Annotated in this window: 53 protein-coding genes and 3 tRNA genes (2 of these 56 cut by a window edge); 30 read left to right on the top strand and 26 right to left on the bottom strand. The window is 70.8% G+C overall.

Annotated features, from left to right (window positions below; genetic code table 11):
• Together ACIBEI_RS25690 and ACIBEI_RS25695 are read left to right on the top strand one after the other, a co-directional pair.
• Positions 1-126, top strand: the end of a protein-coding gene (locus ACIBEI_RS25690; protein ID WP_398892599.1) for a disulfide bond formation protein DsbA. Its footprint begins 495 nt before the window's first position; only the last 126 of its 621 coding nucleotides appear in the window; its start codon lies off the left edge, out of view; the stop codon is at positions 124-126.
• Between the two features lie 229 nt (positions 127-355).
• A complete protein-coding gene (locus tag ACIBEI_RS25695; RefSeq protein ID WP_398892600.1) occupies positions 356-1,282 on the top strand; it encodes an alpha/beta fold hydrolase in 927 nt (308 codons plus the stop codon).
• Positions 1,283-1,410: 128 nt separating this feature from the next.
• On the opposite strand, the gene ACIBEI_RS25700 is transcribed toward ACIBEI_RS25695, so the two are convergent.
• The 4 genes from ACIBEI_RS25700 to ACIBEI_RS25715 form a co-directional block, all read right to left on the bottom strand.
• Positions 1,411-2,202, bottom strand: coding sequence for an ABC transporter permease (locus ACIBEI_RS25700; RefSeq protein ID WP_398892601.1), 792 nt, complete (start codon positions 2,200-2,202; stop codon positions 1,411-1,413).
• The gene (locus ACIBEI_RS25705; RefSeq protein WP_398892602.1) at positions 2,199-3,209 is read right to left on the bottom strand and encodes an ATP-binding cassette domain-containing protein; all 1,011 of its coding nucleotides are present in this window, start codon (positions 3,207-3,209) and stop codon (positions 2,199-2,201) included. Before ACIBEI_RS25705 ends, ACIBEI_RS25700 begins: the two co-directional genes overlap by 4 nt.
• Before the next feature lie 104 nt (positions 3,210-3,313).
• Positions 3,314-4,156, bottom strand: coding sequence for a DUF4097 family beta strand repeat-containing protein (locus ACIBEI_RS25710; protein ID WP_398892603.1), 843 nt, complete (start codon positions 4,154-4,156; stop codon positions 3,314-3,316).
• A 124-nt stretch (positions 4,157-4,280) separates the two neighbouring features.
• Complete coding sequence (locus ACIBEI_RS25715; RefSeq protein WP_398892604.1) at positions 4,281-4,799, bottom strand: toxin-antitoxin system HicB family antitoxin; 519 nt, start codon at positions 4,797-4,799, stop codon at positions 4,281-4,283.
• An 811-nt stretch (positions 4,800-5,610) separates the two neighbouring features.
• On the opposite strand from ACIBEI_RS25715, the gene ACIBEI_RS25720 reads away from it, so the two are divergent.
• Positions 5,611-7,062 carry a DUF2079 domain-containing protein gene (locus ACIBEI_RS25720; RefSeq protein WP_398892605.1) on the top strand — a complete coding sequence of 484 codons (1,452 nt, stop codon included), beginning with the start codon at positions 5,611-5,613 and terminating at the stop codon, positions 7,060-7,062.
• 213 nt (positions 7,063-7,275) lie between these two features.
• Here ACIBEI_RS25720 and ACIBEI_RS25725 read toward each other — a convergent pair whose 3' ends face one another.
• The 4 genes from ACIBEI_RS25725 to ACIBEI_RS25740 all read right to left on the bottom strand — a co-directional run bounded on the left by ACIBEI_RS25725 (position 7,276) and on the right by ACIBEI_RS25740 (position 13,738).
• Positions 7,276-9,189: a copper resistance CopC/CopD family protein gene (locus ACIBEI_RS25725; protein ID WP_398892606.1), complete on the bottom strand. Its 1,914-nt coding sequence runs from the start codon at positions 9,187-9,189 to the stop codon at positions 7,276-7,278.
• A 238-nt stretch (positions 9,190-9,427) separates the two neighbouring features.
• Positions 9,428-10,351 carry an SDR family NAD(P)-dependent oxidoreductase gene (locus ACIBEI_RS25730; RefSeq protein WP_398892607.1) on the bottom strand — a complete coding sequence of 308 codons (924 nt, stop codon included), beginning with the start codon at positions 10,349-10,351 and terminating at the stop codon, positions 9,428-9,430.
• The gene (locus tag ACIBEI_RS25735; RefSeq protein ID WP_362071908.1) at positions 10,348-10,827 is read right to left on the bottom strand and encodes a cupin domain-containing protein; all 480 of its coding nucleotides are present in this window, start codon (positions 10,825-10,827) and stop codon (positions 10,348-10,350) included. The genes ACIBEI_RS25730 and ACIBEI_RS25735 overlap by 4 nt, the downstream gene beginning before the upstream one ends.
• Before the next feature lie 112 nt (positions 10,828-10,939).
• Positions 10,940-13,738: a GNAT family N-acetyltransferase gene (locus ACIBEI_RS25740; RefSeq protein WP_398892608.1), complete on the bottom strand. Its 2,799-nt coding sequence runs from the start codon at positions 13,736-13,738 to the stop codon at positions 10,940-10,942.
• Positions 13,739-13,816: 78 nt separating this feature from the next.
• Between ACIBEI_RS25740 and ACIBEI_RS25745 the strand changes: the two genes are divergently transcribed.
• From ACIBEI_RS25745 to ACIBEI_RS25765, 5 genes are all read left to right on the top strand, one after another.
• A complete protein-coding gene (locus ACIBEI_RS25745) occupies positions 13,817-14,545 on the top strand; it encodes a siderophore-interacting protein (RefSeq protein WP_398892609.1) in 729 nt (242 codons plus the stop codon).
• A gap of 75 nt (positions 14,546-14,620) precedes the next feature.
• Positions 14,621-15,214: an HhH-GPD-type base excision DNA repair protein gene (locus ACIBEI_RS25750; protein WP_398892610.1), complete on the top strand. Its 594-nt coding sequence runs from the start codon at positions 14,621-14,623 to the stop codon at positions 15,212-15,214.
• Positions 15,215-15,338: 124 nt separating this feature from the next.
• Positions 15,339-16,043 carry an HdeD family acid-resistance protein gene (locus ACIBEI_RS25755; protein ID WP_398892611.1) on the top strand — a complete coding sequence of 235 codons (705 nt, stop codon included), beginning with the start codon at positions 15,339-15,341 and terminating at the stop codon, positions 16,041-16,043.
• 271 nt (positions 16,044-16,314) lie between these two features.
• The gene (locus ACIBEI_RS25760; protein ID WP_398892612.1) at positions 16,315-16,680 is read left to right on the top strand and encodes a hypothetical protein; all 366 of its coding nucleotides are present in this window, start codon (positions 16,315-16,317) and stop codon (positions 16,678-16,680) included.
• A gap of 52 nt (positions 16,681-16,732) precedes the next feature.
• Positions 16,733-16,894: a hypothetical protein gene (locus tag ACIBEI_RS25765; RefSeq protein ID WP_398892613.1), complete on the top strand. Its 162-nt coding sequence runs from the start codon at positions 16,733-16,735 to the stop codon at positions 16,892-16,894.
• A 59-nt stretch (positions 16,895-16,953) separates the two neighbouring features.
• Here the strand turns inward: ACIBEI_RS25765 and ACIBEI_RS25770 are convergent, their stop codons facing one another.
• Positions 16,954-18,570, bottom strand: coding sequence for a helicase HerA-like domain-containing protein (locus ACIBEI_RS25770; protein WP_398892614.1), 1,617 nt, complete (start codon positions 18,568-18,570; stop codon positions 16,954-16,956).
• A gap of 173 nt (positions 18,571-18,743) precedes the next feature.
• Here ACIBEI_RS25770 and ACIBEI_RS25775 point away from each other — a divergent pair, with 173 nt between their 5' ends.
• Complete coding sequence (locus ACIBEI_RS25775; protein WP_003999914.1) at positions 18,744-19,040, top strand: type II toxin-antitoxin system VapB family antitoxin; 297 nt, start codon at positions 18,744-18,746, stop codon at positions 19,038-19,040.
• A 287-nt stretch (positions 19,041-19,327) separates the two neighbouring features.
• A complete protein-coding gene (locus ACIBEI_RS25780; RefSeq protein WP_055618268.1) occupies positions 19,328-19,945 on the top strand; it encodes a LytR C-terminal domain-containing protein in 618 nt (205 codons plus the stop codon).
• 59 nt (positions 19,946-20,004) lie between these two features.
• Here the strand turns inward: ACIBEI_RS25780 and upp are convergent, their stop codons facing one another.
• Complete coding sequence (gene upp, locus ACIBEI_RS25785) at positions 20,005-20,640, bottom strand: uracil phosphoribosyltransferase (protein ID WP_143643421.1); 636 nt, start codon at positions 20,638-20,640, stop codon at positions 20,005-20,007.
• A 153-nt stretch (positions 20,641-20,793) separates the two neighbouring features.
• Between upp and ACIBEI_RS25790 the strand changes: the two genes are divergently transcribed.
• The 9 genes from ACIBEI_RS25790 to ACIBEI_RS25830 all read left to right on the top strand — a co-directional run bounded on the left by ACIBEI_RS25790 (position 20,794) and on the right by ACIBEI_RS25830 (position 26,337).
• Complete coding sequence (locus tag ACIBEI_RS25790; protein ID WP_055618270.1) at positions 20,794-20,985, top strand: hypothetical protein; 192 nt, start codon at positions 20,794-20,796, stop codon at positions 20,983-20,985.
• 358 nt (positions 20,986-21,343) lie between these two features.
• Positions 21,344-21,898 carry a hypothetical protein gene (locus ACIBEI_RS25795; RefSeq protein WP_398892700.1) on the top strand — a complete coding sequence of 185 codons (555 nt, stop codon included), beginning with the start codon at positions 21,344-21,346 and terminating at the stop codon, positions 21,896-21,898.
• Positions 21,899-21,954: 56 nt separating this feature from the next.
• Positions 21,955-22,386, top strand: coding sequence for a tRNA adenosine(34) deaminase TadA (tadA, locus tag ACIBEI_RS25800; protein WP_269650279.1), 432 nt, complete (start codon positions 21,955-21,957; stop codon positions 22,384-22,386).
• Positions 22,387-22,467: 81 nt separating this feature from the next.
• A tRNA-Ser gene (locus tag ACIBEI_RS25805) sits at positions 22,468-22,552 on the top strand.
• A 212-nt stretch (positions 22,553-22,764) separates the two neighbouring features.
• Positions 22,765-22,944: a hypothetical protein gene (locus ACIBEI_RS25810; protein ID WP_055618264.1), complete on the top strand. Its 180-nt coding sequence runs from the start codon at positions 22,765-22,767 to the stop codon at positions 22,942-22,944.
• An 8-nt stretch (positions 22,945-22,952) separates the two neighbouring features.
• On the top strand, positions 22,953-23,246 hold the full coding sequence (locus ACIBEI_RS25815) for a Dabb family protein (protein ID WP_398892615.1): 294 nt from the start codon (positions 22,953-22,955) through the stop codon (positions 23,244-23,246).
• A gap of 193 nt (positions 23,247-23,439) precedes the next feature.
• Positions 23,440-24,342 (top strand): RNA polymerase sigma factor SigF, encoded by a 903-nt coding sequence (locus ACIBEI_RS25820; protein WP_359841800.1) that lies wholly within the window; start codon positions 23,440-23,442, stop codon positions 24,340-24,342.
• A 244-nt stretch (positions 24,343-24,586) separates the two neighbouring features.
• The gene (locus ACIBEI_RS25825) at positions 24,587-25,486 is read left to right on the top strand and encodes an RNA polymerase sigma factor SigF (protein ID WP_055618261.1); all 900 of its coding nucleotides are present in this window, start codon (positions 24,587-24,589) and stop codon (positions 25,484-25,486) included.
• Positions 25,487-25,536: 50 nt separating this feature from the next.
• Positions 25,537-26,337 carry a hypothetical protein gene (locus ACIBEI_RS25830; RefSeq protein WP_398892616.1) on the top strand — a complete coding sequence of 267 codons (801 nt, stop codon included), beginning with the start codon at positions 25,537-25,539 and terminating at the stop codon, positions 26,335-26,337.
• Between the two features lie 55 nt (positions 26,338-26,392).
• On the opposite strand, the gene ACIBEI_RS25835 is transcribed toward ACIBEI_RS25830, so the two are convergent.
• Entirely contained in the window at positions 26,393-26,584 is a 192-nt protein-coding gene (locus ACIBEI_RS25835) for a hypothetical protein (protein ID WP_398892617.1), read from the bottom strand.
• A gap of 833 nt (positions 26,585-27,417) precedes the next feature.
• On the opposite strand from ACIBEI_RS25835, the gene ACIBEI_RS25840 reads away from it, so the two are divergent.
• The 3 genes from ACIBEI_RS25840 (at position 27,418) to ACIBEI_RS25850 (ending at position 31,541) form a co-directional block, all read left to right on the top strand.
• Positions 27,418-27,960, top strand: a complete 543-nt coding sequence (locus ACIBEI_RS25840) for a MarR family winged helix-turn-helix transcriptional regulator (protein WP_398892618.1) — start codon at positions 27,418-27,420, stop codon at positions 27,958-27,960.
• Between the two features lie 23 nt (positions 27,961-27,983).
• Complete coding sequence (locus tag ACIBEI_RS25845) at positions 27,984-30,608, top strand: MFS transporter (protein WP_398892619.1); 2,625 nt, start codon at positions 27,984-27,986, stop codon at positions 30,606-30,608.
• Between the two features lie 102 nt (positions 30,609-30,710).
• Positions 30,711-31,541, top strand: a complete 831-nt coding sequence (locus ACIBEI_RS25850; RefSeq protein ID WP_398892620.1) for a YceI family protein — start codon at positions 30,711-30,713, stop codon at positions 31,539-31,541.
• Here ACIBEI_RS25850 and ACIBEI_RS25855 read toward each other — a convergent pair.
• Both ACIBEI_RS25855 and ACIBEI_RS25860 read right to left on the bottom strand, forming a co-directional pair.
• Entirely contained in the window at positions 31,527-32,393 is an 867-nt protein-coding gene (locus ACIBEI_RS25855) for a GAF and ANTAR domain-containing protein (protein WP_398892621.1), read from the bottom strand. The genes ACIBEI_RS25850 and ACIBEI_RS25855 overlap by 15 nt on opposite strands.
• Before the next feature lie 28 nt (positions 32,394-32,421).
• Positions 32,422-33,147, bottom strand: coding sequence for a GAF and ANTAR domain-containing protein (locus ACIBEI_RS25860; protein WP_398892622.1), 726 nt, complete (start codon positions 33,145-33,147; stop codon positions 32,422-32,424).
• A gap of 241 nt (positions 33,148-33,388) precedes the next feature.
• Here ACIBEI_RS25860 and ACIBEI_RS25865 point away from each other — a divergent pair, with 241 nt between their 5' ends.
• Positions 33,389-33,733 carry an STAS domain-containing protein gene (locus tag ACIBEI_RS25865; RefSeq protein ID WP_398892623.1) on the top strand — a complete coding sequence of 115 codons (345 nt, stop codon included), beginning with the start codon at positions 33,389-33,391 and terminating at the stop codon, positions 33,731-33,733.
• 9 nt (positions 33,734-33,742) lie between these two features.
• Positions 33,743-34,213, top strand: a complete 471-nt coding sequence (locus ACIBEI_RS25870; protein WP_398892624.1) for a PPOX class F420-dependent oxidoreductase — start codon at positions 33,743-33,745, stop codon at positions 34,211-34,213.
• A gap of 112 nt (positions 34,214-34,325) precedes the next feature.
• Here ACIBEI_RS25870 and ACIBEI_RS25875 read toward each other — a convergent pair whose 3' ends face one another.
• From ACIBEI_RS25875 to ACIBEI_RS25900, 6 genes are all read right to left on the bottom strand, one after another.
• Positions 34,326-35,117 carry a TetR/AcrR family transcriptional regulator gene (locus ACIBEI_RS25875; RefSeq protein ID WP_398892625.1) on the bottom strand — a complete coding sequence of 264 codons (792 nt, stop codon included), beginning with the start codon at positions 35,115-35,117 and terminating at the stop codon, positions 34,326-34,328.
• An 80-nt stretch (positions 35,118-35,197) separates the two neighbouring features.
• Entirely contained in the window at positions 35,198-36,691 is a 1,494-nt protein-coding gene (locus ACIBEI_RS25880) for an MFS transporter (RefSeq protein ID WP_398892626.1), read from the bottom strand.
• A gap of 110 nt (positions 36,692-36,801) precedes the next feature.
• Positions 36,802-39,051 (bottom strand): ArnT family glycosyltransferase, encoded by a 2,250-nt coding sequence (locus tag ACIBEI_RS25885; RefSeq protein WP_398892627.1) that lies wholly within the window; start codon positions 39,049-39,051, stop codon positions 36,802-36,804.
• A complete protein-coding gene (locus tag ACIBEI_RS25890) occupies positions 39,048-40,526 on the bottom strand; it encodes a glycosyltransferase (protein WP_398892628.1) in 1,479 nt (492 codons plus the stop codon). Before ACIBEI_RS25890 ends, ACIBEI_RS25885 begins: the two co-directional genes overlap by 4 nt.
• A 14-nt stretch (positions 40,527-40,540) precedes the next feature.
• Positions 40,541-42,154: a sensor histidine kinase gene (locus ACIBEI_RS25895; protein ID WP_398892629.1), complete on the bottom strand. Its 1,614-nt coding sequence runs from the start codon at positions 42,152-42,154 to the stop codon at positions 40,541-40,543.
• Positions 42,151-42,891, bottom strand: a complete 741-nt coding sequence (locus ACIBEI_RS25900) for a response regulator transcription factor (protein ID WP_055616400.1) — start codon at positions 42,889-42,891, stop codon at positions 42,151-42,153. Before ACIBEI_RS25900 ends, ACIBEI_RS25895 begins: the two co-directional genes overlap by 4 nt.
• A gap of 268 nt (positions 42,892-43,159) precedes the next feature.
• On the opposite strand from ACIBEI_RS25900, the gene ACIBEI_RS25905 reads away from it, so the two are divergent.
• Complete coding sequence (locus ACIBEI_RS25905; RefSeq protein WP_398892630.1) at positions 43,160-44,401, top strand: PQQ-binding-like beta-propeller repeat protein; 1,242 nt, start codon at positions 43,160-43,162, stop codon at positions 44,399-44,401.
• 89 nt (positions 44,402-44,490) lie between these two features.
• Here ACIBEI_RS25905 and ACIBEI_RS25910 read toward each other — a convergent pair whose 3' ends face one another.
• The 4 genes from ACIBEI_RS25910 to ACIBEI_RS25925 all read right to left on the bottom strand — a co-directional run bounded on the left by ACIBEI_RS25910 (position 44,491) and on the right by ACIBEI_RS25925 (position 47,532).
• Positions 44,491-45,402, bottom strand: coding sequence for an amidohydrolase family protein (locus tag ACIBEI_RS25910; RefSeq protein ID WP_398892701.1), 912 nt, complete (start codon positions 45,400-45,402; stop codon positions 44,491-44,493).
• Between the two features lie 193 nt (positions 45,403-45,595).
• The gene (locus ACIBEI_RS25915; RefSeq protein ID WP_398892631.1) at positions 45,596-46,045 is read right to left on the bottom strand and encodes an antibiotic biosynthesis monooxygenase family protein; all 450 of its coding nucleotides are present in this window, start codon (positions 46,043-46,045) and stop codon (positions 45,596-45,598) included.
• 106 nt (positions 46,046-46,151) lie between these two features.
• On the bottom strand, positions 46,152-47,030 hold the full coding sequence (locus ACIBEI_RS25920) for a DUF2797 domain-containing protein (RefSeq protein WP_398892632.1): 879 nt from the start codon (positions 47,028-47,030) through the stop codon (positions 46,152-46,154).
• 79 nt (positions 47,031-47,109) lie between these two features.
• Positions 47,110-47,532 carry an HGxxPAAW family protein gene (locus tag ACIBEI_RS25925; protein ID WP_398892633.1) on the bottom strand — a complete coding sequence of 141 codons (423 nt, stop codon included), beginning with the start codon at positions 47,530-47,532 and terminating at the stop codon, positions 47,110-47,112.
• 221 nt (positions 47,533-47,753) lie between these two features.
• Between ACIBEI_RS25925 and ACIBEI_RS25930 the strand changes: the two genes are divergently transcribed.
• The 3 genes from ACIBEI_RS25930 (at position 47,754) to ACIBEI_RS25940 (ending at position 49,591) form a co-directional block, all read left to right on the top strand.
• Entirely contained in the window at positions 47,754-48,176 is a 423-nt protein-coding gene (locus ACIBEI_RS25930) for a MarR family winged helix-turn-helix transcriptional regulator (RefSeq protein WP_398892702.1), read from the top strand.
• Between the two features lie 314 nt (positions 48,177-48,490).
• Complete coding sequence (locus ACIBEI_RS25935) at positions 48,491-48,946, top strand: hypothetical protein (protein ID WP_398892634.1); 456 nt, start codon at positions 48,491-48,493, stop codon at positions 48,944-48,946.
• Positions 48,947-49,285: 339 nt separating this feature from the next.
• A complete protein-coding gene (locus tag ACIBEI_RS25940; protein WP_398892635.1) occupies positions 49,286-49,591 on the top strand; it encodes a hypothetical protein in 306 nt (101 codons plus the stop codon).
• A 359-nt stretch (positions 49,592-49,950) separates the two neighbouring features.
• Here ACIBEI_RS25940 and ACIBEI_RS25945 read toward each other — a convergent pair whose 3' ends face one another.
• The 3 genes from ACIBEI_RS25945 to ACIBEI_RS25955 form a co-directional block, all read right to left on the bottom strand.
• The gene (locus ACIBEI_RS25945) at positions 49,951-50,589 is read right to left on the bottom strand and encodes a signal protein (RefSeq protein WP_398892636.1); all 639 of its coding nucleotides are present in this window, start codon (positions 50,587-50,589) and stop codon (positions 49,951-49,953) included.
• 161 nt (positions 50,590-50,750) lie between these two features.
• A tRNA-Arg gene (locus ACIBEI_RS25950) sits at positions 50,751-50,823 on the bottom strand.
• A gap of 231 nt (positions 50,824-51,054) precedes the next feature.
• Positions 51,055-51,145 (bottom strand) — tRNA-Ser (locus ACIBEI_RS25955).
• 306 nt (positions 51,146-51,451) lie between these two features.
• On the opposite strand from ACIBEI_RS25955, the gene ACIBEI_RS25960 reads away from it, so the two are divergent.
• Positions 51,452-51,910 carry an SSI family serine proteinase inhibitor gene (locus tag ACIBEI_RS25960; RefSeq protein ID WP_398892637.1) on the top strand — a complete coding sequence of 153 codons (459 nt, stop codon included), beginning with the start codon at positions 51,452-51,454 and terminating at the stop codon, positions 51,908-51,910.
• A 346-nt stretch (positions 51,911-52,256) separates the two neighbouring features.
• A protein-coding gene (locus tag ACIBEI_RS25965) for a PAS domain-containing protein (protein ID WP_398892638.1) crosses the window boundary here: on the top strand, positions 52,257-55,788 show its 5' portion. It continues 1,157 nt past the right edge of the window; only the first 3,532 of its 4,689 coding nucleotides appear in the window; its start codon is at positions 52,257-52,259; its stop codon lies beyond the right edge, outside the window.

Raw genomic sequence — 55,788 nt, forward strand, 5'->3', positions numbered from 1 at the left:
CCCGCACCCACCGGGGAAACGGCCGGGCGGTTGTGGGACGGCTTTCTGCTGCTGGCCGCTGTTCCGGGCTTCTACGAGGTCAAGCGGACCCGTACCGAAGAGCCTCGGTACGACATGGGCGACTGACATGGGCGACTGATACGGCACATCCGGATGACCGGGGCGTAACCGTTGTCCCCCTGGAGAGCTACGCGTGAATGACCCCTGCGGGGTGACGATCCTGGGCCGCCTGATCCGTAGCGTCTGAGTTGTCGCCGACGGACTCCGGCCGACCGGCCCGTTCCCAGCCCGTTGTCTTCTCCTTGCCTTCCCCTTGTCTTCCCCTTTGTCTTCTTGGAGGTCCTCCGTGAACCGCATGCTCAAGACAACCGCCATGGCCGCGACGTTCTGTGCCGTGGCCGGTGCGGGCATCGTCGGTTTCGGGGAGGCCACTGCCCAGGCGGCCCAGGCACAGGCACAGTCGGCGGCCACCACGACCGCGCGGCACGGGCACGGGGACGGGGACGGGCACGGGGACTCGTTCTCGGGGACGAAGAAGATCCGTGTCGGCGGTTACTCGGTCAACGTCTCGTGCTCCGGCCGCTCGGTGGACCGTAAGCCGGTGGTCGTCCTGATGGCCGGAGGGGGCGACGGGCTGGACACGATGGCCGGCCTGCAGAAGACCTTGAGCAAGAAGGCCCGGGTCTGCTCCTACGACCGGCTCGGCGAGGGCGAGAGCGACCAGCCGAACGGCATCCAGACCATCAACGACAGCTCCAGGATCCTTACGGGCGTTCTCGACCGGATCGCCGGTGACCGTCAGGTCGTGCTGGCCGGCCACTCGCTGGGTGGACTGATCGCCGCCCGGTACGCCCCCGACCACCGGGACAGGGTCAAGGGCCTGGTCCTGATGGATGCCACGATCCCGGCCCTGACGGCGGGCATCTCGAAGGCGATCCCCGAGTCGGCCACCGGCATGGCGGCCGAACTGCGTGACCAGACCATCGCGGTGAACGAAGGCCAGAACCCGGAGAAGTTCGTCATCGCCGACGAGAAGGTCCGCTCCGCGGGGAACATCCCGGTGCAGATCATCAGGCACGAGTCCCAGTACGCCGACGTCCCCGACTACGGGCCCGCCCTGGAAGCGATGTGGGCCGAGGGACAGGAGCAGTGGCGTGCGCTCTCCGGGCGCAGCAGGATCGGCGTCGCCGCCGGAAGCGGGCACTACATACACGTCGACCGCCCCGACATCGCCGTCAAGGCCATCCAGCGAGTCACCACGCAGGCCGCGGCCCACTCGTAGTCACCGAGGAACTCCGGCCCGGACACTGCCAGTTCCCCCTTTCTCCCGAGCTCGTGTCCTCCGCCTGTGCCTCGCCGGACACCATGTCGAAAGGCCCCACCATTTGCGGTGGGGCCCTTCGGCGGCGGTTACTTCGGGTCGCGGTTGAACGACGCCTTCGACCAGAAGTAGCCCAGTGCGGTCAGCGCCAGGGACCAGGCGAGGGCGAGCCATCCGTTGTGGCCGATCTCGGTGCCGAGCAGCAGCCCGCGCAGGGTCTCGATGGCCGGCGTGAACGGCTGGTACTCGGCGACCGGCTGGAACCAGCCCGGCATCGCGTCGACCGGGACGAAGGCGCTGGAGATGAAGGGCAGGAAGATCAGCGGCATCGCGTTGTTGCTGGCCGCCTCGGGGTTCGGGCTGACCAGGCCCATGCCGACCGCGATCCAGGTGAGCGCCAGGGCAAAGAGCACGAGCAGCCCGAACGCCGCCAGCCACTCCAGGACTGTCGCGTCCGTGGACCGGAAGCCGATGGCCACGGCGACGGCCCCGACGAGGACCACGCTCATCACGCACTGCAGGACGCTGCCGACGACGTGTCCGATGAGCACCGAAGGGCGGTGGATCGCCATCGTGCGGAAGCGGGCGATGATGCCCTCGGTCATATCCATGGAGACGGACACCGCGGTGCCGATCGTGGTTCCGCCGATGGTCATCAGCAGCAGGCCCGGCACGAGATACGCGATGTAGTCGGAGCGGTCCGCGCCGCCGCCACCGATGCCCGCGCTCATCACGTCGCCGAAGATGTAGACGAAGAGCAGGAGCAGTACGACCGGCGTGAGCAGCAGGTTCAGGGTGAGGGACGGGTAGCGCCGCACGTGCAGGAGGTTGCGACGCAGCATCGTGGACGAGTCGCGCACGGCGAGGGCGAGGGTACTCATCGGGCGGTCTCCTTGGGCTGGTTGGGCTGGGGGGGCACTTTGGTGCTGTCGGTGAGGGCGAAGAAGACGTCGTCGAGGTCGGGGGTGTGGACGGTGAGTTCGTCGGCGTCGATGCCGGCCGCGTCCAGCCAGTCGAGGATGGAGCGCAGTTCGCGCTGGCTTCCGTCGCTGGGGATCTGGAGGGAGAGTGCCTCGTCGTCCCGGGTGGCCTCGCGCAGGGCGAGGGCGGCCGTCTCGTACGCGGCCGGGTCGTCGAAGCGCAGTCGTACGTGTCCGCCGGGGATCAGGCGCTTGAGCTCCTCGGCGGTGCCCTCGGCAGCGATCCTGCCGTCGTTCAGGACCGCGATGCGGTCGGCGAGTTCGTCGGCCTCTTCGAGGTACTGGGTGGTGAGGAAGACGGTGACGCCGCCGGTGACGAGTTCGCGGATGATCTGCCACATGTTGTGGCGGGAGCGGGGGTCGAGGCCGGTGGTGGGTTCGTCGAGGAAGATGATGCGGGGGTTGCCGACCAGGGTCATGGCGATGTCCAGGCGGCGTTTCATGCCGCCGGAGTAGGTGGAGGCGGGCTTCTTCGCCGCTTCCACGAGGTCGAAGCGTTCCAGGAGTTCGGCAGTCACCCGCCTCCCCTCGCCGCGCGAGAGATGGTGCAGGTCCGCCATGAGGAGCATGTTCTCCTCGCCGGTGATCAGGCCGTCCACGGCGGAGAACTGACCCGTGACACCGATCGCGGCCCGCACCCCGTCCGGTGACGTGGTGACGTCGTGGCCCGCGACCTGAGCCTGTCCGCCGTCGGCGGAGATGAGGGTGGAGAGGATCTTCACGGCGGTGGTCTTGCCGGCGCCGTTCGGGCCGAGCAGGGCGAACACGGACCCGGCCGGGATGCGCAGATCGATCCCGTCGAGGACGGTCTTGTCGCCGAACGACTTGCGCAGACCGACGGTGGAGACGGCAGCAGGCGACAGGTGACCGTCACTTTGATTGGACGTGGGCATGACAGACGAAGGCATGGAGCCCTCCCGTTAGAAGGCTGAAGGGGGTGGGGGATCGGAAGAGGTGGGATGAGGTGCGGTGAGGGCTGGTGCGGGGCGGGCTCCGTACGAGGCGAGGGCGCTCAGGCCTTGGCGCGGAGGACGTCGATGTTTCCCCAGTTGGACCGTGCGCGGACCTTGACGGTCTCCTCGGTCTGCTCCGGGGCCTCGGACGCGGCGAGCGTGTTGCGCACGTGCCCGCGGTTGGAGCTGACGTCGAGCCAGGCGGCTGTGCCCTCGCGGATACCGACCTCGATGGCGCCGTTGGAGGTCTCCAACTGGACGTTTCCGCGGGCGACTTCGGCGACGCGAAGGGAGCCGTTGGTCGTGGTGCCGACGACCGACGCCTCGGCGCGCGCGATGTCGATGGCGCCGTTGGCACCGCTCATCCGCAGCTCACCGGTCACGGCGCCGACGGTCGTGCTGCCGTGCGAGTTCTTCAGGACGGCGGGGCCGTCGACGACGCCGACGCGCACGTTGCCGGTGCTCGTGGTGATCTCGGCCATGCCTTCGACCCGGTCGACGGTGCTGGAGCCGTGCGAGACCTTCAGCTGCAGCGGTCCCGTGGTGTCGAGGCGGACGTCACCCGCCGAGATCTTCACCCGGACCTCGCCGAGCCGGCCCTCGCCGATCATCTGGGTCCCGGCGCCGGTCATGTCGACGTTCGAGCCCGTGGGCAGTTCCACGGACACGTCGACGGTGCCGCCGCGCCCGAGCAGGTTGGCCTTGGGCGTGGTGACGGTCAGGGTGCCGCTGGCGTAGGAGACCTCGGTCTGGTCGGCCGTCCGTACGTCCAGGTCCTTCTTCGGGTCGCGGGGCCGAACGTCGACGACGGTTTCGTGGCGGTCGCCCGTGGTGAACCGGATGGAACCGGCGTAGACGTAGGCGGTGGCCGAGATCGGTTCGGGCGTTTCGAAAGAAGGCATGGCTGTCCCGTCCTCTTGAGTCCTTGGGCCGTCCCCGCTGGTGGGACGTGGTGTGGATGAAGTGACGTGCGTGAAGTGATGTGGGTGAAGTGATGTGGGTGAAGGGGCAGGGGCGCAGGCGCGTTCAGCGCACCCAGCCCGTGATGCTCTGGCCGATCGTCTGGGTCCTCTCCGTCGTCCGCGGCCGGGTGCCGCCGTCGACCGCGGCCGACACCGCACGCACCAGCCACGCGTTGACCGACAGGCCCTCGCGGGTCGCGGCCTCCTCGGCGCGGGCCTTGAGGTGGGCCGGCATACGGAGGTTGACGCGGGCGGTGCCGCTCTCGTCGCCGTCGGCCGGGGCCGGGGCCCTGAGCGGTTCGACGGGCTCGACCGGCTCCGCCGGGGCACCACCGTCGGTGGGCGGCGGTGTCACGACGAAGTCGGGGTCGAGCCCGCGCAGCCGTACGTCGACCGAGCCAGGGGCGAGTTCACGGGTGATCTCGTCCGTCGCGGCGGAGAGCACGTTGAGCATGATCAGCCGGGTCGCCGACTCCAGGGGAGCCGTCAACCTCTCCGCCAGCTCGCGTGCTTCGTCGCCGCCGGCTTCGGCGGCCACCGCGAGTTCGCGGCGGAGGCTGTCGACATACGGGGTGAGGTCCATGACGCCACGATGGCACCACAATGGCGCCACACGCAAGCCACGAGGTGGCATTTCACGACCCTCAGTCGAAGAGAACGCTCTGACCTGCAGAAACATGCTGGCACCCGACTGAACAGTTGTGGCACCAGGTGCGCCCACGAGCCCTGAGGGACGGAGAATGGCGCCGCGCGGCACCAGATGGCACCACCCGGTGCCGTGCGGTGCCGCCCGGTGCCGCCCCGCCCCGTGCCCCCCTAGGTGCCATGCGAGATCGCAGGGGGGGCGGCCCAGCCCACCGGCGTGCGCCGCACCACCTTGCCCCGCCCGTCCGCCTCCGGTGAGGCCGTGCCTTGATCGTCATGGCAGCGATTGCGCCGGGCCTGGGTGACGGCCGGTAGGGCCTCCGAGTGACCTTCCGCGGGCCCGCGTGCGCGCTGCCCACAGGGCGGTCGGCCTTGCCTGGAAGGAGTTCGGATGCCGTCACCTCCACAGCCCTGAGCTGCGGAAACACGGGCCGCCATCGCGTGGGGATCGGGGTCCGTGTCATGCTCTGGTCTCCGTTCCCGTCCCTCGGAAGCTCCCGTCCCCCGGAAGCTCCTGTCCCTCGGAAGCGCGGCGCCGACATCGACACCCGACCGATGACCTCCCGGTTGCCCGGTGCGCCGACGGCTCGTAAGGACCGCTCGTGACCAAGGCTCTTCCCGGCCCGCCGCAGGACGCCAGGGCCGCGCAGACGTCACCGACATCCGCACCGGAACCGGCACCCACACCCACACCCACACCCACACCCACACGAATACCGGTACAGATACCGGCACGCACACCGGTACAAGTGCCGGAACCGATACAAGCCTCACCCGGGTCCGCGATACCCGGGCCGGTCGCGCTCCCCCCGCGCAACCGGCGCCCCCGCCGAACCGGCCCACCCGGCCGGCTCGACCCGTACCTCCTCTCCCTCGCCCTCTTCGCCGCCTACGCGGCTCTCTCCCTCGCCCGCTACCGGCATCTGGCCACCCGTTCCTGGGACCTCGGCATCTTCGAGCAGGCCGTCCGCGCGTACGCGCACCTCCAGGCGCCCGTCGTCGATCTGAAGGGGCCCGGGGCCAATGTCCTGGGCGACCACTTCAGCCCGGTCACCGCTCTCCTCGCCCCCGTCTACCGGGTCTTCCCCTCCCCCGTCACCCTGCTCGTCGCGCAGGCCGCGCTGTTCGCGCTGTCCGCCGTACCGGTGACCCGTGCGGCCGCCCGGCTGCTGGGGCGTGCACGCGGGCTCGCGCTCGGCATCGCGTACGGCCTGTCCTGGGGCATCCAGCGTGCCGTCGACTTCGACTTCCACGAGATCTGCTTCGCCGTGCCCCTGATCGCGTTCAGCCTGGAGGCGATCCTGGCCCGGCGGTGGCGCGCGGCGTTGCTGTGGGCGCTGCCGCTCGTGCTGGTCAAGGAGGACCTCGGGGTGACGGTGGCGGCCATCGCCCTCGTCGTCGCCCTGCGATGCCGACGCGACTCCCGGCGCGACTCCCGGCGCACGATCCTGTACGCCCTCGCCGTGGCCGCCCTGGGCATCGCCGCCACCCTGGTCGTACTCGTCGTCGTCATCCCGGCCTTCAACACGACCGGCGGCTACGACTACTGGACCAAGGTCGACGGCGGCTCGACCCTCCTCGACGGTACGGGTGACAAACTCCGCACCCTCGCCTGGCTGTTGGTGCCGACCACCGGGCTGCTGGCACTGCGCTCCACGCTGTCCGTCGTCGCGCTGCCCACGCTCGGGTGGCGGTTCCTCTCCTCCGACGACCACTACTGGGGCACCGACTGGCACTACAGCGCCGTCCTGATGCCCGTCGTCGCGCTCGCCCTTGTCGACGCGCTCGCCGGTGCCCGGTACAGCCCGTGTCCCTGGCTGCGTACGTACGCGCAGCATCTGCCGACGGCCGTCGCCGCGGCCGCGCTGTCGCTCACGACCACGCTCCCGATGGCCGTGCTGACCGAGCCCGCCGCCTACCGCAAGCCCGCGCGCGTCATCGCGGTCGAGCGCCTCCTGGACCGGATCCCGGACGGCGCGACCGTCGAGGCGGACATCCGCCCCAGCAGCCGCCTCACCTCACGCTGCCGTGTCCTGTGGGTGGGCGACACCGGCGGGATCACCCCCGACTACATCGCCCTGCAGAACCGCCGCGACCGGATCCGCGACATCGAGGCACGCGCGCGGCAGCTGCACCCCCGCGCCGATTACTCGCTCGTCGGCACGGTCGAGGGGTACGTCGTCCTCAAGCTCGACTCCTGACCGCGCCCAGCACCCCGCACCCGCGGCCCCGGGGGGGGGGGCCCCCGCGCGCCGGGGGAGCAGGCGACGCCCCCCGCCCCCCCACACCCCCCCCCCCCCCCCCCCCCCCCCCCCCCCCCCCCGCCCCCCCCCCCCGGGCCCCCCGGGCCCCGGGCCCGCGGGCCGCGCCCAACACCCAGCCCCGGCACACGGACTCGCGTCGTCCGCCGGACGTCAGCGGAGGATCTTCACGCGGCGGGTCTCCGACACCTGGTCGATGTCCGACGTGCGGATGGTGACCTTCATCGTCCAGGTGCCCGGGATCGGGAGGTTGAGGGACGACGTGCCCCAGTAGCCGCCCTTATTGGTGAGGCCGGCGTCGATGGGGCCGATCTTCTGGGACGCGAGGGTGAAGGAGAGGCGGATCTCGGGGACCGTGGCGATGCCTCCGTCGGGGCCGATGACGACCGCCTCGACCGTGTTCTCCCCGACGCGGCCCGGTTCCAGGATGATCTGGACCTTGCCGTGGCCGCCGGGGGTACCGACGTCGAAGGGGATCAGGGTCGTGGACGCGGTCCGCTGACCGGCCGCCGCGGTCTTCTCGGCCGCCGCCGTCTCGATCTCGGCGCGCCCCGGCTGCGTACCGGTGAGAACCGTCGTGATGACCAGGACGACCACACCCACGACGACCTCGGCCAGGACCGACCGGCGCAGGGCACCACGGCGGACGCCGGGTGCGGAGGTCGGCCCGGACCCGCTCTCGGGCTCCTCGTCGGACCCGTCGCCCGCGGCGGCCGACGTGGACTCTCCGCTGTCCCCGCCCGAACTGCCGGCCCCGGGGCCGGAGTCCGCGCCCCCGCCCGCACCCGCACGTGCCCCCACCGTCTCCAGCACCGGGACCCGCAAGGGCTCCTCCGCGTCCGTCAGGCGGCCCGTCCAGCGGCGCGAGAAACCCGCCGCCGCCAGCAGCAGGACCACCGCGCACACCTTGACGACCAGGATCCGGCCGTACAACGTGTCGAACACCGCGTCCCAGGAGCCGAGCCCCCGCCAGGACTGGTAGACGCCGGTCAGCACGAGGACGGCGACCGAGGCGAACGCGAGGCGCGAGAAACGGGCCACGGAGGCCGCCGAGAGCAGCGCCTCCGAGCGGTGGAGCGTGGTGAGGAGCGCCGCGAGGCCACCCAGCCAGACCGCCATCGCGAGCAGGTGCAGTACGGAGGAGGTCATCGCCAGGGGGACCTGGATCCCGGCGGACGCGTGCTCGGCGGCCGCCCAGGTGCCCGCCAGACCGACGGCGAGAATCCCGCCGGCCGCGAGAACGGCCGGCTTCGGCCGCACCTGTTCCTTCTCCGGACCCTCCGCCTCCGCCTCCGTCTCCACTGCCGCGCCCCGACCGAGCCGTACGAGGAAGACCGCGGCCCCCGCGAGCAGCGCGAGCCGGGCCAGCAGGGCCCAGCCCGGCCTGCTGGTCAGGGTGTTCTCGATGAGTTCGGGGTCGAGGAGGGTGGCGGGGCCGGTGCCGCGCTCGTACGGGCCGCGGAACAGCAGGAGCGCGGCCGTCGTGGCGACGAGGACCCACCAGCCGGCCCGGACGAGTCCGCGCACCGGCTCGGCGGAGCGTGGGCGGCAGACCAGAACGAAGGTGGCCGCGCCGATGAGCAGGGCCACGGCGGCGTACGCGGCGTAGCGGGCGATGTCGTAGAGCGCGCCCGAGGCGGGGTTCACGGCCGGCTCGGCGGAGACGGACGCCGTGGTCTCGGACGGTTTGCCGATGGAGAAGGTGAAGGCGCCGGAGATGGGGTGGCTGTCCGCCGAGACCACCCGCCAGGCCACGGTGTACGTGCCGTCGGCCAGGCCGTCGTCGAGCGGCACCCGGACGCTGTCGGACCGGCCGGACGCGTGTTCGGTGTCGCCCGCGTTCACCCGGCGGTTCTCGGGGCTGAGGACGCGCAGCGAGTCGTCGGTGATGCCGACCGACTCCGTGAAGGTCATGGTGACCTGCTTCGGCGCGGACTTGAGGACGGTTCCCTCGCCGGGGGTCGTCTCGCGCACGGCCGAGTGGGCGGACGCCGAGCCCGCGCCGCCCAGCAGGAACAGCGTGCCGAGCAGGACGACCAGGGCCAGTGCCCGGCGTGGCGCCGACACCCGTAGTACCCGTAGCACTCGGTGTATGCGGCGCCCTCGGCCCACGTCGCCTCTCCCTGCTGCTCGTCCTGCTCGCACCGCACGTCCATGTACGAGTGCGTCTGTGGCTGCGGCCGGCTGCCGTTGTCCTCGGCCGCGGCCTAGGTGAGAGTACGGATGTACGCGACACCTTGTTCAACCCGGCCCTCGCCCGCACCGGCCGAGCGCGACCGCCTCGACGCCGCCCCGGAACCCGCGTTCACCAGGTCGGCCGCGCCGACACCCCGCCGTCCACGACCAGGTCGTGCCCGGTGATCCAGGAGGCCATCGGCGAGGCGAGGAACACACAGGCGTCGCCCACGTCCTCGGGACGCCCCAGCCTCCCGGTGGGCACCGCCTGTTGCCAGCGCCGTACGCCGTCGGGCCACGCCTGCGCGAGCCCCGCGCGGTCGATCAGCCCGGGGGAGACCGTGTTCACGCGGATCCCGTAGGGACCGTACTCCAGGGCCGCCGAGCGCGCGTGCGCGACGACGGCCGCCTTGGACGCGGAGTAGTGGGCGTGCAGGGGAGCGGGGTGTGTGGCCTCGATGGACGCGATGTGCGTGATGCTGCCCACAGGCCCGGCGGCCGAGCCCCGCCGGTCGCCCGTGTCACTCAGGCTGCCCGTGTCACTCAGGCCGCCCGGGTCACTCAGGTCACTCGGATCGCCCTGCCGCCTCCCGTCGCGCATGACCTCCACCGCCGCCTGCGTACACACGAACACGCTCGACAGGTTGGCGTCGACCACCGACCGCCAGTCCCCCGCCGTCATCCCGGGCAGCTCCTGGACCGGCTGTACGCCCGCGTTGTTGACCAGGGCCGACAGCCGGCCGCCGCATCGGTCGGCCGCCTCGCGGACCAGGCGGTGGCACTCGTCCTCGACGGTCAGATCGGCCCGCAGGGCTACCGCGTGTCCGCCCGAGCCGACAATGAGGTCGACGACTTCACCGGCGGCCTCCGCGTTCGTACGGAAGTGGACGGCCACGGCCGCCCCCGCCGCAGCGAACCGCAGGGCGATGCCGCGCCCGATGCCGCCCGACGCCCCGGTGACGAGGGCGACCTGCCCGTCGAGAAGTCCGCGGAGGTGTCCGTCGCGGCGTCCGTCCCGATGTCCGTCCCGATGTCCGTCGTCCGGGCCGCTCACGGGCGGCTCAGCGCGGCGATCCGCGCGGCCCGGTCCGGGTAGCGGGCGGTGAGTTCCGCCGCGTCCCCGTGCTCGTACCCCTCGTAGGTGAAACCGGGCGCCATCGTGCACCCGAAGAACGACCAGCCGGTGGCGGTCGCGACCCGCGCGCCCATCCAGGTGCGTGCGGGCACGGTGTACTGGAGGTGCTGGCCGCCAAGGACGTCGGGGCCGAGCAGGACCGTACGGGACGTGCCGTCGGGGGACAGGAGGAGCATCTCCAGGGGATCCCCCAGGTAGAAGTGCCAGGTCTCGTCGGCGGGGAGCCGGTGGAGCGCGGAGAAGTCGTCGGGTTCCGCGGTCAGGAGGACCACTATCGCGGACCCCTCGGGGCGGCCGTCGGGCCGTTCGGGACCCGCCCAGGTGCGGGCGAAGAGACCGCCCTCCTTGGGGATGGGCTCCAGTTTGTAGTGGGCGACCAGGGCTTCGGGAGTGATGTCATGGACCACCTACCGACCATGCCCCAAAGGGAGTTGTCGATGCGCCACCCGGACCGCGACGCGCGGAACACCGAGCGCCGCCCCGAGGCAGCCGTCGGCCCCCAAGTCCCTAAAGTCCCGCGGCTTCCCTTGTCAGGAACGCCAGTTGGGCCTTCTTCGCCGACAGGTGCACCTCCGGCAGGTCTATCTCCGGGAGCACGACCGGCGGTCCGAGCACGAATCCCTGGCGGGTCAGACGGGTGATCGCCTTCTCGTTGCGGATGTCGGGCTCGACCACGACCCGGCGCCGGTCGAGGACGCGCAGCACATACACGGTGAACGCGGTCAGCAGCGCCGAGCTGTACCCCGGCCGCTCGTCCCCCTCGCCCGCGGGCGCGATCAGCAGGTGGACGCCGATGTCGCCGGGCTCCACCTCATAGCACTCGCTGACCCGGTCGGCCTCCGGCTCGTACGTCTGGAAGAGCGCGGCCGGCCTGCCGTCCAGGACGGCGAGGAAGGCGTGGTGGGTGTCGAGGGAGTCGAGATGCCGGTACGTCTCCAGCACCTGCTCCCTGCCGAAGCCGCCCATGCCCCAGAACCGGGCGCGTTCGGCCGTCACCCAGGCATGGAGCACGTCCAGGTCGGCGTCCGGGTCCACGCGCAGGACACGGACCGTGCCGAGACCGTCGACGACCTGCTCGTGGACGGCCTCACGGCTCGCGGCGTACGGCTCGGACGTCATCGTCCTGTCCTCCATGAGCTTGGTCCAGTCGGTCACGACGGGGACGAGATCTCCCCTGACCCACAAGGGGAGTTGATCGCGGTGGTGCGGTGAGTCCGGAACGCCCGAGGCACCGAAGGGCACCACCCAGAGGCTGTTCTCGCGTCGCGCGACGTCCCACACATAGCGGGCGGCGGGACCGCGAGCGGCCCGGTCGGTGAGCCCCGGTACGGCCGAGGTGCACAGCACGCAGTCGTGGTCGCCGGAGAGCCCGGGCTCCCGTTCGTCGTACTCGCCGTACTCGCCGTACGAGGGGTCCGGCAGCGCCCGCCAGGGAGCGAGGCGGTGGGTGTCGCCCCACGTGCCCTTCGGCGGGTCTCCGGCCACCTCCTCGACGGCGGCCCTGACGACCTCGGCACGGTCGATCCCGTACAACTCCTCGGCCCTGAGCAGGCTTTCGAGGGCGAAGGCGACCCGGGGGACGAGTGCGAGCCAGGGGCGGAAGACCTCGGGGTGGAGCGGGGGTTCGGCGAGGCGGGCCAGGGCGGGGTGGGCCGCGAGGCGGCGTACGACCGCGCTCCGGACTGCCGCATAGGTGGCCGCCTCCGTGCTGTCGGCTGCCATGTGGCGGTCCCAGTGGAGGAGCCGGTCGCGCAGGGAGGCGGCCTCGGGGGTGAGGTCGTCCAGGGCGGCGAGGCGGTCCAACAGCGGGGCCGCGGAGGCGAGATGGGTGTCCATGTGGAGGGCGGCCATGTCGGCGGCGGTCCAGTCCCGACGGGTGCCGAGGAGTGCGCGCAGCCGGGTGGCCCGGTGGGGCGGGGCGAACTCGACGCCGAGCGGAGTCGCCGGGCCGCGCTGGTTCGCCATGACCGCGATGCCGTCGTCGACCGTGCCGCGCGGCATGGGGGCGTACCAGCCGCGCCACTCGTGCCCCGGCTCCCAGGCGTTGACGATCCGCGTGCGGTTGTCCTCGCTCCGGACCGGGACCCTGCCCGCGACCCGGTGCAGTACGCCGCCCTCGGTGTCGGCGGCCTGGACGACGTTGACGGGTTCGGCCCAGTCGTCGAACGCGCGGTCCACGTCGGCGACCCGGCGGGCGCGGAGAAGGGGGAGGAGGGCGGAGAAGCCGAGGTCTTCGGTGACGCGGGGCGGGTGGCGGAGGCTGAGGGGCGCGGTCGAGGCGCCGCCGTCACGGTCCCGGCCGCTGCCACCGTCCGTGTCGCCGTCGGCGTCGCCGTACGGGTCGGTGTCGCCGTTGACGACGACCGGGCCGCGGTCGGTCTCGATCACCTCCACCTCGACGGGGTCGCCGTCGGCCACCTCGATGATCTCGGTGTGCCGGGAGGCGGGGTGCCACAGCCCGTCCGGGCCGAGGGCCTCCACCCGGTCGCCGTTTCCGCCGCCATCTCCGCCGCCATCTCCGTTGCCGTCTCCGGTCCGCCGGAGCCGCTCCCGGTAAAGGTCCTGGTAGTCGGCCATCGCGTTGGTGATCGACCAGGCGACCGTGCCCGTGTGGCCGAAGTGGGCGATGCCCGGGACGCCCGGTACGGCGAGGCCGATGACGTCGAACTCCGGGCAGGACAGGCGGAGCTGCTGGTAGACGCCGGGGGCCTCGATGTAGCGGTGGGGATCGCCCGCGACGACCGGCCCGCCGGTGGCGGTGCGCTCGCCGGTGACGAGCCAGCCGTTGCTGCCGGAGGTGCCGGGTCCGTCGGTGGCGAAGAGGCCGACCGCGTCCGGACCGAGATGGCGTACGACCTCCTCGCGCCAGAGCTTGGCCGGGAACCCGGCGAAGAGGATGTGCGTGGCGAGCCAGACGCCGAGCGGGGTCCAGGGTTCCCAGCGGCCGGGGGCGAGACCGACGGCCGTGAACTCGGGGGCGCGGCGGGCGCCTTCGGGCAGGCCCTGGTTGACCCCGTCGACGTACGCCCGGACCCACGCGGCCGTCTCGGGGTCCCGTCTCTCCAGGGCGGTGAAGCAGCGTCTCGCCGTGTCGTCGAGCCGGGCCTGTCTCGCGAACCGGTCCCAGCCGAGGGCGTCGGCGCCGAGGAACGCGGCCGAGGTGCCGCGCGCCCGGTGCCGTTCGACCTCCAGTTGCCAGGCGCGGTCGTGGGCGGTGACCAGTCCCTGGGCGTGGGCGAGTTCACGCGCGTCGCCCGCGCGCAGATGTGGGACACCCCAGGCATCGCGGTAGATCTCGACAGTCACCCTGTGTCTCCCGTGTGGATTAGGTTAGGCTCACCTAAGTAAGGTGCGCCGGAATCGTACGCGAAGGGTGAAGACGTCATGGGGCAGGGTCACGGCTGGGAGGGCGCGGTCCTCAAACTGTTCCGGGGCAAGGACTTCGTGTTCACGGTCACGGGTGCGGAGGACGTCACCGAGCACTACCGCCGGGTGCGCCTCACCGACGGCGGCATGCTCGCGGCGACCGGGGTGCACCCGACGATGTGGGTGCGGCTGTGGTTCGACAACGCGGGCAAGCCCCACCAGCGGGCGTACACACTCGTGGATCCGGATCCGGACGCGGGGACCTTCAGCCTGGAGTTCGCGCTGCACGAGGGGTGCGCGAGCGACTGGGCGCGGGCCGCGAAGCCGGGGGACACGATCGAGGCGACCGTCCAGGGCACGGGGTTCACGGACCCGGACCCTGCGCCCTCCCACGTCCTGGCCATCGGGGACACGGCCTCCCTCCCCGCACTCAACTCCCTTCTCGGGGCGGTGGGTTCGGCGCCCACGACGATCTGGTTCGAGTCGGCGGAAGGCCTGGACGGCCTGCCCCTCCAGGCGGACCCGGACCGCCACGACGTCCGTACGGTCCCCCGGCTCGACAAGGGCGCGCACCTGGTGGCCCAGGTGAAGGCGGCCGTGCCGGACCTTCTGAAGGACGCGGCCGACCCGTATGTCTGGATCGCTTGCGACACGGCGACGACGCGGGCGCTGGCCGCCTACTTCCGCAAGGAGCTGGCGCTGCCGAAGCAGCGGGTGAACGCGCTGGGGTACTGGCGCGCGGCCTGAGCGGCCACGGGGCACCCACTTGGCACCTCCCCGCGATGACGCGCGGCCCGAGCGCTCACTTGCGATGATCGGAGCATGGACGCCACGCTTCACCTAGCCCAGCAGCCCGAGGCCGACGAACTCCTCGGCCGCAGCCCGCTCGCCGCGCTCGTCGGCATGCTCCTCGACCAGCAGGTGCCGATGGAGTGGGCCTTCGCGGGCCCGTACACGATCGCGCAGCGCCTCGGCACGGACGATCTCGACGCGCACGAGATCGCGGCGCACGACCCCGAGGCCTTCGGGGCGCTGCTGTCCGAGAAGCCGGCCGTGCACCGCTACCCGGGCTCGATGGCCAAGCGGATCCAGCAGCTGTGCCAGTACCTCGTGGAGCACTACGAAGGGGACGCGGCGAAGGTCTGGGAGGGCGTGAAGACCGGCGACGAGCTGCTGCGGCGCCTCAAGGATCTGCCCGGCTTCGGCGCCCAGAAGGCGCAGATCTTCCTCGCGCTGCTGGGCAAGCAGCTCGGCGTACGCCCGAAGGGCTGGCGCGAGGCGGCCGGTGCGTACGGGGAGGACAAGTCCTTCCGCTCGGTCGCCGACATCACGGGACCGGAATCGCTGGTGAAGGTACGGGCGCACAAGCAGGAGATGAAGGCGGCGGCGAAGGCCGCGAAGGCCTCCGGCAAGTGAGGGCCTGCGGCGCGTAGGAGACCCGCGGCGTGTGGGAGGGGGCTGCGAGGGGACTGCGGGGGAGGGATCAGTCGGTCGGCCGTCCCGGGTGGCGGGGGGCCGGACGCCGGTCCGAGCATGGAGCATGGCCGAGGTACCGAGCGGAGCGCCCTGGGGGTCGGACGACGACCGGCGGGTCCACGCGGCCCGCGGCCCGCACCGGCCGGAGAGTCCCGGCGGGCCCGGAGGGGGCGGTGGCCCCGGAGTACTCGGTGGTCCCGGCGGACCCGAGAATCCGCTCTTCCGCCTCACGCGCACCGCCTGGCAGGCCGTACTGGCCGCCGGGATCGCGACACTGGTGCTCGGCGTCATGATCCTCGTGTGGCCCGAGGCGACGCTGTTCGCGGCGGGGGTGCTCTTCGGGCTCTACCTGCTCTTCAGCGGCGTACTCCAACTGGTCTCCGCCTTCGGTACGCACGCGGCGACCTCCCTGCGGGTCATGGCCTTCATCAGCGGAGCCCTGTCGATCCTGCTCGGCCTGTTCTGCTTCCGCGGGGCGATGCAGTCGATCCTGCTGCTCGCGCTGTGGATCGGCATCGGCTGGCTCTTCCGGGGCGTGACACAGACCCTGGCCGCCATGTCCGACCCGTCCGCCCCCGCCCGCGGCTGGCAGATCCTCCTCGGCGTCCTCAGCTTCCTCGCGGGTGTCGTCCTGATCGTCTCCCCCTTCGAGTCGGTCGCCGTCCTCACGGTGGTCGGCGGCTGCTGGCTCCTGGCCCTCGGCATCACGGAGATCATCACGGCGGTACAGCTGCGCAGGCGGGCGCGGTTCGCTCCGCGGGTGCTCTGAGGTTGGCTGGGCTGTGTTTTCGGGTGCGGGCCCGGTGGGGGCTGGTCGCGCAGTTCCCCGCGCCCCTAAAGACAAAGGCCGGGGCTGCGCCCGCCTTTGTCTTTAGGGGGCGGTAGCCCTTGCCTTTAAGGGGCGCGGGGAACTGCGCGACCAGCCCCCACTCACCCGCAGACGAAAACGCAGCCCGCCGCAGGCGAACGCCTACGCCAAGAGGGGGGTTCTCGGGACGCGGCCGATGAACCACCCACCCGTCCCGGGGACATGACCACTCATGAGCCCCCACCGGTTCACCCCACGGCGCGAGCGCCGGAACCGTCGGCCCACCTGGCCACGGTTCCTCATGGCGCTCGCGGCCCTGCTGTGCGCGACGTGCACGGTGAGTGCCGTCGGCGGCCACACAGGAACCCGCACCGCACCACCGGCCGCCGTCTCCACCGAGTCCGGTCTGGAACACCCCCACGACCTCCTGGACACGGCCCTGCGCCCACCGGCCCGCCAGAGCCACCGCCCCCTCGTACCCCAACGCCCCCCACGCCCACCGGCCCCCGCACACCCACGCCCGAGGCCACACACCCACCCCGTGCCCCCGTACGCCCCCACCCCGCGCGCCCAGCGCTGCATGGTCCTCCGCTGCTGACGGTCCCGCTCCGGACCGCTCCCCCTCCCCCCAGCAGCACGAGAGGACCCCCATGTCGAAGGACCCGTACGCGATCCTGCGTGCCCTCGTACGCGCCGAATCCCTCCGCAACGCCCCGAAGCCGATGCCGATGCCGACGCGTGACACCCCACAGGTCACCCCGGAGCCCGCGCCGGAGCAGCAGTCCCCGCCGAAGGACCACGAGCGCGACTGACACGCCCCACCGCCCGGGGAGGCGGACCTGTACCGCCTCCCCGGGCATTCGGCGCCGGGCTACCGCCTCCGCCGGGCCGTTCCGAAGACCGACCGGGTGATCTCGTGGCCGATCTGCGTACCCAGGCTCCGGGCCAGGGACTTGAAGACGCCGCTGCCGACGACCTGCTCGACGACGGAGGAGTCCTGGTCGTCGGCCTTCCGGCCACGGCCCCGCGACGAAGCCGACTCCGCGGGGGCCGAGGGAGCCGCGGGCGCCGTGGAGGACGCGGCCTCCGTCTCCCTCGCCGTCAGCTTCTCGTACGCCGACTCCCGGTCGACCGCCTCCGCGTAACGCCCGTACAGCGGCGACTGCTCGACCGCCCGGTCGAGGACGGCCGGATCGACGGGCCCCATCAGGGACTCCGGCGCCCGCAGCCGGGTCACCGCGACCGGCGTCGGCGCGCCCTTCTCACTGAGGACGGTGACCACGGCCTCGCCGGTCCCGAGCGCGGTGAGGACCTCCTCCAGGTCGTACGGGGAGTTGGGGAAGGTCTTCACGGTCGCCTTGAGGGCCTTCTGGTCGTCGGGCGTGAAGGCGCGCAGCGCGTGCTGCACCCGGTTGCCGAGCTGGGCGAGGACATCCCCGGGCACGTCCTTGGGCGTCTGCGTGACGAAGAAGACGCCGACCCCTTTCGAGCGAATCAGCCGGACGGTCTGGGTGATGGCGTCCAGGAAGGCCTTCGACGCGTCGTTGAAGAGCAGGTGCGCCTCGTCGAAGAAGAAGACGAGCTTCGGCTTGTCCACGTCACCGATCTCCGGCAGACCGTGGAAGAGGTCGGCGAGCAGCCACATCAGGAACGTGGAGAAGAGCTGCGGCTTGTCCTGCACGGCGGGCAGCTCCAGAACGGAGACCGTGCCCCGCCCGTCCCCCGCCACGCGCGACAGGTCGCTCGTGTCGAACCCCGGTTCCCCGAAGAACGGGCTCATCCCCTGCGCCTCGAACGCCGTCAGGGAGCGCAGGATCACCCCGGCCGTGGCCGTGGAGAGCCCGCCGATGCCCTTGAGCTCGGACTTCCCCTCGTCGGAGGTCAGAAAGGTCACCACCGCCCGCAGGTCCTTCAGATCGACCAGCTCCAGGCCCTTCTGGTCGGCGTAGTGGAAGATCAGACCGAGCGACTGCTCCTGGGTCTGGTTCAGCTGAAGCACCTTGGACAGCAGGACCGGCCCGAAGCTGGTGATCGTCGCGCGTACGGGGATGCCGTGGCCCATGCCCCCGAGGGCGTAGAACTCGCAGGGGAACCCGGCCGGCGTCCACTCCTGGCGGACCTCCCCGGCCCGCGTCCGCACCTTGTCGTTCTCCTGCCCCGGCGCCGAGATCCCGGAGACGTCACCCTTCACATCGGCGAGGAACACCGGCACGCCCTGCGCGGACAACTGCTCCGCGATGAGCTGCAGGGTCTTCGTCTTGCCCGTACCGGTGGCCCCGGCGACCAGCCCGTGCCGGTTGAGCATCGGCAGCGGGATCCGGATCTGTACGTCCGGCAGGCACCGCCCGTCCCACAACAAGGCGCCCAGATCGAGCGCGGGGCCCGTGAAGGCGTACCCGGAGGCGATTTCGAGGGCCGACCGCGGAAGCGCGGGAGCACCGCTCACGCCTTCGGGTGCCTTTGCCGGCGGCGCTTCACTGTCAGTCATTTCAGACCCCTGTTCCCGGTTTGCCCAAGACTGTCCTCGGCCCGCATCCGAACCGATCTTGAAAGGGTGATCTAGGAGAATTACCGGTTTGCCCCTATTTACGGCGTCATTTCCAGCGTCGCACTCCGCCACCATGGCTGCGCCCGGAAGCTCTTGACCGGTAGGCTTTCCGTGTGATCTTCAAGCGCATCGGAAACGGCCGGCCGTACCCCGACCACGGCCGGGAAAGCACCCGGCAGTGGGCGGACGTCGCGCCACGCCCGGTCCGCCTCGACCAACTGGTGACGACCAAGGGCCAGCTCGACCTGGAAACCCTGCTCGCCGAGGACTCCACGTTCTACGGCGACCTCTTCGCGCACGTCGTGAAGTGGCAGGGCGACCTCTACCTCGAAGACGGCCTCCACCGAGCCGTCCGAGCCGCCCTCCAACAACGCCAGGTCCTCCACGCCCGAGTCCTGGAACTGGACTAGCGGGCCGCGCCCCGCAAGGGGCGCGGGGAACTGCGCGACCAGCCACGGACGGCCCGCACCGACCGTCCTACGGGTGCACCCACCCCCCAGGGGCGCGGGGAACTGCGCGACAAGCCCCCACCGGCCCGCAGCCAAAAAACGCGCCCCCCGCGGAGCGACTCGCGGAGCGACCCGCGGAGCGAATTGGCCCTTTCGGGTTGGACTGACCCCCGGTCAATGATCATCTAGTAGGCATCGCCGCCAAGGCGCACTACGCTGCGCCCATGAGCATGCTGACTCCCCCTGGCATGGGCGGCCAGTACAAGATCACGGGGGACAAGTACCCGCGGATGCGCAGAAACCGAGGGCGCCGCAGAATCGCGCTCGCGGTAGTCGCCTCCGTCGCCGCGCTCGGACTGATCGGCTGGGGAACGCTGCAGCTCATCGACGTCTTCACAGGCGGCGGCGACGAGGCTTCCGCGGCAGGACCGGCCGCCGACTGCACGGCATCCCCCTCGCCCTCCGCAAGCCCGGTCAAGGCCCTCCCCAAGCCCGCCCAGATCACCGTGAACGTCTTCAACGCGACCCCCCGCGGTGGCCTCGCCAAGGACACCGCCGACGAGCTGAAGAAACGCGGCTTCAAGATCGGCGACGTCGGCAACGCGACGAAGACGTACGACAAGAAGGTCAAGGGCGCCGGGATAGTCCTCGGCGCCAAGGCCGCCTCCGACGCCGCGCTCCCCGTCCTCGCGACGCAGCTCACCGGGGCCGAGCTGAAGACCGACACCCGCGCGAAGCCCGCGGAGGTCGACCTGATCCTCGGCACGGCCTTCAAGTCCCTGACGAAGAAAGAGGACGCCGACAAGGCCCTGACCACGTTGGCCAAGCCCGCACCGACGCCCTCGGCGACGAAGAAGAGCTGCTAGCAGGCCCGTACGGGCCCGTGCTCCGAACAAGCCCGGGCCCGACCCCCGACCCTGGCGCGCTACTCGGCCGCGCCGTACATCCGGTCGCCCGCGTCGCCCAGGCCGGGGACGATGTAGCCGTGCTCGTTCAGGCGCTCGTCGACGGACGCGGTCACGACCGTGACGGGTGTGCCGGCCAGCTCGCGCTCCATGACCTCGACGCCCTCGGGGGCGGCGAGGAGGACCACGGCCGTCACATCGTCGGCGCCGCGCTTCATGAGCTCCTGGATCGCCGCGACGAGCGTGCCGCCGGTGGCGAGCATCGGGTCGAGGACGTACACCTGGCGGCCGGAGAGGTCGTCCGGCATGCGGGTCGCGTACGTGGACGCCTGGAGCGTCTCCTCGTCGCGGACCATGCCCAGGAAGCCCACCTCGGCGGTCGGCAGCAGGCGCACCATGCCGTCGAGCATGCCGAGGCCGGCCCGCAGAATCGGTACGACGAGGGGGCGCGGGTGGGACAGCTTGACGCCCGTGGTCGGGGACACCGGGGTCACGATGTCGACCTGCTCGGTGCGCACGTCCCGGGTGGCCTCGTAGGCGAGCAGGGTGACCAGCTCGTCGGCGAGCCGCCGGAAGGTCGGGGAATCGGTGCGACGGTCGCGCAGCGTGGTGAGCTTGTGAGCGACCAGAGGGTGGTCGACGACGTGGAGACGCATGCCCACAAGGGTATCCGGGCGCCCGCCGCCCGCCCCTAGCCCGCCACCGACTCGTCCGATACCTCGCCCCGCCTTGAACCACCTCTAAACCCCAGCTGGCATCAAACCGCCCGTCGGAGGGAAAGTGGGAAGGACCGACTGGGGGTGTTGCCCATGTCCGACCCGGAGCAGCGGAGCCGCGAGGATCGCGAGGACCCGGTGAGCGAGGCCGCGCGACGCAGGCGCCGCGCCCAGTTCCTGCGGGAGCTCACGGAGGCGCGCGAGCTGCGCGACCGGGTGCAGCCCCGGCGGGCCAAGACGGCCCGGCTGCGCCACGCCATGCGCATGCGCACCTTCCGCTGGTAGCCGCGCCCGGGCGGACCCCGCCGCGGCGCGGGCAGGCAGCCCGCCCTCGGGACCGGCGTCGCGCGACCCGCCCGACGATCTTCGGGAAGCCGCGTACGGGCGGAGGTCGTGTCGGCGTACGATCCCGCTGTCGGTGGGCGCCGGGCGCCCAGGTGAGGCCGTACGGCGGCGTGACGCACGCGACACGCGAACGGGCGCTGAGACGCGACCGGGACACAGCGGGCCGAAGACCTCTCCTGAACGCTCTGTTTCTGCCACGATTCCGAGTGGGCGGGACTCGGAGCGCACAACTCCCCGCCCACAGCCTCCGCCGGGGGGACCCCCAACCGGCACGCCTATGACCAGTGGGAGAGTCACGGTGTACTTCGCCGCACTGCTCGCGCGCACCGAAGACGGGTGGGAAGCGAGCGACACAGAGCTCGACGATGTGGAGACCCTGTCGGATCTGACCGACCTGGCCCGCGAAGCCTCGGTCGACGACGACACGGTGCTCGTCTTCATCGAGCAGGAGGACGCGTGGTTCGGAGTCGTCCGCGTGGACGGCGAGGAGGACCCTCGCATCTACGTCTCGGACGGCGCGGCCGCTGCCCGCAGTTCGTACGGCGAGATCCTGCTCACGGACGAACTGCTCGGAAGGGAGCCCGGCGACGACGATGTCGCCGACCTGGACTCCCTCGACCTCGACGGTACGGAGGACGGTGAACCCGAGAACGAGGCCGACGACGACGATGAGGACGACGTCGGCGTCACCGCCAAGGGCGAGACCGTGCCGTCCGGACCCATCGGAGACCGCGAGGTCCTCACGGACCTCGGCGTGAACGAGAAGGAGCTGCTGGCCCTGGACAGCACCGACGCGCTCGGTGAGATCGCCGAGGTGCTCGGCGCGGCGGAGGTCCTGGAGACCGTCCGCTGACTCCCCCGAGCGCTCAGGAGGAACAGGACCCCGTACGCGACCGCTGGCGGGCGGCGATGCGGCTCGCCCTGGACGAGGCCGGGTCGGCCGTCCGGGGCGGGGACGTCCCCGTCGGCGCCGTCGTGCTGTCCCCGGACGGCACGACGGTCCTCGCCACCGGCCACAACGAACGTGAGGCGACCGGCGATCCGACCGCCCACGCCGAGGTGCTCGCCATCCGGCGGGCCGCCGCGAAGCTCGGGGAGTGGCGGCTCGGCGGCTGCACGCTCGTCGTGACCCTCGAACCGTGCACGATGTGCGCGGGCGCGATCGTGCAGTCCCGCGTGGACCGCGTGGTCTACGGCGCCCGCGACGAGAAGGCGGGCGCGGCCGGCTCCCTCTGGGACGTCGTACGCGACCGGCGGCTCAACCACCGGCCCGAAGTGATCGCCGGCGTACTCGACGAGGAGTGCGCCCGGCTGCTCACCGACTTCTTCCGCGACCGCTGATACGGGCGCCTGTGCGGCTGCCCGGCCGGCGGCCGAATACCGATTTCTGAGCACGGCCCAACGTGGGCTAGGATCTCTCTCGGTAGCGTGTCCGAGCGGCCGAAGGAGCTCGCCTCGAAAGCGAGTGTGGCGCAAGTCACCGAGGGTTCAAATCCCTCCGCTACCGCTTCTGAAGGGCCCCGTCGAAAGACGGGGCCCTTCGTGCGTTCGGACTCGGCACGACACTCGGCACAACAACTCGGCACGACATGAAAGATCGTCATATCAACTGCCCGGGTTACACTCACCGCCGGCAACAGGGGTCCCAACAGGCGCAGCCCGACAGGCGCAGCCGACAAGACAGCAGGCAGCAGGCAGCAGGCACACGGGGAGGCCGCGATGGCGGTGAATTCGAAGAAGATCGCCGTCTACGTGCTCATCGTGTTCGCGCTGTACGTGATCATCACGGACCCCGCCAAGGCCGCCGACTACGTCCAGATAGGGTTCGAGGGCATTTCGAATGCCGCTCAGGCCGTCGGGGACTTCATGACATGGATCGCCGACGGGGCCAAGAACTAGGAGCCCCCGTGATCCGCCATCTGGTCCTCTTCAAGCTCAACGAGGGTGTGGAGCGCGACGACCCGCGCGTCGTCGAGGGCGTCGCCGCCTTCCGCGCCCTCGGCGGACAGGTCCCCGAACTGAAGTTCTGGGAGTGCGAGTGGAACATCACCGACCGGCCCGTCGCGTACGACTTCGCGATCAACTCGGCGGTCGAGGACACGGACGCGCTCAAGCGGTACATCGAGCACCCCGCGCACCAGGCGGGCGTGGCGCTGTGGCGGGAGTTCGCCACGTGGGTGATCGCCGACTACGAGTTCTGAAGCGCGCCCGGCGCACGCCCCCGGCCCCTCGCCTGAACGGCGGGGGGCCGTTTCGCGTCTCCGGACCCGCTCGGGAACCCACCTTGCCCCCTCCCCGGGCCCCAACTGACGCTCAACACGGAGTTATGCGGTGCTTGCACACAGTGCACATGTCTTGTGATGCTATGACCGCTTTTGACGGATGAGTTGACGGATGTTGACCGACCCAGAGGTGGAGTTGACCGTGCCGGCCAGTACTGCGCCTCAAGCACCGCCCCATGAGCCCCCGGCTCCACCCTCGGCCCCAGCCCAGGAGCGCCTTCCCGACACCCCCGAGGAAGGCCCGCAGCGGCGCCGCGGGGCCGACACCCGGGCCCTCACCCAGGTTCTCTTCGGCGAGCTGAAGAACCTGGAGCCCGGAAGCCCCGACCACGGCCGGGTGCGGGCCGCCCTGATCGAGGCGAACCTCCCGCTGGTGCGGTACGCCGCCGCACGGTTCCGGTCGCGCAACGAGCCCATGGAGGACGTCGTCCAGGTCGGCACCATCGGCCTGATCAACGCCATCGACCGCTTCGACCCCGACCGGGGCGTGCAGTTCCCGACCTTCGCGATGCCCACGGTGGTCGGCGAGATCAAGCGGTACTTCCGCGACAACGTCCGCACGGTCCACGTACCGCGCCGGCTGCACGAGCTGTGGGTCCAGGTGAACAGCGCGACCGAGGACCTCACGACGGCCTTCGGGCGTACGCCCACGACCGGTGAGATCGCCGAGCGGCTGCGGATCACCGAGGACGAGGTCCTGGCCTGCATCGAGGCCGGACGCTCGTACCACGCGACCTCGCTGGAGGCCGCCCAGGAGGGCGACGGACTGCCGGGGCTCCTGGACCGGCTCGGCTACGAGGACCCCGCGCTCGACGGGGTCGAGCACCGCGACCTCGTACGGCACCTCCTCGTCCAGCTCCCCGAGCGGGAGCAGCGGATCCTTCTCCTGCGCTACTACAGCAATCTGACTCAGTCACAGATCAGTGCCGAGCTGGGCGTTTCGCAGATGCATGTGTCAAGACTGCTCGCCCGCAGCTTCGCCAGACTGCGATCCGCAAACAGGATCGAGGCGTAACCCTCAAGAGCGAATCGCCCCCAAGGCCTTTTCGCGACATCTCTGCGCCTAAAAAGCGCCAGACCCCCCTTTTCCAGGGCCTATTCACCCCTCCTGTGTCGACATGTCACTACAGCGTGTTGCCGACATGTGACATTCTTCCGCTGACGCGTTTGCCGCAGCCCCACCTCCGGTATTCAGGTGGAGGCTGCGTTCCTTCGACGGGAGCGTCCGCCGCGACCGTCCGCGACCCAAAGGGGGTGGCATGTCCGCAGACCAGGGCAGCTCGAAGGTGCTCACGCTCACGAAGAGCGAACCCGCGCCCGACGCGCTTCACAGTGTCGTTGCCGATGTTCCGGCCGTCCCGGCCGTGGAAGCCCCGGCCTTTCCCCCGACCTCGGAAGCCATCGACACCCGCACCCTGTCCCGCTCCCTGTTCCTGCGGCTCGCCGCACTGGACGAGAACAGCCCCGAGCGTGCCTACGTACGGGACACGCTCATCGAGCTCAACCTCCCGCTGGTGCGTTACGCGGCCGCGCGTTTCCGGTCGCGCAACGAGCCGATGGAGGACATCGTCCAGGTCGGCACGATCGGCCTGATCAAGGCGATCGACCGCTTCGACTGCGAACGCGGGGTCGAGTTCCCGACGTTCGCGATGCCGACGGTCGTGGGCGAGATCAAGCGCTTCTTCCGGGACACCTCGTGGTCGGTGCGGGTGCCGCGCCGCCTCCAGGAGCTTCGGCTGGCCCTCACCAAGGCCAGTGACGAGCTCTCCCAGAAGCTGGACCGCTCGCCGACCGTGGCCGAACTCGCCACCGTCCTCGGCGTGTCCGAGGAGGACGTGGTCGACGGCCTCGCGGTCGGCAACGCGTACACGGCGTCGTCGCTCGACTCGCCGGCCCCCGAGGACGACGGCGGCGAGGGTTCCCTAGCGGACCGCCTCGGCTACGAGGACACGGCGCTGGAGGGCGTCGAGTACCGCGAGTCCCTGAAGCCCCTGCTCGCCAAACTCCCGCCCCGCGAGCGGCGGATCATCATGCTCCGCTTCTTCGCGAACATGACGCAGTCGCAGATCGGCGAGGAGGTCGGCATCTCACAGATGCACGTCTCCCGGCTGCTCACGCGGACGCTGTCGCAGCTGCGCGAAGGTCTGATCTCCGACTGAGATCCCGACCGAGGGTTCATAATTGACGACCCGTCAGCCACACTGGCGCGATGCGCCGACGGATGGGTCAGGAGTCGATTCGTGGTCGCCGGGGTGCCCTTGTGGGCGCCTCGGCGACTGTCGTCTGCCTCGGCACGCTCCTCGCCGCCTGCGGGACCGGCGACGGCAATGAGGGTTACGTCGCCGTGCAGCGCCCCGCGCCCTCCGGCGAGGCGGTGGCGCCCACGGGGGACGTGGAGTTGGTGCCGCTGGAGGGCGGTGCGGCGTCCGACGGGGCGAGGGGCGGGGGCAGTTCGGCGCCGAGCGGGCCAGGATCCGGCTCTGGGTACGGGAGTTCGGGGTCTCCGGGCAGCCCCGGAGGCGGAAGCGCGGGCGAAGGAGGCTCGGCCGCGTCGGGGTCCGACGGCGGCGACCGTACGACTCCGTCGACGGGCGGGAGCAACTCCGGCTCGGACTCCGGTTCCGCGAGCGGGAGTTCCGGCACCGGAGCGCCGAGCGGCGGCGCGGAAAGTCCCGCGAGCCCCACGAGTCCTGCGAAGCCCGGGCCCGCCGTGCTCGACGTCGGCGACCCCGAGCGGGAGCCCGCCGACAAGCGCTGGTGCGAGAAGGTCACCGTCGGTTTCCACAACATCGGGGGCACCGCGGTGCGTTCGGGCACGGTGACCCTCGGGACGCACATCATCGGGGCGCTCGGGATCGACTGGGCGACCGTCGAATCGGCCGAGAAGCTTCCCGCGCCGATCCCTCCGGGCGCGCGGGAAGAGAAGACCTGGACGGTGTGCGTCGACGCGTGGCGTGTACCGCTGGGCATGCACGTCGAGACGCGGGACGTGTCCGTCCGGTTCGAGTAGCGCAGGCGGGGGGCGCCTTGCGGTGCCCCGGCCTACGTGAAGACCTGCGTGCGACCTACTTGAGCGCGAGCCAGGCGACGACGGCCACGACCGCGACGGCCACGATCACGCCGACGATCAGGCCGATGCGGGGGCCCGCGGGGGCCGCCTGCCGGCTGGTGCTCTGCGGGTCGTCGACGAACGCTCGGAACATCTGGGTGCTACCCGCGGGGTCGTAGTTGCCCTCGGGGCCCTGGGTGTTTGCCATGGGCCTGGACTCTAGGTGGCGCCTCGGGTGAACGTCCACCCGGGTGCCCCTTTGGGGCGGCTCGGGTGGTGGGTGGGGGTGCGGGTGATTCGTTGACCGCGGGCCGGTCGTGGTTGCTCGCGCAGTTCCCCGCGCCCCTGAAAACCCGTGGCCTGGGCCGGATCCCCACGTGCCGGCCCGTCGTCGTTGCTCGCGCAGTTCCCCGCGCCCCTAAAGACACCGGTGGCCTGGGCCGGATCCCCATGTGCCGGCCCGTCGTGGTTGCTCGCGCAGTTCCCCGCGCCCCTAAAAACCCGTGGCCCGGGCCGGTTCACCGCGTGCCGGCCCGTCGTGGTTGCTCGCGCAGTTCCCCGCGCCCCTAAAAACCCGTGGCCCGGGCCGGATCACCACGTGCGGGCCCGTTCCCGTTGCTCGCGCCGTTCCCCGCGCCCCTGAAGGGGCGCGGCCCGCTGTTCTCTGCGCCCCCTGGCGGGGCACCGGCCGGAGGGGACGTGGCGGGATGTGTGGCCGCAGCTTACGACGACGCGGGGAGGCGGTCACCGTGGCAGGGGGCGGTTCGTCTTGCGCTGCGGGCGGACATTCCGACGCGGCCCCGCACCTGGCCGACGAGCCGCAGCCCCACCCACCCCAGGGGCGCGGGGAACTGCGCGACCAGCCACAACGAACCCGCAGACGAAAACGAAGACGAACCCACAAAAGCCACCCCCACCTGCACATTTACGCTTGCCAATACTTGCCTTTGCCAAGGTTTTAGGCCGGCACCCCCAATTTCATTTGCCTGCAGCAACCAACAGTTCTTATGGTTGCCTGAAGCAACAAATCAGGGAGGTCCGATGGCTGCTCGGCGTCAGTACGAGGAGCTGGCCCGGCAACTCAGCGCCATCGGTGCTGTGAAGCGCGGCCTGGGCCGAGTCCTCCCGCACGAGTGCCCGGCAGGGTCCGCCGCCGTGCTCACCCTCCTCGACCGGCACGGCGAGATGCGGATGAGCCGGCTCGCGGAGCTGCTCGCCATCGACATGTCGGTGACGAGCCGGCACGTGGCACACGTGGCGGAGCGCGGCTGGATAGACCGTTCCCCCGACCCCGCAGACAAACGCTCACGCATCCTGCGGCTCACCCCCGCCGGCCGCGACATGCTCGCCGAACTCTCCGAGCGCTACATGAACGCGCTCGTCCACTATCTGGCGGACTGGTCGGACGACGAGGTCGACCAGCTCAACACCCTGCTCGGCCGCCTCCGCACCAGCTTCGGCGACTGCAGGCCCGTACCGGCAGCACCCCCCGTACCCCCCGTACCCCCCGCACCCCCCATACCGCCCACACCACCCCCCTCACCCCCACCCCTCGTCGAGCAGACAACCCGTACACCCGCATGACGCATCACAAGAAAAGGAAGCCCATGGCAACGACCACACCAGCCGGTGTGCGGGGCTCACACGCCAAGCACGGAGGCGCCGGAGGCGCCGACGGCGCTCCGATGACCCACCGGCAGATCATGGAGGCCCTCTCCGGACTGCTGCTCGGCATGTTCGTCGCGATCCTGTCGTCGACGATCGTCACCAACGCCCTGCCCGAGATCATCGGCGACCTGGGCGGCGGCCAGTCCGCCTACACCTGGGTCGTCACCGCCGCACTGCTGTCGATGACGGCCGCGACACCCCTGTGGGGCAAGCTCGCCGACCTGTACAGCAAGAAGGCGCTCGTCCAGATAGCCCTCGTCATCTACGTCCTGGGATCGGCCGCCGCGGGCCTGTCGCAGAACCCCGGCATGCTGATCGCCTGCCGCGTGGTGCAGGGCATCGGCGTGGGCGGTCTGTCCGCCCTCGCGCAGATCGTGATGGCGGCGATGATCTCCCCGCGCGAGCGCGGCCGGTACTCCGGCTACCTCGGCGCCACGTTCGCGGTCGCGACCGTCGGCGGCCCGCTGCTCGGCGGTGTCATCACCGACACCAGCTGGCTCGGCTGGCGCTGGTGCTTCTACGTCGGCGTACCGTTCGCGGTCATCGCGCTGATCGTGCTGCAGAAGACCCTGCACCTGCCCGTCGTGAAGCGGGACGTGAAGGTCGACTGGGGCGGCGCGTTCCTCATCTCCGCCGCGGTCTCGCTGCTGCTGGTCTGGGTCACCTTCGCGGGTGACAAGTACGAGTGGGTGTCGTGGCAGACGTACGCCATGGTCGGTGGCGCCGTCGCCCTGGGACTGCTGTTCGTGCTCGTCGAGTCGAAGGCCAAGGAACCGATCATCCCGCTGCGGCTCTTCCGCAACCGGACCATCACCCTCTCCTCTCTCGCCTCGCTCTTCGTGGGTGTCGCGATGTTCTCCGGCACGGTCTTCTTCAGCCAGTACTTCCAGCTGGCGCGGGACAAGTCCCCCACCATGTCGGGTGTCATGACGATCCCCATGATCGGTGGCCTGTTCATCTCCTCCACCGTCTCCGGGCAGATCATCACCAAGACGGGCAAGTGGAAGGTCTGGCTGGTCAGCGGTGGTGTCCTGATCACCGCGGGGCTCGGCCTGCTGGGCACCATCCGGTACGACACGGACTACTGGCGGGTCGCCGTCTTCATGGCGCTGCTGGGTCTCGGCATCGGCATGATGATGCAGAACCTGGTCCTGTCCACGCAGAACCAGGTGGCGCCGCAGGACCTCGGCTCGGCCAGCTCCACGGTGACCTTCTTCCGTTCTCTCGGCGGCGCGATCGGCGTCTCCGCGCTGGGTGCGGTGATGGCCAACCGGATCACCGACTACGTCAAGGACGGTCTGACCGGGATCGACCCCAAGTACGCGGCAGCCGCGGGCGGTTCGCACAACAGCAGCATCCCGGACATGGACGCGCTGCCCGCGCCGCTGCGTACGGTCATGGAGAGCGCGTACGGTCACGGCATCGCGGACGTCTTCCTGATCGCGGGCGCGCTGGCGCTGATCGCCTTCTTCGTCACGCTGTTCATCAAGGAGGTCCCGCTGCGTACGTCGGGTGCGCTGGCACAGGCCGCCGAGGCACAGCCGGATGTCACCGCCGTGGCCGAGGCCACCCCGGAGAGCGCCGCGGCCGTCTCAATCGAAGCCGTCTCGACCGAGGCCGTCTCGACCGAGGCCGACGAGCGCGTCCCGAGCTGGGCCGTCGCAGACACCGGAACCGGAACCGGAACCGGAACGGGAAACGACAACGGCTCCGGCGCCGAGGCCGGGACGGCGGCCACCCAGCGGCTCGCGGCCGTCGCCACCGTTGCGGCCGGATCGGGTGCCGCTTCAGGCAACGGCTCGGGCGGGGTCGCGGTGCGCGGCTACGTCCGCGGTGCCGAGAGCGCGCCCGTCCCCCGGGCCGCCGTCACGCTGATCTCCCTCGCGGGCCGTCAGCTGGGCCGCTCGGTCGCACAGGCCGACGGCGCCTACGCGGTGGACGCGCCCGGCACGGGTTCGTACGTGCTGATCGCCTCCGCGGACGGGTTCCAGCCGCAGGCCTCGACGGTCGTCGTGAACGGTGAGCCGCTCGCGTACGACATCCTGCTGAGCGGGACGAGCGGGCTGTCCGGCACGGTGCGGGCCGCCGAGGGCGGGAAGCCGGTCGCGGGCGCGATGGTCATCGTGACCGACGTGCGCGGCGACGTGCTGGCCACCGGGACCACCGGTGAGCAGGGCGAGTTCGCCTTCGCCGAGCTGGTGCCGGGCGCCGTGACCGTCGCGGTGAACGCCGCCGGGCACCGGCCGCGGGCCCTGCCCGTCGAGGTCGGCGGCACCGGGGTCACCCGGATCGAGGTCGCGCTCACCGCGGGCGCGCGGCTCCAGGGCGTAGTGCGGGCACCCGGCGGACCGCTGGGCGACGCCCGCGTCACGCTCGTCGACGCGGCGGGCAACGTGGTCGGCACCGCCACCACCGGGGCCGACGGGGCGTACGCCTTCGCCGACCTGGACAGCGGCGAGTACACGGTCATCGCGACCGGCTACCCGCCGGTGGCCACGGCGCTGACCGTGAACGGCGGCGGCGTGGACGGCCACGACATCGAACTCGCCCACCCCGGCGAGTAGTCGAGAACCAGTTGAAAGCCAGCTGAGAACCCCGGCCCGTGGAACGTGCTCTTGGCGGAGGCACGCACCGCGGGCCGGTTTCATCACGAGAGGTTGCTTGCCATGGGACTGACCGCGCGGATCCGTACGCGGGACGGCTGGGCCGTGTCGCACGCGGTCGTCACGGTGACCGACGGGACGGGCACGCAGGTGGTGCGCGCCGAGACGGACGAGGAGGGCGGCGTACGGGATGCGACGGAGCTGGCGCCCGGGGCGTACACCGTGATCGTCACGGCCGTCGGGTACGCGCCCGCCGCGTCCAGCGCGATCGTGACGGCGAGCGGCCGGGCCGCCATCGGCACCGTGACGCTGGCCCGGCAGGGGGGCACCGAACTGCCGCCGCCCGGGCCCTGGACCGTCGACCCGGCCCACTCCTCGGTGGGCGCGGTCGCCCAGCACCTGGGGATCTCCAGCGTGCACGGGCGGTTCACGGAGTTCGCGGGCTCGATCGACATCGCGCCGGACGAGGTGGCCAAGTCCCGGGTGGAGGCGGTGATTTCGGCGGCCTCCATCGACACGGGCAACGCCATGCGCGACGGCCACCTGAAGTCCGCGGACTTCCTGGACGTCGAGCGTCACCCGCGGATCACGTACGTCTCGACGGGCCTGACCCCGGCCACCGGCACCGACCGCTGGACGGTCCACGGCGAACTGACCATGCACGGGGTCGTACGGCCGGTCGACCTCGACCTGGCCTACCTGGGCACCGGCGCCGACCCCTGGGGTGGTACGCGCGCGGCCTTCCGGGCCACCACCGAGCTGCGCCGCGAGGACTTCGCGATGAACTACAACCAGGTGCTCCAGGCGGGCATCGCGGCGGTCGGTACGACGCTGAGGGTGGAACTGGACATCCAGGCCGTGCAGGGCGGGACGCTACCGTCACCGTCGCTGTGAAGCCCGGCGGCCCGAGGCATCGCCGCCGCGCCCGTGCGACGCGCCGTTCGGCGCCCGGTCCGACACCCTGTCCGACGCCCCGTCCGTCGTACGTGCCACCAAGTCGCCGCACAGGTCACGGAGTTTGATGTTCGCGTCCTGGGAGACGCGGCGGAGGGTGTCGAGTGCCGTCTGCGCGGTGCAGCGCTCCTGGGCCATGAGGATGCCGATCGCCTGGTCGATCACGCTGCGCGAGAGCAGCGCCGTGCGGACGTCCCCCGCGGACGCCCGCTCGCGCTCGATGCGCAGGGCGGCGTTGACGGCGTCCGAGGCGTTCGCCGCGAAGGCCCTGGCCGCGTCGCGGCTCCCGCGGAAGGCGCCCTCCGTCGTGGCGTAGAGGTTGAGGGCGGCGTCGGTCTCGCCGTCGACCGCGAGCGGCACGGCCAGCACCGAACGGACCCCCTTGGAGAGCGCGTACGCGGCGTACGTGGGCCAGCGGTCCTCCTCCGACAGGTCGGGCGCGTGCTGCTCCGCGTCCGAGTCCGCCGCCCGGACGCAGGGCCCGTCGCCGTTCTCGTACTGGCGCTGGTCGAGCCCGCTGGGCAGACCGCCGCTGCCCGCCACCGTCAGCAGGCGCCCGTCGCGGCGCACGGTGATGCTGCACGCCTCGGCGCCCGCCACGGCGAGCACCGCACGGTCCGTGAGATCGCGCAGCAGTGTGTCGAGGCCGCCGGTGCCGGCCAGCGCCTGGGGCAGCGTGACGGACTCCGGGGCGGTGGCACGCGGCTGCTGCTCGTCGTGACGGTCGGGATCGACGGGATCGGCGGGATCGGCGGGATCGGCGGGATCGGCGGGATCGGCTGAGATTCTCATGGGGCACGGGTATCCCGTCGGTGCCCGCTCACTCGCTGCTTCTGGCGTCGACGATCCGGGTGGCCAGGTCGCGCAGCTTGACGTTCTCCCGCTGGGAGGTCCGTACGAGGCTGTCGAAGGCCTCCGCCGCGTCGATGTCGAGGCGTTCCATGAGGATGCCCGTGGCCTGGCCGATCAGGTCCCGGGTGCGCATGGCCTCGGTGAGCTGCTCGCGGGCGGTCGCCGAGTCGAACGCGATGCTGACGTGCGCGGTGAACAGCCGGCCGATCCGGGTGGCCGAGTCGTCGAAGGCCCGCGGCTTGGTCGCGTACGCCGTGAGGACGGTGATCCGCTGGCGTTCGGCGCGCAGCCGGAGCGAGAGGACCGAGCGCAGTCCGAGGTCGGAGAGGGCGGGTTCGCCGTCGTCGTCGCCGGAGGCGCTGTCCTCCATACGGGCGACCGGGGAGGTCCACAGCCGGGTCCAGTGCTGGTGGTCCTCGCCCGAGGCCAGGGCTTCGGCGGAGCGGACGATCTCGTCGGTCCAGGCGAGGGTCTGGCGGTGGGCCTTGCGCTCGATGACGGAGATACCTGCGTGTTCGGCGCCGGGGAGGATGTGCACGGCGAGCCGGACGGCGGTGCGCAGGGTGCCGCGGGGGCTGGACGTCTCGTGCAGCTGCTGAGCCGCGACCGTCAGTGTCTCGGCCAGCTCAAGCCCCCCGGGAAAACGGGGCAATTCGGAAAACTCGGACGCAGCCACCACGAACCTCTTCGGCATGCACGGCCCCGGATCCCGTCGTCGGTTCGACGACAGACCCCGGCGGCTGTGCGCAGGAGAGCTCCGCAGCACATTCCCGACTGCGAGCACAGGACGAAGAGCCACTTTAGCTGCTCTGTTGGGGTGAGGGCGCGGCTCTTCGTACGTGCTTCCGATCTCGCCCGCACGCGTGGTGCAATGGGCGTGCGGGTCAGGAAGCGGCCTCATCGGAATCCGGACGAACGTCTGCCAGGTGAGTGCGATGACCTTCTTCCCGAACCCTTGTGACCTGACCGAATGCACCCTGCTCGGGTTTCCCTCGGAGATCGACCTGAGCAACGCCGATGTCGTCCTCGCCGGCGCCTTGGACGTGGTGGACGCCAGGAGGGACCGGCTGCGGCTGCTGGTCCTGGACCTCACCCGTACGCATTTCATGGACTCCCAGGGCGTCCGTGTGGTCGCCGGTATCCGCGGGCGCCTGCCCCGGCCCGCCCAACTGCGCGTGGCGGCACGGCCGAACGGGGTGGCGAGCCGTGTCCTGGAACTGACGGGGATGCGCCGCGACGTACCGGTGTACGACAACCTCGCGGAGGCGATCGAGTCCTAGGCTGGGGCCATGGCTTCGAACATCGCGACGAACACCTCTGTCTCCCTCGACGATCTGCTGGGCTTCGTACGCCCCCGCCACCGCGCCATCCTGCTGACGCGCAGGTCGGACGGCGGTCCCCAGGGTTCCCCGCTGACCTGCGGAGTGGACGACTCGGGCCGGATCGTCGTCTCGACCTACCCGGAGCGCGCCAAGACCCGCAACGCCAAGCGCGACGACCGCGTCAGCCTCATCGTCCTGAGCGACGAGTGGAACGGCCCCTGGGTCCAGATCGACGGCACGGCCGAGGTGATCGACTCCCCCGACTCCGTCGAGCCCCTCGTCGAGTACTACCGCAACATCGCGGGCGAACACCCCGACTGGAACGAGTACCGAGAGGCCATGCTCAAGCAGGCCAAGTCCATCATCAGGATCACCCCGGAAAGGTGGGGCCCGGTGGCAACGGGCGGCTTCCCGGCAAGGCTGGCCCCACAGGAGTAGCCCCTTTGCTTTCAGGGGCGCGGGGAACTGCGCAGTCCTTTAGGGGCGCGGGGAACTGCGCAATCTTTCAGGGGCGCGGGGAACTGCGCGACCAGCCCCCACCCACCCGCACTCATCCACCGGCCTCGCGGAGCGCCTCGCGGGCGACCATCGTCTCGATCCCCGCCACCAACAACTCGAACGCCACAGAAAAGTCCCGCTCCCGCATCTCCTCGACCGTGTCACCCCCACGCGCCTCCATGAGCCCCGCCGCACTCTCATAGTTCTCCGCGAACTGAGGATGCCCACTGAACGTATTCATGGCCTGGTGAAAGTACTCGTCCTGCGTCATCCCCGCGGACGCGCACCGCTGCACGAAGTGCCCCTCGATCGTCCCGAACCCGTACACCCACTGGAAGACGGCGGAGATCGCCCCGCTCTGCCGCCGCAACGACAGCCCCGTGTTGCGCACGACCTCCTGCACCCGCAGAGCGAACGCCATGGAGTGCGGCCCGATGTTGAGGAACGTGCCGACGAGCGGCGACACCCAGGGATGCCGTACGAGCAGCGCCCGGTACCCGACGGCCAGCGCCCGGAGCTGCTCGCGCCAGTCCTCGCCCGACTCGGGGTCGGGCAGCTCCAGTTCGCCGAACACCGCGTCGAGGGCCAGCTCAAGAAGATCGTCCTTGGTGTCCACGTACCAGTAGACGGACATCGCGGTCACGTTCAGCTCGGCGGCCAGCCGGCGCATGGAGAACTTGGCCAGCCCCTCCGCGTCGAGCAGCCGTACCGTGACCTCGGTGATCCGGTCCCGGTCGAGGGACGACGGCTGCCCGCCCCGGGCACTCCCGCCCCGCGGGGCCTTGCCCTCCAACCAGACGCTGGTCCGCGCCGGACGCTTGGCCCGGTCGGCTGCCCTCACCATGGCGCACCTTCCTCGGAACTCTTACGGAGAGGGCGACCCGGAACACCGAGGTCCGCCCCCTCCCTGATGCTAAGCGGGCCCTACGCCGCCATCGTCACCGCGGAGTCTGCCCTCTCCGCCCGCCGGAGCAACGCCGCGGCCAGCAGTCCACCGAGCAGGACGGCCACCGCGCCCACCAACTGGCTCGTCTCCAGACCCGAGGCGAACGCGTCCGTGATCCGCGCGCGCTCGTCCGCCGACTCCGCCGAGGCCAGCGCCGCCGGCAACGAGGCCGCCGCGACCGAAACCAGCGCGGCGAAGCGGGAGTTGAGAACCGCGCCGAGGACCGCCACGCCGAGCCCGAGGCCGAATTCGCTGAGCGTGCCGTTGACGCCCGCGCCCACGCCCGCCTTCTCCGGGGGAATCGCGCTCATGATGGCGTTGGCCATGGCGGGCATGGCGACCGCTATGCCCGCGCCCATGACGACCAGGCCCAGCAGCATGCCTCCGTAGCCGCCGTCCGTGCCGCCGCCGAACAGGGCTATCGCCGCCAGGCCCGCCGACAGCATCGTCATACCGAGGGCGATGGCAGCCGGAGTGCCCACCTTCGCGACGATCCGGGCGCCCACACCGACGAGGTTGAGCGCCACCACGGACAGGGCCATCGGGGCGATGCGAAGGCCCGCCTCCAACGGCTCGTATCCGAGGACGAACTGGAGGTGCTGGGTGAGCAGGAACAGGGAACCGCCCATGCCGAAGGCGACCAGGATCGCGCCGGCGACGGCACCGATGAAGCGCTCGTTGCGGAAGAAGTGCATGTCCAGCATGGGGTGCTCGATGCTCAGCTCCCATCGGACGAAGGCCGCGAGGACGGTGACGCCGACCGCGCCCGACCCCAGAACCTGGAGCGACGTCCAGCCGTGCTCGGGGCCCGAGATGATCGCGTAGACGACCGCGGTCATGCCGATCGTGGAGAGCACGGCGCCCAGGAGATCGGGGCGGTCGCCCTGGGGGTTCTTGGACTCGGGAACCAGCTTGAGTACGGCGACCAGGGCGAGGACGGCCACCGGGAGGTTGATCAGGAAGATCGCGCCCCACCAGAAGTGTTCGAGCATGACGCCGCCGAGCAGCGGGCCCGCCGCGAAGCCGAGGGAGTTGACGGTCGACCAGAGGCCGATCGCCTTGACCCGCTCGGTCTCGTCGAAGATCTGCACGACGACGGCGAGGGTCGTGGTCATCAGGAGCGCGCCGCCGACGCCCATGCCCGCGCGGGCCGCGATGAGCTGGGTCGCGCTCTGGGCGAGCCCCGCGGTGACCGAGCCGACGCCGAAGAGGACGAGGCCCGTGGCGAGCATCTTCTTGCGGCCGTAGCGGTCGGCCGCGCTGCCGGCGGTGAGCAGCAGGCCCGACTGGACCAGCGAGTATGCGTTGATCATCCACTGGATGTCCGCCGTGGACGCGTCCAACTCCTCGGTGAGGGAGGGGATCGCGACGTTGAGAACGGTGTTGTCGAGCAGCACGGTGAGCGTGGCCAGCAGGATCACACCGAGGATCAGCCAGCGCTGGGGGTGGGCTTGGCCTTGCGAGGTTGGCATGCCATACACCGTAGAACAACTCCCATACGCTGTACAACACAAAAAAGGAGAGGGGTGGTGGCCGAGGCACTGTCGCCCCGGCCACCGCCCCTCTGCAAAAGCCCTCCGGCCTAGCTGGTCGGCTGCGTCAGGTCGTAGAAGGTGGACGAACCCACCGTCACCTCCTTGAAGTTCTCCTGCACCCACTCGCTGATCTGGGTCCCGGTGCCGGAGCTGCTGCCGCCGCCACCGCCGCCCATGGAGCCGGAGGAGATGAAGTAGTGGATCTTCCCGTCCTCCACGTACTTCTTGAACTGGGCCAGCGTCGGCGACGGGTCGCTACCGTTGAAGCCGCCGATCGCCATGACCGGGTCACCGGTGGAGAGCTGGTAACTCGCGGCGTTCTGGGCGCCGATGGCCGCCGCGACCCAGGTGTAGTCGCCGGAGTTCTTCTCCAGGAGGGCCTTGGCCTCGGAGCTGACGGTCGCGCCGTTGAGCAGACCGCCCATGCCACCACCACCGCCGCCCATACCGCCGCCGTCACCGGTGCCGCCACCGCGCTGGGTCTGGCCGTTCTGACCCGTCTGACCGTTCCCGCCCTGCTGGTTCTGGCCACCGCCGGGGAAGCCGCCGGTCGGGGGCTGGCCCGCTGCCCCGCCTCCCCCGTTGCCGTTCTGCTGGTTCTGGCCGGTGCCGCCCTGCTGGTTCTGGCCCGGCATACCGCCGCCGCCACCGGGGCCGCCGCCCATGCCGCCACCGCCGCCGGGTCCGCCCCTGCCGCCCGAGACCGCCGGACCGGCCGTCACGATCGAACCGGTGTGACCCTCGTTCAGCGTGGTGAGGGTGTACGCCGTCGGACCCGCGAGGGCCGCGACGAAGCTCAGCCCGACGACCCCGAGGGCCAGTCGGCGCCCGAGCCGCGAGACGAAGACCAGGCCGAGCGCGGCGACCAGGCCACCCACCAGGACCAGCCACTTCAGCCAGGGCAGGTAGTCGGAGGAGCGGTTCAGGAGGACGTACCCCCAGACCGCGGTGGCCGTCACCCCGGCCGCCATGGTGAGCGAGACCCACATTTTGCCGCGCTCTTCCCACAGCACGCTCGCGCCCATGCCGATCACGGCGGCGACGTACGGGGCGAGGGCCACGGTGTAGTACTCGTGGAAGATGCCCTGCATGAAGCTGAAGATCACCATGGTGATCAGCAGCGAGCCGCCCCAGGCGAGGAACGCGGCGCGGGCCGTGTCGGTCCGCTTCGCCTTCCAGGTGAGGGCGATGCCCGCGGCGAGCACGATCAGCGCGGCCGGGATCAGCCAGGAGATCTGGCCGCCGATGGAGGAGCTGAACATCCGGTCCCAGCCGGTCTCGCCCCAGCCGCCACCCCCGCCGCCGCCTCCGACGCTGCCGGTCTCCTCGCCGTTGATACGGCCGAGTCCGTTGTAGCCGAAGGTCAGTTCAAGGAAGGAGTTGTTCTGCGAACCGCCGATGTACGGGCGGGAGGACGCGGGCCACAGCTCGACGATGGCCACCCACCAGCCGCCCGCGACGATCATCGACAGACCCGCCAGGAGCACCTGGCCGATGCGCTTGCGCAGGGTCGTCGGCGCGAAGACCACGTAGATCAGGGCCAGCGGAGGCAGGATCAGGAAGGCCTGGAGGGTCTTCACCAGGAAGGCGAGACCGACGGCCGCACCCGCCCACACCAGCCACTTCGTCTGCGCCTTCTCCATGGCGCGCAGCACGCAGTAGACCGTGACGGCCATCAGGAGCGCGAGGGCCGCGTCCGGGTTGTTGAAGCGGAACATCAGCGCGGCGACGGGCGTGAGCGCGAAGACCGCCATCGCGATGAAACCGGCCGCGGCGCTGAACCGGCGGCGCAGGGCCCCGTACAGCACTCCGGCCGTCGCGACGGCCATGAGGACCTGCGGGAACAGGATCGCGAAGGAGTTCAGGCCGAACAGCCGCACCGACAGGGCCATCGGCCACAGGGAGGCCGGGGGCTTGTCGACGGTGATGGCGTTGGCCGAGTCGAGCGAGCCGAAGAAGAATGCCTTCCAGGACTGGCTGCCGGCCTGGACGGCCGCGGAGTAGAAGGAGTTGGCGTACCCGGAGGCCGTGAGGTTCCAGGTGTAGAGCGCGCCGATCAGCAGCAGCGTGCCGAGGAACGCCGGGCGCGTCCAGCGGTGGTCCTCGGGCCGCCCGCGCCACAGCCGGCGTACGAAGGGCTGCTTGGGACTGCCGTCCTCGGGGGCGGCCGGCGGAGCAACCACGGGCTCCTGCACGGCGGTTGCCCCGGTCGGGCCCGGGGGTCCCCAGTCGGGGCTCGCGCCCCCGGAGGGGCCGACGCCCCCCTGATAGCTCGTATCGGGCTGAGTCGTCGTCATCGTGCGTCCCTCGGATCGTGATCGTTCGGACGCACCGGCTGGAGCTGCATGGTCGCGTCCCCCCAGGTCTGGTGGTCGTGCGGAGAGTGGGTCGTGCCGTAGGGAGCGGACGTCGGGCCATACGGGTCCGACGTCGTGCTGTACGGGGACTGCGGAGCCGTCGCGTAGACGGGCGACGCGGGTCCGACCGGCACGGCGGGTGTGTGCGAGGCGACGACGGTCGACGGTGACTCGTCGCGCCGGTCCGGGAACACCCAGGCCCGGAAGAGCAGGAACCGCAGCACGGTGGCCGCGAGGTTGGCGGCGATGAGCACCGCCAGTTCGGTGGAGTGCGCGGGGTCGGCCGTCGCCGCGTTCAGGGCGGCGAGCGAACCGCTGGTCAGGGCGAGGCCGATGCCGAAGACGACCAGGCCCTGCGCCTGGTGCTTCACGGCGCCGCTCCGGCCGCGGACGCCGAAGGTCAGGCGCCGGTTGGCCGCGGTGTTGGCGACCGCCGAGACGAGCAGGGCGAGCGCGTTGGCGACCTGCGACTCCGAGAACGTACGGAAGCCGCTGTAGAGCAGCAGGTAGAACAGCGTGGACAGCGCGCCCACGACACAGAACCCGACGAGCTGGCGGGCCAGGCCCTTCGGTACGCCGCTGATCTCGCGGTCGCGCGGATCGTCCCCGAAGGGTCGGGCAAGCCGGTCCAGCGCCAGCGAACCGGTGGCCAGGGCGCGGCCGACCCGCCAGACACCCTTGAGGTCGTCGGTCGCGGTCTTCACGATGTGCACGGTCGAGTCCGGGTCGTCGACCCAGTCGACCGGCACCTCGTGGATCCGCAGGCCGGCCCGCTCGGCAAGCACCAGCATCTCGGTGTCGAAGAACCATCCGGTGTCCTCGACGAGCGGCAGCAGCACCTGCGCGACATCGCGCCGGATCGCCTTGAAACCGCACTGGGCGTCGGAGAAGCGGGCCTGCAACGAGCCCCGCAGGATCAGGTTGTACGTACGGGAGATGAACTCCCGCTTGGCGCCCCGCACCACCCGCGAGCTGCGGGCGAGCCGCGAGCCGATCGCCAGGTCCGAGTGACCGGAGATCAGCGGGGCGACCAGCGGAAGAAGCGCGTTGAGGTCGGTGGAGAGGTCCACGTCCATATAGGCGAGGACCGGGGCGTCCGAGGCGGACCAGACGGTGCGCAACGCTCTGCCGCGCCCCTTCTGCTCCAGCCGGAACGCCCTGACCTCGGGAATCTCCGCCTCCAGCCGCGCCGCCACCAGGGGAGTGGTGTCCGTGGACGCGTTGTCCGCGATGGTGATGCGGAACGCGTACGGGAAGGTGCGGGCAAGGTGCTCATGCAGTCTGAGCACACACGGCTGGAGGTCCTTCTCCTCGTTGTAGACGGGGATCACTACGTCCAGGACAGGCGTACCGGCATTTCCGGCCGGGAGGTGCTCCCGCGCCGGCAGGTTGCCGGGAGAAGGTTCGGTTCGCATGACGACGACTCTCGTCAGGCGCCCTGTTGCACCCATGTGGTCGTGCTGTGCTGTGCCTGTGAGTACGATTGCGAATTCGATGAGGAAATGAAGGCCTCATGAGAATGCGCGGCTTCGGGCTCCAGCGCTGGCAGATGCACGGTAAAGACAGTGCGTCCGGGCACGCTGTCGACGGTCACCGCGCCGCCGTGCGCGGCCGCGACGGCCTGCACGATGGCGAGCCCGAGTCCGGTGGACCCGGAGGCGCGCGACCGGGACGAGTCACCCCTCGCGAACCGCTCGAAGACATGCGGGAGCAGGTCCGGCGGAATGCCCTGACCGTCGTCTTGGACGTCCACGCACACCCAGGCTCCCTGACGGCGCACGCGCGCGGTCACCGTCGTTCCCGGAGGTGTGTGCGTTCGCGCATTCGCAAACAGATTCACCATGACCTGCTGGACGCGGGCGGCGTCCGCCAGCACGAGCGCGGGTTCGTCGGGCAGCTCCAGCCGCCAGTTGTGTTCGCGACCGGCGGCGCGGGCGTCGCTCACGGCGTCCACGACCAGCGGGGAGAGGTCGGTGTGCTCGTAGCTGAGCGGCCGTCCGGCGTCGAGGCGCGCGAGCAGCAACAGGTCCTCGACGAGCCCGGTCATCCGCCCGGCCTCGGACTCGATCCGGCCGAGCGCGTGTCTCGTGTCGGGCCCGGTCTCTTCCCGTCCGCGTCTGGTCAGCTCGGCGTAACCGCGGATGGACGCCAGCGGTGTACGCAGCTCATGGCTCGCGTCCGCGACGAACTGCCGTACACGCGTCTCGCTCTCCTGACGCGCGTGCAGGGCCCCGTGGACGTGGTCCAGCATGCGGTTGAGCGCGGCACCGACCTGTCCGACTTCCGTATGGGGGTCGGTCTCGGACTCGGGGACGCGTTCGTTGAGGGTCACCTCGCCCGTGTGGAGGGGGAGTTCGGAGACCCGGGTGGCGGTGGAGGCCACCTTGCGGAGGGGGCGGAGGGCGACCGTGACGAGGACGGACCCGGCGATTCCGGCGGCGACGAGGCCGGCCACCGTGACGCTCACCTCGACGATGATCAGGGTGTTGATGGTGCTGGTTACGGACTCGGTGGGGAGGGCGACGTAGTAGCCGCCCCTATTGCCCTCGACGTACTTGACGCGGTACTCCCCGAGCCCGGGGATCTCCACGGTGTGGACTCCGGTCTTCGACACTGAGCCGACCGCGGACTTCTGCGCCTCGGTGAGCGAGTCGGTGACCATGCCCTCGAAGCCCTCACTGTCGGAGTTCTTCTCCTTGGCGACGACCGCGTTGCTGATTCCTCCGTCGTCACTCACCTGGGCGACAACGGTGTTCTCCTCCGTGCCACCCTTGGTGACGAACCCGAACGGCCCTCCGGGAGGCGTGTCCTTCGGATCCGACGGACTGTCCGGCCTCACCGGGCCACCCGTGGCCCGGTCGCCGACCTCGCTCAGCGAGGTGTCCAACTGGTCGTACAGGTGCTGGCTCAACGCGACCGTCGTCACCGTACCGATCACCGCACACACCACCGCGATGAGCGCGACCGCCGAGACGACGAGCCGCGTCCGCAGCGTCCGAGGCTGTCGGCGCCGCTGCTTCCGCAGCTGTCGTCGACCGCTCATGACACCGCGGGCTTGATCAGATACCCCGCACCACGCCGGGTGTGGATCATCGGCTCACGACCGGCATCTATCTTGCGGCGCAGGTACGAGATGTAGAGCTCGACGACGTTGGCCTGACCGCCGAAGTCGTACGACCACACGCGGTCGAGGATCTGCGCCTTGCTGAGCACCCGGCGCGGGTTGCGCATCAGGAAGCGCAGCAGCTCGAACTCGGTCGCCGTGAGGTGGATGCCCTCGCCCGCCCGCGACACCTCGTGGCTGTCCTCGTCCAGAGTGAGGTCACCGACGACGAGCACGGAGTCGGAGCGGCGGTCGGCGGCACCTGAGCGGCGGATGAGCCCGCGCAGGCGTGCCACGACCTCTTCGAGGCTGAAGGGCTTGGTGACGTAGTCGTCGCCGCCGGCCGTCAGACCCGCGATCCGGTCCTCGACCGCGTCCTTGGCGGTCAGGAAGAGAACGGGCACGTCGGGCAGCTCGCGGCGCAGCCGGCCGAGGACGGCGAGACCGTCCATGTCGGGCAGCATCATGTCGAGCACCACGGCGTCGGGCCGGAACTCGCGCGCGGTCTGCACCGCACCGGTCCCGTCACCCGCGCTGCGGATCTGCCAGCCTTCATAGCGAAGGGCCATGGACAACAGCTCGGTGATCGACAGCTCGTCGTCCACCACAAGCACTCGGACGGGGCTCCCGTCCGGCCTCAGCAGTTCGGTGCGCCCCTGGGGCGAGGTCGTGGTCATAGCGAACACATTGCTGGGCTCCTCTGAGAACACGCTTTCTGGAACCTGTGAATTCCCTGAGAAACACACAGGCACCTCTCAGGGAACACCCTGGGAACTCCTTGCCTCCGCGGACGGCGGCGGGGGAGGATCCGTCAACCGCCGGTCATGGTGATCAGGGGGTGGCCTGTGGGGGGCTGTTGTGGCTGGTGGGGACAGAGCTGACGGACCTATGCCTTCGATGGAGGAACTCAGGCTTCGGGAGGTCCACAGGTTCCTGCGGTACACCATGGCCGCCACCGCAGTCTGCCTCCTGCTAGTGCCGTTGGCCCAGTGGCTCCAGCCTTCCGGGGAGAGCGACCTGGTCACCGGCGCGCAGGGCCCATTCCCCGCGGGGTTCGGCGCTGAGGCACCGGTCGCGCCCGAGCACGTCATGCACCGTAAGACGGGGGAGAGAGTCCTGGTGCACGGCCTGTCCGTGGAGTCGACGACCGACGGCGCACGGGCGGTGAACCTACGGACCGGCAAGGAGTACTGGCGCTACGAGCGACAGGACGAGAGCTCCGTCGCGATGTCGTTCGACGTCTCGGAGCGCACCGTGGTGATCGCCTACCGGGAAACCCTGGTCGGTGTCGATCTGCGCACCGGCAAGCGGCTGTGGCGTGAGGACCTCGGGGACGGCGAGATCTTCCGGAACGTGAGCCTCGGCGCCGGTCAGGCCCTGACCGAGGCACCCGGCGCCGTGCGCGCCTTCGACGAACGCGACGGCCGGAGCCTGTGGACGGCGAAGACGCCCAAGTCCTGCCCCGAAGTGGGCGTCTACGCCATGTACGCCCTGCCGGACCACGTGAGCGCGGTCCCGGTGCTGTGCAACGTGGCGAGTCTCGACACGGACGCCGAGCAGTACTACCTCCTGCTCGGCGTCGACAACCGGACGGGGAAGGCTCTCTGGCAGCGGCGCACCAGCCATCCCAGTTCGGCGGTCAGGGGCGACGCACACACGCTGGCCGCTCCGAACCCTGGCACGGACGACTCGCTGGCCGTCCAACTCCTCGACCTGAGCCGGGAAGGAGCCACTCCGCGCGCCGACCTGGACACCACCGCGTGGAATCCGGTCGGCGCGGGCAGCGGCACCGTGCTGCTGGCCACCGATGCCCAGGGCAACGGCGACGGCGACCATGACACCGTCCTGCACGCCTACGACACCGAGGACGGCCGCCTCGCCTGGCGGCTCAAGGCGCCGGCCGGCCACGAGTACGGCTCAGGCGTGATCGCCGACGGCCGGGTGTACCTCGTGCGCCAGCCGCTCCTCACCGAGGCGGACGCCAAGCGCCGTGTCCGGGACGCCGAGTTGCTCGTCCTCGACGCGGACACCGGGCGAGCGCTCCACACGCTGCGCCTGCCGGCCATGACCGCGCCCGACGACGACGTCTACTTCATGAAGCTCGACGTCCACCAGGTCACCGACGGAGCGCTCAGCCTCTCCTGGCGGGAGCTGTCGACGGACGAGCAACTCATCATCACCGACTGACCCCCGCCGCCTGCACCTTTCCTCCGCCCACGGCTCTCCTCTCCTCCGCTCCTCCGCCCATGGCTGTCCTCTCAGCTCCTCACAGCCCCTCAAATCCCGAACAGCCGCGCCCCGTTGTCATGGCAGACCGCCCGGAGCCATTCGTCCCCCAGGCCCAGCCCCTCCAGCGCACGCAGCTGATGGACGTACGGATAGGGGATGTTGGGGAAGTCGGTCCCGAGCAGGATCCGGTCACCGAGGCCGGCGAGCCGGGGGAGCGCCCGCTGGGGGAACGGGGCGAACTGCTCGCTGAAGTCCGTGAACGCCATCGTCGTGTCCAGCCGCACCTCGCCGAACCGCTCGGCGAGGCCGAGGAAGTCCTCGTACTCCGGCATCCCCATGTGCGCGAACACCAGCCGCAGCCGCGGATGCCGGGCGAGCACCCGCCCGATCGGATCGGGCCCGGTGTGCTTGCCGGGCGAGGGCCCCGAACCGCAGTGGATCACGACAGGCATCCCGGCCTCGGCGAGCAACCCCCAGGCCGGATCGAGGAGTTCGCCGGCCGGGTCGTACGCCCCCACCTGGACGTGCGCCTTGAAGACCCGCGCACCCTCGTCCACCGCCTTCTGGACGTACGCCGCCACACCCGGCTCCGGGAAGAGGGTCGCCGTGTGCAGACAGTCGGGTGTCCGGCCGGCGAACTCGACAGCCCACTGGTTCAGCCACTCGGCCATGCCCGGCTTGTGCGGGTAGAGCATGGCGGTGAACGCCCGCACCCCGAACTCCCGGAGCAGCCCGACCCGTTCGCGCTCCTCGGTCCGGTAGGTGATGGGCCACTCGACACCACCGGTCAGCGGCCCGAGCGCGTCGAAGTACTCCCAGACCTTCTTCAGGACCCGCTCGGGCATGAAGTGGGTATGGACGTCGACGAGCCCGGGAAGCCCGAGCCCTTCCCAGAACAGCCGCACCTCGACGACCTCGTCCGACGTGCCGTACGCGTCCGACCTGTCGCGCCCGTCCAACCCGCCGTACCCGCCCGACCCGCCGTACCCGTCCGACCTGTCGCGCCTGTCCGGCCCGCCGTACCCGTCCGACCTGTCGCGCCCGTCCGACCCGCCGTACCCGTCCGACGTGCCGTGCTCCTCCGGCCCGTCGTACGCGTCCGACCTGTCGTCGCCGTCCGGCCGGTCTGTCCCCTCCGTCCCGCTCACCCCGTCAGCCGTGCTCACGCTCGAACCCATGGCTTCGCTCGACCTTGGCGACGTGCAGGGTGTAGCGCTCGTACCACTCGGCGCGCCCGCGCCTCTGCGCCGCCCGGTGCTCGGTATTGGTCCGCCACTCCTCGACGGCGTCCGCGTCACGGAAGTACCCGATGGTGATGGACAGCCCGCCGGGGGAACCCGCGTAGTCCATCCCGAGGTATCCCGGGATCTTCTCCACCAGCTCCTCCATCCGCTCGTTGGTCTCGCCGTACCCTCCGGCCACCCCCTCCCGTCCGGCCTCCTCCGTCTTCACCGAGGTGAACACGACGGCGTAGTACGGCGGTTCGTACGCGGCGACGGGCACGGCGGGGGCAGGCGCAGGAGCGGAGACAGCGCCCGGGGTGGTGGGGGCATCGGCATTGGAGGCACCGTCCGCGACAGGTGCAATGGAGTGATCGCTCATGTCGCCCACTCTCGGCCCCGCCGTCGCGCCACGTCCAGGGCCTTTGCCGAAGGGGATCCCAGAGGGATCGATCTCTTGACCATTCCTCCCCGCCGCCACCCCTCCCTCAGAAGAGCCCGCCCTGAACACCACCGAACTCCCTTACAGGCACGGTGACTTCACGTCTCTCACCCCGCTCACCGCCGCCGGTCCCGGTCAGTTCCCAGCCGGTCATGAGCCGCGTGTCGAGGACGACGACCCCGCGCCCGGTCCGCAGATGCAGGTCGGGCCCGGCGGCGGCGACGAGCTCCCCGCTCACGACGCCCCCCGCGACCAGCTCACCGACGACACCGGCGGCCGGCGGCAACCCGTCGAGCCCGAAGACCTGCGCATGATCGACGGCGGCGAACGGCATCCGCTCCAACGCCTCGGGCCACCCACCCAGCCCCACGGCCCGGGCATGCAGCTCCCGGACCTCCGCCACCCGCACCCCCGCGTCCGGCAACTCGCTCCGCACGGCCCGCTTGGCGTCGTACGGAATCCGGTCCGGCACCCCCAGCGCCGTACGCAGCAACTCCTCACTCCGCCGGGCCGCCATCAGCGGGCCCCGCCCCAGCCAGGTGAAGACGACGGCGCCCTGCTCCAACAGCCGCGCGGACCCGCGCTCGACGGCTGTGATCCCGACCTTGACCAACCCGGGTCCGAACCACGCCAGATAGACCGAGTAGGGCCGTGGATCGTCGGCGATGGTGTCCGCGGCGACGGAGTGGGCCCGGTCCAGCCGCCCGCACTCCTCACACCGGGCCCCGACGCTCCGCCCGGACACCGCGGCCCCCGAAGGACAGCTGTTCCCCCGCGCCCCCACACATGTCCGCCCGCCCTCACCGGCAACGGCGAACGCAACCCGCTTCCCCCACGGCAACGCACTTCGACGACCCCCGTCCCACGTCAGCACGGGCCCTTCTCCGCCCCACCGAAGCCCCGTGCATTTCCACACCTGTGCCATCACTCACGAGCGTAGAGGGCACCACTGACAACGCGACGTCCGTCGGCAACGCGACGGCCCTCGATCAACGCGACGACCGTCAGACCGCGGACTCGGAGCGGCTGGATCCCAAGGCGGCATCCGGCCGCAGCACGCCCTGCACCCCCTGCGTGCCCTGCATCCCCTCGGCGAAGACAGCCACGCCGGTGGTGGTGCCCACCGAACGCCCCCGCCCGGCCAGCCGGCACCCGACACACGCGGGATGCCCGGCTCTCGCGCCCCGGTCCCGCACCCACATACCCCGCTCGGCCACCGGCCGGATCCCGGGCGGTTTGCCCCACCCCACCAGATGCAGCCCCCAGGTCACCAGCACACTGAGCCCCGCGACGCCGAGACCCAGCCAGATCCAGGCCGCGGACCCCAGACACATCCCGACCCCGGCCACCGACGTGCCCACGACGGCCACTGCGCAACCGGTCCACCCGGCGACGGTGTGCCCCTCATCATGGTGATTCCCGCTCATGTACATACCTCCCGACCGACGCATGACCCAGGATCTGCCAGATCCTCTTAGTAAGTAAGAAATTTACCTTACGAACTAAGATACCTGCCAGATGCCAGCAGAGGGAGAATGAGGAGCGAGAGAAGAAGGAGGAGCAGCGGGTGAGTGAGAAGAGGGCGAGCGAGAGTGGCTCGGGCCCGCGGCAGCGCCCGCCGGCCACCCCGGCGGAGACCCTCTCGGCGATGGACCACGTCATCGCCACGAGCATGGTCGCCCAGCACGAGATGGCCCAGCGCCTGGGCCTGAACGCCTCGGACCTGACCTGCTTCGGCTACGTCCTGGAGGCGGGCGAGGACCTGCTCACGGCAGGCGACCTGGCCACCCGGGCCCACGTCACCACCGGAGCGGTCACCGGCATCGTCAACCGCCTGGAACGCGCGGGCTATGTGACCCGCCAACCCGACCCGTCCGACCGCCGCCGCGTACGCATCGCCCCGATCCCGGCCGCGGTCGACCGCGTCACCGCCCTCTACGGCCCGTACTACGCCCGCCTGACCGAACAGTTCACCGACTACTCCCCCGCCGAAATCGCCATCCTGAACGACTGGTTCACCCGAACCGGCAAGTTGATGAGGACCTATCTCGAAGAGGTCCGCGAAACCTGACCACCAGACCTCTCCGCCGCACACCCCAACGCCCGCCCACCCCAACGCAAGAGACCCCGGACTCACCGTCCGGGGCCTCTTACCTGTATGCACTCGGCAGAATTCGAACCTGCAACCTTCTGATCCAGAGCGCTGGACAGATCGCTCAGCGACAGTCATCCCGGTCGGCCAGCGGTCCCGGGGAGGCGCTACAGGACGGGTCGGTTGCTGTGGTTGCGGTACCCCGCTGCTGCACCGCCGGCCTGACTGCCAGTCACTCCTGGCCTACCCCTCGACCTCCTTGAACGCGTTCAAAAAAGGTGCCACTATGCGCTATGCCCTTCGTGGTCACCTCTCCTTGGCACCGACTCGGCCGTGTCGGCTTGTGTATCGCCGATGCCGTCGGTCGCTACCTGCTGATCTGGGTGGTGGCATGGCTCGTCTATGCCCTGACGGCTCCCCGCCAGCACGAGCTTGTGTCCTACCTGCCTCGCACCCGCTCGTACTGGGAGGACACCGCCTACTACCTGTGGGACGACTCCATTGCCTGGGTGGGGCTCATGGTGGGCATCCCCTCGCTGTTGGTAATCCTGTTGTTCGGGCTGCTCAACAAGCGCCAGGGGGCGGCATTCCGTATCCGTCTGGCGGGGCTCCTCCTCCTGCCCACATGGTTCTTGCCCTTCCAGAACTTCGCGGCACTCCTCTTCGTCCCGGTCCTGGCGCAGGTGGCCTTCGCGCTCTGCCTGATGCCGGTTCCCCTGGTTCGCTTCCCTGCGAAGGCCGAGAACTGATTGCCCAGGCGGGCGCGCGCCGAGCGGTGGCGGGCGGCTCGATCAGGGGCCATTCTCGTGAGCGCTGTCCGCCAGATGCCGTGACTCCCACAGCCGTCCGGAGAAGTTGAACATGTTCAATAATGCTGCCAAGATGACGAGCGCTTGCTCGATAACTGGTCGAACCCGGGTCGTTCGCGTGTCCCGCTGAAGGTGTTGGGGTGGCGTGAGTTGCGTTCCTACCGGGCAGTCCTGGTCCTCGTCCCCGTCGCGTTCGCTCTCGTCGCATGTGGCAGGTTCGCCTCCCCGTCAGTTCCTGACGGTGAGCCGGCCGAGCTACCCCGATCGCAGACAACGACCATGTGGGGCGACGGCGCGGGCGGCAGGCTGGAGCTGAAGCCGGATGGAACGTTCACTGCCGATGATGTCTGCGGTGATTACGACATCTCTGCCTACGGGCCTGAGAACGAACCCCGGTCGGGATCAGGTACCTGGGACGACAACGGCCGGGAGGGACAGAGCAGCGTTACGGTGTCGTTCGAAGCCGATCGCGTGAACTCCACCTACAAGGCCCTGCGAGACGGCAAGACGCTGAAACTCTGGACATATGTCGGGGACCCCGACGAGGGTCATGCGCTCTGCATCCTGACCCTGCGGCAGGACTGAATCGGCCCCCGACCAGCCCAGCTGCCCCTTCCCCGTCACCTCTACCCACCACTCTCCCCGACTTCCATCCCGTACGCCGTCGCCCCACACGCCGTGGAGCGGGCGTGGTTCAGGGCGTCAAGGTGGAGCGCGCCACAGTACGAACGACCTTGACCCCCTGGGCCACGCCCGCTCGGCTCCGCCTGAGGCGTCACAGATCGCCATGCCGATGGAGGTCTACGCCGAAGCAAGCGAAGAGCAGGTGCGTGCCGCGATCGGCCAGCTGTCCGACGCCATGGGCGGCGCCGACTGAGCAACCCGTAACCGTGACCTTGCTCTCCAGGAGACCCCGAACTCGGGGTCTCCTGCGTGCCTTTCGCCTACGGGGCATCCACGGTCAGGGAGTAGTCCACACCAACGGAGAAGTCCTGTGCCTGACCGCGAATCGTCAGTGTGTGCTTCCCGGGTTTCAGCGGGGGCATCTGGACCCAGAGGCCGCACCCGGTAGTCGTGAAGCGCTCGTGCGTGCCTGTGACGGGGTTGTCGGCGACGCCCTGCACAGAGATCGTCTCTCCTCGGATGGTTTCCGAGCCGACCTTCTTGCCATCCAGGACCGCTGATCCCTTGGCTGTGCTCATGAAGTCTGCGCAGTCCGCCGGGCCACCCATCAGGTTCACCAGGGGAAACGCGATCGGGGCCCCGTCAGGGATGCTGCACGCGCGCTCGGCCTGAGTGCCGAATGTGCCCGCGAGGAACCACATGTCCTGCGGCTGGTTACGCTCGCACTCGCTTCCATCCTCGTCAGCGACCGGGTTGGTCGGTTCAGGTTCCGACATTGCCCATGTCCACCATCGGCTCTGCAGATCCTCAGGAGAGAGACGGGCTTGCGCCGACGACGGTGCACCTGAAGCAGGAGCTTTCGAGCCCTCTGATGATTGCCCGGCCGGGCTGCCCCCGCATCCCACCAGTGCCGCCAGGACCATGGTCGCGAGTCCCGCTCTGCCGATCTTGATCTTCATGAGTGCCCCTCCCGCGCTACACATGCCATGCCCCCCGGTCGCCATGCGGTACTCGCGGACACCCCATCCGCGAGCCCCTTGGGTCACGGTTGCTGTACTTCGCTGCCGTACGCCCCTGAAACGCAAGAGGCCCCGGATCTCTCCGGGGCCTCTTACCTGTGTGCACTCGGCAGGATTCGAACCTGCAACCTTCTGATCCGTAGTCAGATGCTCTATCCGTTAAGCTACGAGTGCTTGTGTGTTCTGTTGTGTTGGCTCTTCCTTCCGGGCTTTTCTTCCCGGTCGGCGTTGCGGGAACAACATTACATGACTGGCGGCGTGAGGCGAAATCCGTTTGCCGGACCTGGCCTGACCTGCACAAACGACCCTGAAGCGGCCCTCGACGAGGCCCACGGGACGCCCCGAAACGATCAAGGAACGACCGAAGCCCCGGCCAGTGACGACCGGGGCTTTCGGGATCTTCGGCGGAGGCGGAGGGATTTGAACCCTCGATGGGATTTAAGTCCCAAACCGCATTAGCAGTGCGGCGCCATAGACCGGACTAGGCGACGCCTCCAGCACAACCGTCCGCGCGAGCGCGAATGGTGCGTGCAGATGATGACACAGCCGAGCGGGCTGTCACCAATCGCCCCCCACGGTACTAGGCGGAAAGGTCAGAGGGCAAAGCACATCCCGCGGCGCAACGTCACGGCACGGACGGCGTTAGAGGAGTGGGGCGCACGCCCCCCCGGACGACACCGGACGACGCCGGATCACGAGACAGACGAGGCAGGCGAGACAGACGAGACAGACGAGACACCGGAGCCAACGCGGATGTCGTCCCTCGGGTCCCCGCCCGTCCGCCTCACCCCCTGGAGCCCCCATGCTGCGCCGCCTCGCCCTCACCGTCGCCACCTCCGCCGCCGCGTCCCTCGCCGGGCTGTCCGCGGCGCCGCCGGCCGCGTACGCCGCGTCGCTTCCCGTCATGCCGCTGCCGGTGAACGACGCGGACGACGGTGACCGGCTCACCGTGACCGTGAGCAAGGCGGGCGGCGGCAAGGACGGGACGTTCGAACTGGACTGTCACCCGGTGGGCGGCAGCCACCCCGACGCCCGGGCCGCCTGCGATCAGTTGGACCGGAGGACCACCTGGGGCAAGGACCCGTTCGCGCCGGCCGCGCCGGGCGGGATGTGCACGATGCAGTACGGCGGTCCGGCCACCGCGCACGTCACGGGGACCTGGGCCGGACGGCCCGTCGACGCGACGTACGCGCGGGCCGACGGGTGCGAGATCGCGCGCTGGGACGCCCTCGTGCCGGTGCTTCCGGGGTTCGGATCGTAGGAATCCGCCCTTCCAGGAGCCTTCGGGCGTCTTCGGGAGTCCTCAGGAGCTCGGTTCGTGAGCCCGGTTCGTGAGCTCGGTTCGTGGAGCATGAAGGGCGGAGTGGAGGAGCGGCGTGGACAGGAATCGCACAGCGGGCTCATGGGTCCAGGGGGCGAAACGCACGGTCACAGGTTCTCCGTGTCTTCTGCGTCCGTTCTGCGTCCCCTCTACGTGCGACCTCCCTCTCATCCGGCGTCGCGAGCGCAACCACTGCCCGTAGACTCCCTCGCGTGACACGTCGCGGACCGGTTGGCAAGATGGCACCCGCGGTCGGCAAGGTGCGGTAACAGGGAGGAAGCGTCTCGTGAGCAGCAGGCCATCCCGAGGCGCTGCTCGCCTCGCAGCCATACTCGACGCGCTTCCCGATGCGTTGGTGCTGGTCAACGCCAATGGGACGGTCGTCAACGCCAACACCATCGCCCTGGAGGCCTTCGAGGCCCCGGGCACGGCTCTCGTCGGTCGCGGACTGCTCGATCTGCTGCCGCAGTTCGACTCTCGGCTCATCCCCGGCACGATGCGGCGGCCCGACACCGTCGACGAGAGCGGCCGCACCAGGCCCACCCGGATGATCGCCCGCCGCACCGACGGCAGCGAGTTCCCGGTCGAGGTCACGAGCGCGAACCTGGAGAACGGCCAGCAGGCGTACGACGGTTACGGCTACACCAGCGATGAGCTGCTGATGCTCGTCGTACGCGATCTCTCCGGCACCGTCGACACCGAGGCGGAGCTCGCCCGTTCGCAGCGGCAGACGGAGATGATCCTGCGGGCCGCCGCCGAGGGTGTCGTGGGGACGGACACCGAGGGACGGGTCGTTCTCGTCAATCCGGCCGCCGCGCAGATACTGGGTTTCCGGGCCAGCGACCTGGGCGGGCAGGAACTGCACCCGCTGATGCTGCACTCGCGCGCCGACGGCGAGCCCTTCCCGTACGAGGAGTCGCCGCTCGCCGACACCCTGCGCTCCGGGCGCAAGCACCGGGTGCGCGGGCAGGTCCTGTGGTCCAAGAGCGGTGACAAGGTGCCGGTCGACCTGACCACCGCGCCCGTACGGGACGGCGACCAGCTCGTCGGCGCTGTGATGACCTTCACGGACCGCCGGCCGTACGACTCGCTCGCCGAGGAGAAGGACGCCGAGGCCCAGCGGCACCAGGAAGAGCTCGAACGGGCCGCCGAGGAGCACGCGAAGGAGCTGGCGGCGCTCCGGGAGGAGCACGGTACGCAGCTCGCCGAGCTGAGCGAGCGGCACGAGGAGGAGCTGGCCGCGGGCGACGACCGGTACGCGGCACTCGCCGAGCGCGAGAAGGACCGGTACGAGGCGCTGTCCGCGCGGCACGAGCAGCTGCTCGCCGTGCTCGGGCGTTCCCTGCGCGGGCCGCTGGACCAGCTGCGGACCGAGCTGTCCGTCCTCGCCGCGGACGACGCCGGTCAGTTGTGGCCCGAGGCCAACCAGGTGCTGCACCACCTCTCGGCCGGCTACTCGCGCATCACCACACTCGTCGACAACGTGCTCGCCTACCAGCGCCTCGACTCCGGGACCGAAGAGGTCACCCGTACGAAAGTGATGCTGGACGCGGTCGTCGCGGCCGGTGTCGACGGGGCGGTCGAGCTGATCGGGCCCGGACGCGTGCAGTTCGCCGTGCACGCGCCGCCCATCGAGGCCGAGGTCGACCCGCAGCGGCTCGCGACCGCGCTCGCGCATCTCGTCGCGGACGTCGCTGGCGTCGACTCCACGGGCAACGCGCCAGTCTCGGCCGGCGGCTACATGGACAACACGGTCGTCGTGGCGGCCGCACAGCGCGGCGAGGTCGTACGGATCGAGGTACGCGGGCCGTACACCGGGGGAGACCCGGTGCACGAGCCGATCGTGCGGGGGATCGTGCGCGCGCACGGCGGAGTGCTGCAGACGCACGAGGTTCCCGGGATGAGCGGCAGCGCCTTCGTTCTCGAGGTGCCGATCGGGGGCGGGGCCGGGGCGGTTCCGGCTCCCGGTGCGGGCGCCGGTACGGCCGTGGCCGTGAGTGCCGGTACCGGTGCGGACGCGGGTGTGGATCCGGGCTCGGCTCCGAACGGTGGCGGCGTCGGTTCCGCGGTCGCGCTGCCCGAGCAGGCCTCGCCGCAGGGCGGTGGGCGACGGCGGGCCCGACGGGCTTCCGTCGACGCCTTCCTGGAGAGCGAGGTCGGGCCCCCCACGGAGACGGCCGTGCCCACCGGACGGCGCAGGCGCGCTGCCGGGGACGGGAGCGGCGGGGGCGGGGGCGGGGCCCAGCTTGCGCTTCCCGCTCAGGCCTCAACCGACGAGGGCGGCGCCGAGAGTTCCGGTGGCACCGGACGTCGGCGAGGGCGCCCCAGTCCGGCCGAGGGCGGCGGTGTCTCCGAGGGCGCGGTCGTGACCGCCGCCGAGCACGCCGCCGGTTCCGCTGCCACGGGGCTCGGGGAGACCGTGCCTCCGCAGGGTGTGCCCGTGCCCGCCGGTGGACGGCGAGCGCGACGGGACGGCCAGCAGCAGGCGCTGCCCGCCGCACTGCCCGCGGCGCCTTCGCCCGCTCCGGACGCGGGTGCCGCCGCGGACGCCAGTGGTGGCGCGCCTCAGCCGACGGGACGGCGTCGGCGTGCGCTGGCCGCCGCGGCCGAGCGTGCCGCGGCGCAGGAAGCGGGGCCGCGCGCTGTGTTCGCGCTCCCGCCTGCCGAGGCGGACCGCTCTCCCGAGTACGCCGCCCAGCAGGCCGAGGCCCAGGGCCAGGCAGCCCACGGCCAGGCAGCCCTCGCCCAAGCGCCCGTCGGTCAGCCCGCTCTCAGTCAGGCAGCGCTCGGGCACGCTCCCGCCCAGGCCGACGACGGACGCCACGACGTGGCGTCGCACAACGCGGCCGACGATCACACGCCGCCGCAGCCCCATCCGTTGCAGGCGCCCAGCGGGCGTCGACGGGCCCGGCAGGCGGCGGGCGAACTCGATGCGGCCACGGCCACCGGGACGCCGGGAGTTGCCGGGCAGATGGCTCCGGCGCAGGGTGCTCCCCAGGCTCCAGGTGTGCAGGGTGCGCCTGTCGCGCCCGGGCAGGCCGTTGCGGTTCCGGGTCAGGGAGTTCCTGGGCAGGCGGTTGCTGGACAGGGGACTCCTGGGCAGGGGACTCCTGGGCAGGGGATGCCCGCGCAACTGGGCCCCGTACAGGGCGTTCCCGGGCAGGCCATGCCCTTGCCCGGACAGCTGCCTCAGGCACAGGGCGTACCCGGTGAGGGCATGGCACCGCAGGCTGCTTCCGGGCAGCCCATGCCCGGCGCCGTACCCGCCCAGGGGAATCCCGGTCAGGGCGCCCCTGCCCAGGCCGGTCCTGTTCCCGGTCAGGCCGTTCCTCCGCAGGGCATGCCCCAGCCGGGCGCCCCAGGACAGGCCCTTCCGCCGCAGGCCGTACCCGGCCAGGTCGCGCAGGCCGGTGCGACTGGTCCCTCGGGAGCCGTCGGCCCCGGCGGAGTGCCGGTGTCCGCCGCGCCCGCCCAGGGCGCCCAGACCCCCGCGCAGAACGCCCAGCAGCAGCCCCAAACGCCCGCGGACGCCGCTTCGGCGCAGCAGCCCTGGCCCGGTGCGGCCGACACCTCCGGCGCCGGGGTCCCCGTACAGCAGGAGGCCGGTGCGGCGGCCCAGCCCTGGCCGGGTACGGCCGACGGTCCGGCGGGCCCGGAGACCGCGCCCGCGCCTGGGCCCGCGCCCGTCCCGGAGCAGCCCCGTGCCGCCCAGCCGCTCCCTGCCGAGGCCGCGGCGCCTGCGCCTCCCGTCGACCCCAACTCGACACAGGGGCGCGCGTTCAGCGTTCGCACGCTCGGCCAGGGCGTCCCGTTCGGCC

This window comes from Streptomyces sp. NPDC050988 (genome assembly GCF_044456225.1).
Lineage (GTDB): Bacteria > Actinomycetota > Actinomycetes > Streptomycetales > Streptomycetaceae > Streptomyces.

Coding starts and splice junctions, on each gene's coding strand:
- ACIBEI_RS25695 (WP_398892600.1), top strand. CDS start 356: ATGCTCAAGACAACCGCCATGGCCGCGACGTTCTGTGCCGTGGCCGGT.
- ACIBEI_RS25700 (WP_398892601.1), bottom strand. CDS start 2,202: ATGAGTACCCTCGCCCTCGCCGTGCGCGACTCGTCCACGATGCTGCGT.
- ACIBEI_RS25705 (WP_398892602.1), bottom strand. CDS start 3,209: ATGCCTTCGTCTGTCATGCCCACGTCCAATCAAAGTGACGGTCACCTG.
- ACIBEI_RS25710 (WP_398892603.1), bottom strand. CDS start 4,156: ATGCCTTCTTTCGAAACGCCCGAACCGATCTCGGCCACCGCCTACGTC.
- ACIBEI_RS25715 (WP_398892604.1), bottom strand. CDS start 4,799: ATGGACCTCACCCCGTATGTCGACAGCCTCCGCCGCGAACTCGCGGTG.
- ACIBEI_RS25745 (WP_398892609.1), top strand. CDS start 13,817: ATGGGGCAGGGTCACGGCTGGGAGGGCGCGGTCCTCAAACTGTTCCGG.
- ACIBEI_RS25750 (WP_398892610.1), top strand. CDS start 14,621: ATGGACGCCACGCTTCACCTAGCCCAGCAGCCCGAGGCCGACGAACTC.
- ACIBEI_RS25755 (WP_398892611.1), top strand. CDS start 15,339: ATGGCCGAGGTACCGAGCGGAGCGCCCTGGGGGTCGGACGACGACCGG.
- ACIBEI_RS25760 (WP_398892612.1), top strand. CDS start 16,315: ATGAGCCCCCACCGGTTCACCCCACGGCGCGAGCGCCGGAACCGTCGG.
- ACIBEI_RS25765 (WP_398892613.1), top strand. CDS start 16,733: ATGTCGAAGGACCCGTACGCGATCCTGCGTGCCCTCGTACGCGCCGAA.
- ACIBEI_RS25770 (WP_398892614.1), bottom strand. CDS start 18,570: ATGACTGACAGTGAAGCGCCGCCGGCAAAGGCACCCGAAGGCGTGAGC.
- ACIBEI_RS25780 (WP_055618268.1), top strand. CDS start 19,328: ATGGGCGGCCAGTACAAGATCACGGGGGACAAGTACCCGCGGATGCGC.
- upp (WP_143643421.1), bottom strand. CDS start 20,640: ATGCGTCTCCACGTCGTCGACCACCCTCTGGTCGCTCACAAGCTCACC.
- ACIBEI_RS25790 (WP_055618270.1), top strand. CDS start 20,794: ATGTCCGACCCGGAGCAGCGGAGCCGCGAGGATCGCGAGGACCCGGTG.
- tadA (WP_269650279.1), top strand. CDS start 21,955: ATGCGGCTCGCCCTGGACGAGGCCGGGTCGGCCGTCCGGGGCGGGGAC.
- ACIBEI_RS25810 (WP_055618264.1), top strand. CDS start 22,765: ATGGCGGTGAATTCGAAGAAGATCGCCGTCTACGTGCTCATCGTGTTC.
- ACIBEI_RS25820 (WP_359841800.1), top strand. CDS start 23,440: ATGTTGACCGACCCAGAGGTGGAGTTGACCGTGCCGGCCAGTACTGCG.
- ACIBEI_RS25825 (WP_055618261.1), top strand. CDS start 24,587: ATGTCCGCAGACCAGGGCAGCTCGAAGGTGCTCACGCTCACGAAGAGC.
- ACIBEI_RS25830 (WP_398892616.1), top strand. CDS start 25,537: ATGCGCCGACGGATGGGTCAGGAGTCGATTCGTGGTCGCCGGGGTGCC.
- ACIBEI_RS25835 (WP_398892617.1), bottom strand. CDS start 26,584: ATGGCAAACACCCAGGGCCCCGAGGGCAACTACGACCCCGCGGGTAGC.
- ACIBEI_RS25840 (WP_398892618.1), top strand. CDS start 27,418: ATGGCTGCTCGGCGTCAGTACGAGGAGCTGGCCCGGCAACTCAGCGCC.
- ACIBEI_RS25845 (WP_398892619.1), top strand. CDS start 27,984: ATGGCAACGACCACACCAGCCGGTGTGCGGGGCTCACACGCCAAGCAC.
- ACIBEI_RS25850 (WP_398892620.1), top strand. CDS start 30,711: ATGGGACTGACCGCGCGGATCCGTACGCGGGACGGCTGGGCCGTGTCG.
- ACIBEI_RS25855 (WP_398892621.1), bottom strand. CDS start 32,393: ATGAGAATCTCAGCCGATCCCGCCGATCCCGCCGATCCCGCCGATCCC.
- ACIBEI_RS25860 (WP_398892622.1), bottom strand. CDS start 33,147: ATGCCGAAGAGGTTCGTGGTGGCTGCGTCCGAGTTTTCCGAATTGCCC.
- ACIBEI_RS25865 (WP_398892623.1), top strand. CDS start 33,389: ATGACCTTCTTCCCGAACCCTTGTGACCTGACCGAATGCACCCTGCTC.
- ACIBEI_RS25870 (WP_398892624.1), top strand. CDS start 33,743: ATGGCTTCGAACATCGCGACGAACACCTCTGTCTCCCTCGACGATCTG.
- ACIBEI_RS25875 (WP_398892625.1), bottom strand. CDS start 35,117: ATGGTGAGGGCAGCCGACCGGGCCAAGCGTCCGGCGCGGACCAGCGTC.
- ACIBEI_RS25880 (WP_398892626.1), bottom strand. CDS start 36,691: ATGCCAACCTCGCAAGGCCAAGCCCACCCCCAGCGCTGGCTGATCCTC.
- ACIBEI_RS25885 (WP_398892627.1), bottom strand. CDS start 39,051: ATGACGACGACTCAGCCCGATACGAGCTATCAGGGGGGCGTCGGCCCC.
- ACIBEI_RS25890 (WP_398892628.1), bottom strand. CDS start 40,526: ATGCGAACCGAACCTTCTCCCGGCAACCTGCCGGCGCGGGAGCACCTC.
- ACIBEI_RS25895 (WP_398892629.1), bottom strand. CDS start 42,154: ATGAGCGGTCGACGACAGCTGCGGAAGCAGCGGCGCCGACAGCCTCGG.
- ACIBEI_RS25900 (WP_055616400.1), bottom strand. CDS start 42,891: ATGACCACGACCTCGCCCCAGGGGCGCACCGAACTGCTGAGGCCGGAC.
- ACIBEI_RS25905 (WP_398892630.1), top strand. CDS start 43,160: ATGGCCGCCACCGCAGTCTGCCTCCTGCTAGTGCCGTTGGCCCAGTGG.
- ACIBEI_RS25915 (WP_398892631.1), bottom strand. CDS start 46,045: ATGAGCGATCACTCCATTGCACCTGTCGCGGACGGTGCCTCCAATGCC.
- ACIBEI_RS25920 (WP_398892632.1), bottom strand. CDS start 47,030: ATGGCACAGGTGTGGAAATGCACGGGGCTTCGGTGGGGCGGAGAAGGG.
- ACIBEI_RS25925 (WP_398892633.1), bottom strand. CDS start 47,532: ATGAGCGGGAATCACCATGATGAGGGGCACACCGTCGCCGGGTGGACC.
- ACIBEI_RS25930 (WP_398892702.1), top strand. CDS start 47,754: ATGGACCACGTCATCGCCACGAGCATGGTCGCCCAGCACGAGATGGCC.
- ACIBEI_RS25935 (WP_398892634.1), top strand. CDS start 48,491: ATGCCCTTCGTGGTCACCTCTCCTTGGCACCGACTCGGCCGTGTCGGC.
- ACIBEI_RS25940 (WP_398892635.1), top strand. CDS start 49,286: ATGTGGGGCGACGGCGCGGGCGGCAGGCTGGAGCTGAAGCCGGATGGA.
- ACIBEI_RS25945 (WP_398892636.1), bottom strand. CDS start 50,589: ATGAAGATCAAGATCGGCAGAGCGGGACTCGCGACCATGGTCCTGGCG.
- ACIBEI_RS25960 (WP_398892637.1), top strand. CDS start 51,452: ATGCTGCGCCGCCTCGCCCTCACCGTCGCCACCTCCGCCGCCGCGTCC.